Origin of the sequence: Acidovorax sp. JG5, assembly GCF_017939685.1 — a bacterium.
GTDB lineage: Bacteria > Pseudomonadota > Gammaproteobacteria > Burkholderiales > Burkholderiaceae_C > Acidovorax.
On the sequence record NZ_JAGKSE010000003.1, the window covers coordinates 280,826 to 337,768 of the forward strand.

General features: G+C 64.5%; 51 protein-coding genes, 1 tRNA gene and 1 pseudogene (2 of these 53 only partly in view). 25 read left to right on the forward strand and 28 right to left on the reverse strand.

Annotated features, from left to right (window positions below):
- Positions 1-251, forward strand: partial view of a YqaA family protein gene (locus J8G26_RS05405; protein ID WP_210568261.1) — the 3' portion only. Its footprint begins 274 nt before the window's first position; only the last 251 of its 525 coding nucleotides appear in the window; its start codon lies off the left edge, out of view; the stop codon is at positions 249-251.
- On the opposite strand, the gene J8G26_RS05410 is transcribed toward J8G26_RS05405, so the two are convergent.
- The 7 genes from J8G26_RS05410 to J8G26_RS05440 form a co-directional block, all read right to left on the reverse strand.
- Positions 226-1,866 (reverse strand): bifunctional aminoglycoside phosphotransferase/ATP-binding protein, encoded by a 1,641-nt coding sequence (locus tag J8G26_RS05410; protein WP_087747438.1) that lies wholly within the window; start codon positions 1,864-1,866, stop codon positions 226-228. The genes J8G26_RS05405 and J8G26_RS05410 overlap by 26 nt on opposite strands.
- 14 nt (positions 1,867-1,880) lie before the next feature.
- Complete coding sequence (locus tag J8G26_RS05415) at positions 1,881-3,125, reverse strand: HlyD family efflux transporter periplasmic adaptor subunit (protein ID WP_349238306.1); 1,245 nt, start codon at positions 3,123-3,125, stop codon at positions 1,881-1,883.
- Between the two features lie 45 nt (positions 3,126-3,170).
- Positions 3,171-5,549, reverse strand: a complete 2,379-nt coding sequence (locus J8G26_RS05420) for an FtsX-like permease family protein (RefSeq protein WP_210568206.1) — start codon at positions 5,547-5,549, stop codon at positions 3,171-3,173.
- A gap of 94 nt (positions 5,550-5,643) precedes the next feature.
- On the reverse strand, positions 5,644-6,399 hold the full coding sequence (locus J8G26_RS05425) for an ABC transporter ATP-binding protein (RefSeq protein WP_087747443.1): 756 nt from the start codon (positions 6,397-6,399) through the stop codon (positions 5,644-5,646).
- 294 nt (positions 6,400-6,693) lie between these two features.
- On the reverse strand, positions 6,694-7,251 hold the full coding sequence (locus J8G26_RS05430; protein ID WP_087747447.1) for an antibiotic biosynthesis monooxygenase: 558 nt from the start codon (positions 7,249-7,251) through the stop codon (positions 6,694-6,696).
- Between the two features lie 11 nt (positions 7,252-7,262).
- On the reverse strand, positions 7,263-8,357 hold the full coding sequence (gene ychF / locus J8G26_RS05435; protein ID WP_087747450.1) for a redox-regulated ATPase YchF: 1,095 nt from the start codon (positions 8,355-8,357) through the stop codon (positions 7,263-7,265).
- Between the two features lie 107 nt (positions 8,358-8,464).
- Complete coding sequence (locus tag J8G26_RS05440) at positions 8,465-9,334, reverse strand: MOSC N-terminal beta barrel domain-containing protein (protein ID WP_210568207.1); 870 nt, start codon at positions 9,332-9,334, stop codon at positions 8,465-8,467.
- Positions 9,335-9,422: 88 nt separating this feature from the next.
- On the opposite strand from J8G26_RS05440, the gene J8G26_RS05445 reads away from it, so the two are divergent.
- From J8G26_RS05445 to miaB, 7 genes are all read left to right on the forward strand, one after another.
- Positions 9,423-10,556, forward strand: a complete 1,134-nt coding sequence (locus tag J8G26_RS05445) for an FAD-dependent monooxygenase (protein WP_087748373.1) — start codon at positions 9,423-9,425, stop codon at positions 10,554-10,556.
- Between the two features lie 50 nt (positions 10,557-10,606).
- Positions 10,607-11,332, forward strand: coding sequence for a DsbC family protein (locus J8G26_RS05450; RefSeq protein ID WP_087747454.1), 726 nt, complete (start codon positions 10,607-10,609; stop codon positions 11,330-11,332).
- A gap of 103 nt (positions 11,333-11,435) precedes the next feature.
- Positions 11,436-13,265 carry a M61 family metallopeptidase gene (locus J8G26_RS05455; RefSeq protein WP_210568208.1) on the forward strand — a complete coding sequence of 610 codons (1,830 nt, stop codon included), beginning with the start codon at positions 11,436-11,438 and terminating at the stop codon, positions 13,263-13,265.
- Positions 13,266-13,340: 75 nt separating this feature from the next.
- Positions 13,341-14,120, forward strand: a complete 780-nt coding sequence (locus J8G26_RS05460) for an enoyl-CoA hydratase (RefSeq protein WP_210568209.1) — start codon at positions 13,341-13,343, stop codon at positions 14,118-14,120.
- 24 nt (positions 14,121-14,144) lie between these two features.
- Positions 14,145-14,221: transfer RNA gene (locus J8G26_RS05465), tRNA-Met, on the forward strand.
- A 184-nt stretch (positions 14,222-14,405) separates the two neighbouring features.
- Positions 14,406-14,753, forward strand: a complete 348-nt coding sequence (locus tag J8G26_RS05470; RefSeq protein ID WP_087748376.1) for a hypothetical protein — start codon at positions 14,406-14,408, stop codon at positions 14,751-14,753.
- Between the two features lie 91 nt (positions 14,754-14,844).
- Complete coding sequence (gene miaB / locus J8G26_RS05475) at positions 14,845-16,179, forward strand: tRNA (N6-isopentenyl adenosine(37)-C2)-methylthiotransferase MiaB (RefSeq protein ID WP_087748378.1); 1,335 nt, start codon at positions 14,845-14,847, stop codon at positions 16,177-16,179.
- Positions 16,180-16,290: 111 nt separating this feature from the next.
- Here miaB and ffh read toward each other — a convergent pair whose 3' ends face one another.
- Positions 16,291-17,667, reverse strand: coding sequence for a signal recognition particle protein (gene ffh, locus J8G26_RS05480; RefSeq protein WP_210568211.1), 1,377 nt, complete (start codon positions 17,665-17,667; stop codon positions 16,291-16,293).
- 86 nt (positions 17,668-17,753) lie between these two features.
- Here ffh and ccsA point away from each other — a divergent pair, with 86 nt between their 5' ends.
- The 8 genes and pseudogenes from ccsA to J8G26_RS05520 form a co-directional block, all read left to right on the forward strand.
- Positions 17,754-18,551: a cytochrome c biogenesis protein CcsA gene (gene ccsA / locus J8G26_RS05485; RefSeq protein WP_087747461.1), complete on the forward strand. Its 798-nt coding sequence runs from the start codon at positions 17,754-17,756 to the stop codon at positions 18,549-18,551.
- The gene (locus J8G26_RS05490) at positions 18,548-18,775 is read left to right on the forward strand and encodes a PP0621 family protein (protein WP_087747463.1); all 228 of its coding nucleotides are present in this window, start codon (positions 18,548-18,550) and stop codon (positions 18,773-18,775) included. The genes ccsA and J8G26_RS05490 overlap by 4 nt, the downstream gene beginning before the upstream one ends.
- Before the next feature lie 4 nt (positions 18,776-18,779).
- Positions 18,780-20,483 carry a HAMP domain-containing sensor histidine kinase gene (locus J8G26_RS05495; RefSeq protein ID WP_087747465.1) on the forward strand — a complete coding sequence of 568 codons (1,704 nt, stop codon included), beginning with the start codon at positions 18,780-18,782 and terminating at the stop codon, positions 20,481-20,483.
- Between the two features lie 15 nt (positions 20,484-20,498).
- Complete coding sequence (locus tag J8G26_RS05500; protein WP_210568212.1) at positions 20,499-21,989, forward strand: sigma-54 dependent transcriptional regulator; 1,491 nt, start codon at positions 20,499-20,501, stop codon at positions 21,987-21,989.
- Positions 21,973-22,593 (forward strand): 1,6-anhydro-N-acetylmuramyl-L-alanine amidase AmpD, encoded by a 621-nt coding sequence (gene ampD / locus J8G26_RS05505; RefSeq protein WP_210568213.1) that lies wholly within the window; start codon positions 21,973-21,975, stop codon positions 22,591-22,593. Before J8G26_RS05500 ends, ampD begins: the two co-directional genes overlap by 17 nt.
- 368 nt (positions 22,594-22,961) lie before the next feature.
- Positions 22,962-25,892 (forward strand): ribonucleoside-diphosphate reductase subunit alpha, encoded by a 2,931-nt coding sequence (locus J8G26_RS05510; RefSeq protein ID WP_087747474.1) that lies wholly within the window; start codon positions 22,962-22,964, stop codon positions 25,890-25,892.
- A gap of 135 nt (positions 25,893-26,027) precedes the next feature.
- On the forward strand, positions 26,028-27,224 hold the full coding sequence (locus J8G26_RS05515; RefSeq protein ID WP_087747476.1) for a ribonucleotide-diphosphate reductase subunit beta: 1,197 nt from the start codon (positions 26,028-26,030) through the stop codon (positions 27,222-27,224).
- A 193-nt stretch (positions 27,225-27,417) separates the two neighbouring features.
- A pseudogene (locus tag J8G26_RS05520) lies at positions 27,418-27,684 on the forward strand (histone); the annotation flags it as partial.
- A gap of 127 nt (positions 27,685-27,811) precedes the next feature.
- On the opposite strand, the gene J8G26_RS05525 reads toward J8G26_RS05520, so the two are convergent.
- The 7 genes from J8G26_RS05525 to J8G26_RS05560 form a co-directional block, all read right to left on the reverse strand.
- Positions 27,812-28,708, reverse strand: coding sequence for a carbohydrate kinase family protein (locus tag J8G26_RS05525; protein WP_210568214.1), 897 nt, complete (start codon positions 28,706-28,708; stop codon positions 27,812-27,814).
- Positions 28,709-28,729: 21 nt separating this feature from the next.
- The gene (locus J8G26_RS19315; RefSeq protein ID WP_246881240.1) at positions 28,730-30,205 is read right to left on the reverse strand and encodes a zinc-ribbon and DUF3426 domain-containing protein; all 1,476 of its coding nucleotides are present in this window, start codon (positions 30,203-30,205) and stop codon (positions 28,730-28,732) included.
- A 55-nt stretch (positions 30,206-30,260) separates the two neighbouring features.
- Positions 30,261-31,163, reverse strand: a complete 903-nt coding sequence (gene prmA / locus J8G26_RS05540; protein ID WP_210568215.1) for a 50S ribosomal protein L11 methyltransferase — start codon at positions 31,161-31,163, stop codon at positions 30,261-30,263.
- Between the two features lie 77 nt (positions 31,164-31,240).
- The gene (gene accC / locus J8G26_RS05545) at positions 31,241-32,590 is read right to left on the reverse strand and encodes an acetyl-CoA carboxylase biotin carboxylase subunit (RefSeq protein WP_087747482.1); all 1,350 of its coding nucleotides are present in this window, start codon (positions 32,588-32,590) and stop codon (positions 31,241-31,243) included.
- Between the two features lie 118 nt (positions 32,591-32,708).
- A complete protein-coding gene (accB, locus tag J8G26_RS05550; RefSeq protein ID WP_087747483.1) occupies positions 32,709-33,158 on the reverse strand; it encodes an acetyl-CoA carboxylase biotin carboxyl carrier protein in 450 nt (149 codons plus the stop codon).
- A 149-nt stretch (positions 33,159-33,307) separates the two neighbouring features.
- The gene (locus J8G26_RS05555; protein WP_210568216.1) at positions 33,308-33,889 is read right to left on the reverse strand and encodes a TlpA disulfide reductase family protein; all 582 of its coding nucleotides are present in this window, start codon (positions 33,887-33,889) and stop codon (positions 33,308-33,310) included.
- A complete protein-coding gene (locus tag J8G26_RS05560) occupies positions 33,886-34,482 on the reverse strand; it encodes a hypothetical protein (RefSeq protein WP_210568217.1) in 597 nt (198 codons plus the stop codon). Before J8G26_RS05560 ends, J8G26_RS05555 begins: the two co-directional genes overlap by 4 nt.
- A 197-nt stretch (positions 34,483-34,679) precedes the next feature.
- On the opposite strand from J8G26_RS05560, the gene mpl reads away from it, so the two are divergent.
- Positions 34,680-36,104, forward strand: a complete 1,425-nt coding sequence (gene mpl / locus J8G26_RS05565; protein WP_210568218.1) for a UDP-N-acetylmuramate:L-alanyl-gamma-D-glutamyl-meso-diaminopimelate ligase — start codon at positions 34,680-34,682, stop codon at positions 36,102-36,104.
- Positions 36,105-36,152: 48 nt separating this feature from the next.
- On the opposite strand, the gene J8G26_RS05570 is transcribed toward mpl, so the two are convergent.
- From J8G26_RS05570 to J8G26_RS05605, 8 genes are all read right to left on the reverse strand, one after another.
- A complete protein-coding gene (locus tag J8G26_RS05570) occupies positions 36,153-36,464 on the reverse strand; it encodes a hypothetical protein (RefSeq protein ID WP_087747487.1) in 312 nt (103 codons plus the stop codon).
- Positions 36,465-36,562: 98 nt separating this feature from the next.
- Entirely contained in the window at positions 36,563-37,684 is a 1,122-nt protein-coding gene (locus J8G26_RS05575) for a 3-deoxy-7-phosphoheptulonate synthase (protein WP_210568219.1), read from the reverse strand.
- Between the two features lie 280 nt (positions 37,685-37,964).
- Positions 37,965-38,501, reverse strand: a complete 537-nt coding sequence (locus tag J8G26_RS05580; protein WP_210568220.1) for a hypothetical protein — start codon at positions 38,499-38,501, stop codon at positions 37,965-37,967.
- Positions 38,502-38,605: 104 nt separating this feature from the next.
- Positions 38,606-40,090: a metalloprotease TldD gene (tldD, locus tag J8G26_RS05585; RefSeq protein ID WP_210568221.1), complete on the reverse strand. Its 1,485-nt coding sequence runs from the start codon at positions 40,088-40,090 to the stop codon at positions 38,606-38,608.
- A gap of 99 nt (positions 40,091-40,189) precedes the next feature.
- Positions 40,190-40,537, reverse strand: coding sequence for a YegP family protein (locus tag J8G26_RS05590; protein WP_087747491.1), 348 nt, complete (start codon positions 40,535-40,537; stop codon positions 40,190-40,192).
- Between the two features lie 137 nt (positions 40,538-40,674).
- Complete coding sequence (gene rodA, locus J8G26_RS05595) at positions 40,675-41,847, reverse strand: rod shape-determining protein RodA (protein WP_087747492.1); 1,173 nt, start codon at positions 41,845-41,847, stop codon at positions 40,675-40,677.
- Between the two features lie 31 nt (positions 41,848-41,878).
- Complete coding sequence (locus tag J8G26_RS05600; RefSeq protein ID WP_210568222.1) at positions 41,879-43,723, reverse strand: histidine kinase; 1,845 nt, start codon at positions 43,721-43,723, stop codon at positions 41,879-41,881.
- A gap of 9 nt (positions 43,724-43,732) precedes the next feature.
- The gene (locus J8G26_RS05605; protein WP_349238307.1) at positions 43,733-44,623 is read right to left on the reverse strand and encodes a response regulator transcription factor; all 891 of its coding nucleotides are present in this window, start codon (positions 44,621-44,623) and stop codon (positions 43,733-43,735) included.
- Positions 44,624-44,731: 108 nt separating this feature from the next.
- Here J8G26_RS05605 and J8G26_RS05610 point away from each other — a divergent pair, with 108 nt between their 5' ends.
- A complete protein-coding gene (locus J8G26_RS05610; protein ID WP_210568223.1) occupies positions 44,732-47,077 on the forward strand; it encodes a hypothetical protein in 2,346 nt (781 codons plus the stop codon).
- Between the two features lie 98 nt (positions 47,078-47,175).
- Here J8G26_RS05610 and J8G26_RS19320 read toward each other — a convergent pair whose 3' ends face one another.
- Both J8G26_RS19320 and J8G26_RS05620 read right to left on the reverse strand, forming a co-directional pair.
- A complete protein-coding gene (locus J8G26_RS19320; RefSeq protein WP_232476410.1) occupies positions 47,176-47,328 on the reverse strand; it encodes a hypothetical protein in 153 nt (50 codons plus the stop codon).
- Between the two features lie 167 nt (positions 47,329-47,495).
- The gene (locus J8G26_RS05620; protein ID WP_087747496.1) at positions 47,496-47,720 is read right to left on the reverse strand and encodes a hypothetical protein; all 225 of its coding nucleotides are present in this window, start codon (positions 47,718-47,720) and stop codon (positions 47,496-47,498) included.
- A gap of 275 nt (positions 47,721-47,995) precedes the next feature.
- Here J8G26_RS05620 and J8G26_RS05625 point away from each other — a divergent pair, with 275 nt between their 5' ends.
- Positions 47,996-48,580 carry a YqiA/YcfP family alpha/beta fold hydrolase gene (locus J8G26_RS05625; RefSeq protein WP_087747497.1) on the forward strand — a complete coding sequence of 195 codons (585 nt, stop codon included), beginning with the start codon at positions 47,996-47,998 and terminating at the stop codon, positions 48,578-48,580.
- A gap of 12 nt (positions 48,581-48,592) precedes the next feature.
- On the opposite strand, the gene J8G26_RS05630 is transcribed toward J8G26_RS05625, so the two are convergent.
- Positions 48,593-50,209 carry a Wzy polymerase domain-containing protein gene (locus tag J8G26_RS05630; RefSeq protein ID WP_210568224.1) on the reverse strand — a complete coding sequence of 539 codons (1,617 nt, stop codon included), beginning with the start codon at positions 50,207-50,209 and terminating at the stop codon, positions 48,593-48,595.
- A 145-nt stretch (positions 50,210-50,354) separates the two neighbouring features.
- Between J8G26_RS05630 and J8G26_RS05635 the strand changes: the two genes are divergently transcribed.
- The 4 genes from J8G26_RS05635 to mtgA all read left to right on the forward strand — a co-directional run bounded on the left by J8G26_RS05635 (position 50,355) and on the right by mtgA (position 54,979).
- Positions 50,355-52,436 carry an RNB domain-containing ribonuclease gene (locus tag J8G26_RS05635; protein WP_210568225.1) on the forward strand — a complete coding sequence of 694 codons (2,082 nt, stop codon included), beginning with the start codon at positions 50,355-50,357 and terminating at the stop codon, positions 52,434-52,436.
- The gene (locus J8G26_RS05640) at positions 52,433-53,317 is read left to right on the forward strand and encodes a TonB family protein (protein ID WP_210568226.1); all 885 of its coding nucleotides are present in this window, start codon (positions 52,433-52,435) and stop codon (positions 53,315-53,317) included. Before J8G26_RS05635 ends, J8G26_RS05640 begins: the two co-directional genes overlap by 4 nt.
- Positions 53,318-53,394: 77 nt before the next feature.
- Positions 53,395-54,231, forward strand: coding sequence for a shikimate dehydrogenase (gene aroE, locus J8G26_RS05645; protein ID WP_210568227.1), 837 nt, complete (start codon positions 53,395-53,397; stop codon positions 54,229-54,231).
- A 13-nt stretch (positions 54,232-54,244) separates the two neighbouring features.
- Positions 54,245-54,979 carry a monofunctional biosynthetic peptidoglycan transglycosylase gene (gene mtgA / locus J8G26_RS05650; RefSeq protein ID WP_210568228.1) on the forward strand — a complete coding sequence of 245 codons (735 nt, stop codon included), beginning with the start codon at positions 54,245-54,247 and terminating at the stop codon, positions 54,977-54,979.
- Positions 54,980-55,050: 71 nt separating this feature from the next.
- Here the strand turns inward: mtgA and J8G26_RS05655 are convergent, their stop codons facing one another.
- Both J8G26_RS05655 and J8G26_RS05660 read right to left on the reverse strand, forming a co-directional pair.
- Positions 55,051-55,521 (reverse strand): ribonuclease HI family protein, encoded by a 471-nt coding sequence (locus J8G26_RS05655; protein WP_210568263.1) that lies wholly within the window; start codon positions 55,519-55,521, stop codon positions 55,051-55,053.
- Positions 55,522-55,571: 50 nt separating this feature from the next.
- Positions 55,572-55,826 (reverse strand): DUF3297 family protein, encoded by a 255-nt coding sequence (locus J8G26_RS05660; protein WP_210568229.1) that lies wholly within the window; start codon positions 55,824-55,826, stop codon positions 55,572-55,574.
- Positions 55,827-56,019: 193 nt separating this feature from the next.
- Here J8G26_RS05660 and ruvC point away from each other — a divergent pair, with 193 nt between their 5' ends.
- Both ruvC and J8G26_RS05670 read left to right on the forward strand, forming a co-directional pair.
- Positions 56,020-56,568: a crossover junction endodeoxyribonuclease RuvC gene (gene ruvC, locus J8G26_RS05665; RefSeq protein ID WP_087747502.1), complete on the forward strand. Its 549-nt coding sequence runs from the start codon at positions 56,020-56,022 to the stop codon at positions 56,566-56,568.
- A 69-nt stretch (positions 56,569-56,637) separates the two neighbouring features.
- Positions 56,638-56,943 carry the 5' portion of a hypothetical protein gene (locus tag J8G26_RS05670; RefSeq protein WP_210568230.1) on the forward strand. It continues 147 nt past the right edge of the window, so the window shows 306 of its 453 coding nt (coding positions 1-306); the start codon lies at positions 56,638-56,640; its stop codon lies off the right edge, out of view.

Sequence of the window (56,943 nt, forward strand, 5' to 3'; positions counted from 1 at the left end):
CCGATGCCACACCGGCGCGCGAGCTCAGCCGCACGGAGCGCCGCGCGCGCATCTGGCTGCGCAAATGGGGGGCCAAGACCTGTCTGCTGAGCTGGCTGCCCGTGGTGGGCGACCCGCTGTGCGCCGTGGCGGGCTGGCTGAAGCTGCCGTTCTGGCCCTGCCTGGCCTACATGGCGGTGGGCAAGTTCTTTCGCTACCTGCTCATGACCAGCATGCTGCTGTATTTCATGCCGGGACAACTGGCGATGTAACCGGCGCCCCGCCATCGTCCGGCGGCAGCAGCACGCTCCAGTCCACCGGCCGTGTGGTGTCCACATGCACTGTCAGCGCCTCTTCCGCGGGCGAGAGCGGCTGGGCCGCCGCCCATTGCGCTTCCAGCACCTGCACCGAGGCCTCCGATGCATCGCCGCCGGCCTGCTCGCGGCTGCGCACCCGCTCGCGCAGCACGGCAAGAGGCGCCTCGAACAACAGGATGCGGCACGGCACCTGCGCCTGCACCGCCAGCGCCATGAAGCGCTCGCGCATGGCCGGGTTCAGGAACGTGGCATCCACCAGCACGGTATAGCCCGCACCCAGCGCCCAGCGGGCCGCCTGCGCCAGGGCCTCGTGGGTGCGCAGCGAAACCTCGGCCGTGTAGATGCCGCCCGGCACCGCCGCGCTCGACGCCTGCGGCGCCAGGCCGAACAGCCGCTTGCGTTCCACATCGGCGCGAACGCGCACCACGCCGCGTTCGGCGATCAGCGCCTGCGACTGCGTGCTCTTGCCCGCGCCCGAGAAGCCATGGGCCAGCCACAGCTCCACCGCCCGGGGCTCTGTGAAGCGCTGCGCCAGCGCCAGATAGCGCTGCAGCTCCCGCAGGCTGGCGGCGCGCGCGTCGCCCCCACCCTCCCCCTCCACCTGCGCGAGCCGCAGGCCCGCCACGCGGGCGCGCACCAGGGCCCGGTACACGCGGTAGTACTGCAGCACCTGCAGACCGGCGTAGTCGCCCGTGCACTCCAGCCAGGCATTCAGAAAGCGCCAGGCCAGGTCGGCACGGCCGCGCGCCTCCAGGTCCATGGCCAGAAAGGCGATGTCGGCCACGCAGTCGATCCAGCGCAGCGCCGGGTTGAACTCGATCGCATCGAACAGCTGCGGCTGCCCATCAATCAGCACCAGATTGGCCAGGTGCAGGTCGCCATGGCATTCGCGCACGCGCCCGGACTGCAGGCGCTGCCGGAACACCTGCGCCAGCGCGGCGCCCTGCGCGGCACACCACTGCGCCACCTGGCGCAGCGCAGGGGCCATGTCTGGCAGGGCCTGCGCCACCAGCGGCTGCAGCGCCGCCAGGCAATCCTGCACCGGCGCCACCACGGCTTGGGCCGTGCCCCAGCCCTGCTCGGGCGTAGCCACCCCCGCCCCGGCGTGGAACTGCGCCACATGCTGCGCCAGAGCGTCGATGTGGCTGGGCAGCAGGCGCTGCTGCTCCAGCAGGTGGCTGAGCAGCGCCTCTTGCGCAAAGCGGCGCATGCGCACGGCGGGCTCCGCATCGGCCGTGGCTGCTTCGGCAGGGTGCAACCGCAGGCTGCCTGCGGAGCCACTCAGCGCCACCAGCCCCAAGTACAGCGCCGGCGCAGTGCGCCGGTTGATGCGCAGTTCTTCCTCGCAGGCGGCGCGCCGCAGCGCGGGGGTGCTGAAGTCCAGAAAATCCAGTTTCAGGGGCTTCTTGAACTTATAGACAAAGTCGCCCGCCAGCAGCAGCCAGGAGATATGGGTTTCGATCCACTCCATGGTGCCGGTGGGGTGGCCAAAGGCCTCGGGGCTGCGCTGCAACTGGCGCAGGCGCTGCTCAGCAGCGGAATAGGCCTCGGCAAGGGATTCAGGATGCATGGGCCAACGCTCCGTCAGGGGGTGCGCACCTTCACGCGGGCACCGTCAGTCAGCGCAGCGGGCGGGTAGACCACCACCTGCGCACCCGCCTGCAGCCCCTCTTTCACCCAGGCGTGGGTGCTGCCGCGCGCCTCCAGCACCACCGGCGTGCGCCGTGCCCGGCCACCATCGATCACAAACACCGCCATGCGCGGCGCGGCCACCTCCGCCGTAGGGGCCGACGCGGCGGCGTCGCTGGCGGGCAGCGGAAACAGCGCGCTCACCGGTACCAGGGTGGCATCCGGCGCCTCGCGGGTGAGCACGCGCGCCACCACGCGGTAACCGTCGCCCAGCGCCGCCCACTGCGCCTGCGGGCTCGTCAGGTCGATCAGCACATTCACGCGCTGCTCTTCCACGCCCAGCGCCGACACCTTGGTGAACGCCGCCGGTTCCACGCTGCGCACGCGCCCCTGCAACACGCCAGGGCCACCCCAGCGCTCGATGCGCACGGGGCTGCCCGGGCGCACCTGCAGCGCATCGGTGGAAAGCAGCGGGGCCACCGCTTCGAGCTGCGCGGTGTCGCCCACCTCGACCAGCACCGTGCCCAGCGCCACCACGCCCTCGCTGACCTGCGCCACGCGCAGCACGCGGCCAGCCACGGGGGCCAGCACCTCGAAAGCCTTGCCAGCTGGTGCGCTGCCGGGGCGCTGCACCACGTCGAGTGCCGCGCGGGCCTGGGCCAGATCGGCGCGGGCCACCTGCTGGTCCTGCACTGCGGCGTCGGTGTCTTTTTCGGCTGCCTGCAGCGCCAGGCGCTCGGTATCGAGCCGCGTTGGGGCCACAAAGCCCTGCTGCGCCAGCTGTTCGCTGCGGCGCAGGTCGTTGCGGGCCCGCTCCTGCGCTACCCGGCTGCGCTCAATGCGCACGGCGGCGCGCTGCAGATTGGCCTGGGCGGCGATGACGCGGGCCTGCTGCTCGCGCAGGCTGCGATCATCGAGCAAGGCGGGCATGGCGGGGGTGATGCGCGCCACCACGTCGCCCGCCAGCACCACGTCGCCCTCGCGCAGTGCGATGCGTGCCAGACGCCCGGCCAGCGGGGCCGAGATGCTGTAGCGGTCGCGCAGGCGGGTTTTCGCGTCTTCGTCGATGCCCGCCTCGAAGCGGCCCTGCACCACGGCAGCGGCCTCCACCTGCAGCGGCCGGGGCGCAAACGCCCACGCCAGCAGTGCGCCCAGCACCACCAGCGCGCCCACGCCCAGCATCACCGTCTTCTTTTGCATTGCCATATCCCTGTTGCTTGCATTGTCTGCAATGTTGACCGCACGTCATTCGCGCGTCTTGAGCGCAGCCACCATGTCCAGCCGGTCGATCTGCCGGCGCACCACGAGGGCGCTGGCCACGCCGGCCACCACCACGCACAGGCCCGCCCAGGCATAGGTGCGCGCACTGATGACCACCGGAAACAGAAACTGGTCGTTCTTGAGCAGCTCCACCAGCAAGTACACCAGCCCCCAGCCCATGGCCATTCCCAATGGCAGCGCCAGCGCGATGCCAATCGCCAACTCGCCCAGCAGCAGTGCCGACACCTCGCCGCGCGTAAAGCCCAGCACGCGCAGGCTGGCCAGCTCCCAGGTGCGCTCGGCCAGCGCAATGCGTGCATTGTTGTAGACCACACCCACCGCAATCACGGCCGCGAACAGCGTGAGGATGGTGCTCATGATGCGCACATTGCGCGCACTCACATCCTGCATGTTGCGCAGCAGCGTGGCCTTGCTGAAAGCGCCCGCCACGCGCGGCAAGGCCTTGGTGGCCTCCAGAAAGCGCGCCTCGGAGCCGGGCTCCAGCGCCACGTCAAACTGCGAGGCCACATCGCCCTCTTGCAGCCAACGGTTGAGCACATCGCGCTGCACATAGGCGTTCAGGCCCATCATTTCGCGCACGGTGGCCTGCACCGGCACTTGCAGCGTGCGCTGGCGGCCCTCCAGCACCTCTACGCGCACGCTGTCGCCCACGCGCACCCCGAGCTTGTCGGCCAGGCGATCGGTGAGCAGCAGGCCGGCTTCGGGCACGGGGCTCTGGCGGCCATCCACGTCAATGACGCGCAGCAGTTGCGCATCCGGCGCCACGCCTTCCAGCCCCACCCGCTCGCTGCGGTGGCCATAGCCCATGCGCACCGCCACGCTGCGCGTGGGCTCCACGCCCGTCACCCCCGGCAGGCGCGCCAGCTGCAGGCGGGCCAGGGCATCCACCGGCTCGGTCATCCACACATTCACATCGCTGCGCATCGCGAGGTGAAAGGTGGTGTCCACAATATGGTCGATGGCATCGCGAAAGAAGTTGCCCATCACCACAATGGCCACCGCCGCCGCCGTGCCACCAATGGTGAGCGTGGTGCGCAGCGGCTTGCGTTCCATGTTGCGCAGAATCATGCGCAGCCCGGCTGGAATGCGGCGCACCCCCAGGCGCTCCAGCACCGTGCGGTGGTACTGGCCCGGGGCCGGCGGGCGCATGGCCTCGGCCGGCACCAGGCGCACCGTGGCCCCAATGGCGCTGAGCGTGCCCAGCAGGGCCGTGGTGCCCGTCACCCCCGCGCCCACCAGAATCAGCCACGGCGCGATGCGGTGCTCGAACACCGGAAAGAAGAAAAACTCGGCGTACAACCCGGTCAGCATCGTCCCCAGCCAGTGGCCCAGCGCCACGCCCAGTACCAGCCCCACCACCACGATCACGGCCACCAGCTTGAGGTAATGCCCGGCAATGGCCGCATTGGCATAGCCCAGCGCCTTGAGCGCCGCAATCTGCTCGCGCTGCGTGGCCACCAGGCGCGAAAGCACTACATGCAGCAAAAAGGCCGCCACGGTCAGAAAGATGGCGGGCAGCAAAGTGCCCATCACGCGCTGCTCCTTGATCTCGTTGTCCAGCATGGCGTGCGATGCCTGGTCCTCACGGCCCTGGGCGTCGCGCCCGCCGTAGGGCGCGAGCAGGCGCGAGAGGCCATCGAGCACGGCGGGCTCTGACGCCTGCGGCGCCAGCTTGACAGCCACACGGTTGAACGCGCCCTGCATGTCGTAGGCGGCGGCCAGCGCCTCGCGGTCCACCCAGAACACGCCAAAACCGCGCAGGTCGGGCATGCCCGCCAAGCCCGCAAAGATGTACTCGGGCGACAGCGCCGTGCCCACAATGCGCAGGGTGCGGCGCTTGCCGTTGACCAGCGCCATCAGCTCGTCGCCCGGGTGCAGGCCGCGCACGCGGGCAAAACCTTCGGACACCAGCGCATCGATGGCACTGTCGCTGCGGCCCTGCCCCGCGCCGGACGGCGCCAGCGCCCGGCCGCTGCGCACCGTGACCTGGTTCATGCGCGGCGGCTGGCGCAGGTCCACGCCAATCAGCTGGCCGATGATGGGATCGACCAGCCCGGCGATCTCCACGCGGACCACCTGCTCCACCGTCACCTGCACGTCAGCCACGCCGGGCACGCCGCGCAGCACGTCGGCCAACGCCAGCGGCGCGCGCTTGACGGCGGCAAACGCATCGGCAAAGTGGCCCTGGGCATAAAACCGGTCACGCGCCAGCGCGAGCGAATCCACCGCCGACAAGGTGGTGATGAAGCCGCCCAGGCCGCTGGCCACCACCAGCGCGATGGTGAGGGCCTGGCTCCACATGCGGCGCAGGTCGCGCAGCAGTTTGCGGTCGAGGGCTTTCATCTTTTTTGCCGCCGGGCCGCCCCAAGGCAAAAAGCGACCCCCGTGGGGGGCAGCGGACCCCGCGCAGCGGACAAGCGTGGGGGCGTTGTTTTTTTCACCATGACAGCTCCGAAGGCGAGAGCCGGTGCGCGTTGCGCTCGATGCGCTGAATGGTGCCGTCCACCAGATAGACCACACGGTCGGCCATGGCGGCGATGGCCGCGTTGTGCGTGATGACCACGGCCGTGGTGCCCAGCTCGGCGTTGATGCGGGCGATCACCTCCAGAACCATCTTGCCGGTCTGGTAGTCGAGCGCGCCCGTGGGCTCGTCGCACAGCAGCACATCGGGGCGCTTGACGATCGCGCGGGCAATCGCCACGCGCTGCTGCTCGCCGCCCGACAGCTGCGCCGGAAAGTGGTGCTGGCGCGGCGTCAGCCCCACCAGCGCAATCGCCTCGTCGATGGGCATGGGGTGCGGCGCGATGTCGGTGACCAGGGCCACGTTTTCACGCACCGTCAGGCTGGGAATCAGGTTGTAGAACTGGAAGACAAAGCCCACATGCTCGCGCCGGTAAGCGGTGAGCTCGCTCTCGCTGGCGCCGCTCAGGGCGTGGTCGGCAAAACGCACCTCGCCGCTGGTGGGCACATCCAGCCCGCCCAGGATGTTGAGCAACGTGGACTTGCCACTGCCCGAGGCGCCCAGCAGCACCACGAACTCGCCGCGCACGATGTCGAGGTTGACGTCGTGCAACGCGCGCACCTGCACCTCGCCCGTCTGGTAGGTCTTGCACAAATTGCGCGCATGGAACACCACCACGGCACCATACGGCACAGGGCGCGCGGGGGTTGGGTCAACCAGGGCATCGGGCATGGAGGGCAGCGCTGCGCGCCGGACATCAGGACAATGCCGGACAGTGTGGACGCTGCCTGATGCGTGTCAACCACCCTGGGTCAAGCAAAGAACACGCCACCGCAGCAGCCGCGTGAACCCGCCTTGCGGGAAGCGCCCACCGCTCACCCGGTCCACGGCCAATAGCGCCCCATTTTCACTATTAAAACAATAGCTACTAGCGCTTACCCCATAAGCGCTAGAGGCACTTTTCTATCAAATTACCGGGTGCTGCAGCCTGTGTCTTTGTAGAGATCGCCTACCTGTGCCTGCGGCTTACTTGTTTGAGCCAGAGTAGAGCCATGGCTTGAGCCACCGAGTCAGTTGCGGCGCCACAACCCAAGTCATCAAACCGACCACCAGTATGGTGATCAGCAGAATGCGAGCCCATAACGGCCAAGGCGCCAGCAAATCGCCCAGTGCCAGGAACAGCACGTAAACCGTAGGAAAGATGCCCAGCCAGGTGACAACGGCCACCTTCCATCGCGGCGGGGGCACCTGCTTGGACTCGCCGCGCGGCAAAAACCAATGCGCCAAACCCGAAACATGCCGGATCAGGGCCTGGCCCTCGATGAACGGGGCTGCTGCTGCCAACCCAAGGGATCGGGCTGGCGAGTTCTGCCACAGATCAAGATTGGCTTCGCTGTCAAATGCCATCACAACATGGTGCAAGCTGTCATTGACACCCTGTTCATCGCCAGGGCGAACCAGGTGAGCGCCCAAATAGCCCTTGAACGTTGCCGCAGTGGCAATGATTTGATCCATCACGCGTTCAAACTCCACCTCATACTCAGGCTTGACCTGCCGACTGATCAAAACGGTTACAGCTTGCATGGCAGTGAGTCTCAGACGTTGAACAGGAAATTCAGCACATCGCCGTCTTTCACCACATATTCCTTGCCTTCTGCGCGCATTTTCCCGGCGTCCTTGGCGCCCTGCTCTCCCTTGTAGGCAATGAAGTCCTCAAAAGCAATGGTCTGCGCGCGGATGAAGCCGCGTTCAAAGTCGCCGTGGATCACGCCGGCGGCCTGCGGGGCGGTGTCGCCAATGTGGATGGTCCAGGCGCGCACTTCCTTCACGCCGGCGGTGAAATAAGTCTGCAACCCCAGCAGCTTGAACGCACCACGGATCAGACGGGCCAGGCCGGGCTCGGTCTGGCCCATTTCGGCCAGGAACATGTCGCGGTCTTCGTCGCTCATCTCGGCCATTTCGGCTTCCATCTTGGCGCAAATGGCCACCACGGGGGCGTTCTGGCTGGCCGCGTATTCCTTCAGGCGATCGAGGAACGGGTTGTTCTCGAAGCCGTCTTCACTCACATTGCCCACGAACATCGCCGGTTTGGCGGTGATGAGGCACAGGGACTTGAGCAGGGGCTGCTCTTCCTTGGTGATTTCCACGCTGCGTGCCGGCTTGCCTTCGTTGAGCGCGGCCTGGATGCGCGTGAGCAGCGCCACCAGCTTGGCGGCGTCCTTGTCGTTGCCCGACTTGGCGGCCTTGGTGTAGCGGTTGAGCGCCTTCTCGACGGTGCCCATGTCGGCCAGACACAGCTCGGTCTGGATGACCTCGATGTCGGAAATCGGGTCCACCCGGCCCGCGACGTGGATCACGTTGTCGTCTTCAAAGCAGCGCACCACATTGACAATGGCGTCGGTTTCGCGGATATGGGCCAGAAACTGGTTGCCCAGGCCTTCGCCCTGGCTGGCGCCAGCCACCAGGCCGGCAATGTCCACAAATTCAACAATGGCCGGGACGATGCGCTCCGGATGAATGATCTCGGCGAGTTGCTGCAGGCGCGGATCGGGCACCTCCACCACGCCCACATTGGGCTCGATGGTGCAAAAGGGATAGTTCTCGGCGGCAATGCCGGCCTTGGTCAGCGCGTTGAAAAGGGTGGACTTGCCGACGTTGGGCAGGCCCACGATGCCGCATTGGAGGCTCATGGCAGGGCTTTCTGGTGTTCTGGAGACAAACCGCTGATTTTACGGGGCTGGAGCAAAGCCTCCGCTGCGCGAGTCTTTCGTGCCCCCCGTCGCGCGCCCTGCGCAGCTCATTCGAAACGCACATCCGCAGCAACGCGCTGCCCGACACGCAGCACCTGCCCGGCCCCCTGCCGCACGATGGCATTCATGCCGAAGGTGACGGCGCCGCCCAGGCGCTCGTCCTGCCGGTAGGTCTGCAGGGTGTCGGCCACAGCCGGGCTGCTTTGTGCGGTGGCCGGATCGATATTGGGGATGGGGCAGCGCGAACAGGGCTTGACGGGCTGCAAATGCACCTCGTGCCCCCCAGCATCCACACGCACCATGTCCACACGGTCTTCATCGTGCGCCCCGAAGCCCGCCAGCACCACATTGGGCCGAAAACGCTCCATACCCACCCCCTCCTGCCCGGTGGCCGCCAGCCGTGCATTCAGCTCCGCCAGCGATGCCTCGCTGGTCACGAGCAGCGGAAACGCGTCCGCAAACTGATTGGGCGCCTCCACCCCCTCGGTCCAGTCCATGCTCGACAGGCGGCGGTAATCCGGATCAAACCGCACCAGGCTGCAGGGCTGCCCCAGAAAATCGCTGAACCATTGTGCAGCCAGTGGGCCCATGTCCCAGGCGGGCACGGTGTCCTCCCATACCGTGACGGTGGCGGGGCCTTCCACGGCATCGATGGCCACATGCAGCGCCAGCATGCCCGGCGCGCGCAGCACCAGTTCCGAGGTTTTGAGCTGGGGGCGGATCAGCGCCATGCGAGGCAATGTGCGCTGGGTCAAAAACACGCCCTCTGCATCGACCACCATCCAGGCACGGTCCAGATCCAGGCCCGTATCGGTGAGCAGAGCCTCTTGCACCGCGATGCCCGCGCAGGACTTGACCGGGTACACAAACAAGCGCGAGATCGTGCCGGACAGATCGGAATCAGGAAGGGAAGTCACGCGGGGAAGCTCCAGTCAGCGGCGCCATGGGCCGGATGGGCCATTTTGCCCCGCCTGCTGACCGGTGGCCCCCTCCTACAATGCCGCCATGGCGAAAACCTTTGACATCTGTATCCGTGGCGCCGGCGTGGTGGGCCGCACCCTGGCCTTGCTGCTCGCCCGCGAGAGGCTGCGCGTGGCCCTGGTGGCTGCGCCCGCTCCTTCGTTGGCGCCCGCGGGCGACGTGCGGGCCTACGCACTGAACGCAGCATCGCGCCAGTTGCTCGATTCATTGCGCAGCTGGCCAGATCCGGCCCATGCCACGGCAATTACCCAGATGCAGGTTTTTGGCGACCAGGGAGGCGCCGTGCGCTTTGATGCCACCACGCAGGGCGTTGATGCACTGGCCTGGATCGTGGACGTTCCCGCACTCGAAGCCCGCCTGGCGGAAGCCGTGCGCTACCAGCCCCAGGTCGAGGTGGTTTCCGAGCCGGTGCCGGCAACCCTCACCGTGGTGTGCGAAGGCCGAGCCAGCCGCACCCGTAGCGAGTTTGGCGTGGCCTTCGAGGTGACCGCCTACGAGCAGCACGCCATCGCCACCCGGCTGGCCTGCGAATCCCCCCACGGCCAAGTCGCCCGCCAGTGGTTTTTGCCCGACGGCATCCTGGCCTTTTTGCCGCTGGACGGCGCGCAGGGGAACTCTGTGGCAGTGGTGTGGTCTGTTCTCAAGGAACAGGTGCCGCAGTTGCTGGCGCTGGCGCCGCAGGAATTTGCCCAGCGCCTCGAAGCCGCCAGTCAGGGTGCGCTGGGAACGCTGCAATTGCAGGGCGAACGTGCCGCATGGCCCCTGCAACAGGCGCAGGCCAACCGCTGGTGCGGCGCCTTGCCAGCCCAGGGCAGCCAGGCACGCAGCTGGGTGCTGGCCGGCGATGCAGCGCACAACGTGCATCCACTGGCCGGGCAGGGGCTGAACCTGGGACTGGCTGATGCGCAGGCCCTGGCCCGCGTGCTGCATGGGCGCGACTACTGGCGCAGCGTGGCCGACCTGCGCTTGCTGCGCAGTTACGAGCGCGAGCGCAAGGCGGCCATGCTGCCCATGGGGCTGGCCACTGACGGACTGCAGCAACTTTTTGCGCGCACCGAAGGGCCTTGGCAGGCGCTGCGCAACTGGGGCATGAAGGGCTTCGAGCACAGCGGCCCCCTTAAAGATTGGATGGCCCGCCAGGCCATGGGAACCCACTGATACCCGCGGCTGCAAACGCAGCCGCCGCGACAACACCGAACGAGAACACGATGCAATTGATTCCCACCCTGCTGGCTGCAGCCACTTTCGCCCTGAGCTTTACCGCCTCCGCCCAGGAAGCCGCCATCCGTAAAACGCTGGCCGAACGCATTCCGCAAATGGAAAAAATCGACGAGGTCCGCACCACGGCCATGCCGGGCCTGTATGAAGTGCGCATCGGCACCGACCTTTTCTACACCGATGCCAAGGGCAACTACGTCATCCAGGGCGAACTGATCGACACCAAGGCACGCCGCAACCTGACCGAAGACCGCATCAACAAACTCACTGCGGTGGATTTTGCGGCGTTGCCCCTGAAGGATGCCTTCACCATCGTGCGTGGCGATGGCAAACGCAAGCTGGCGGTGTTTGAAGACCCGAACTGCGGCTATTGCAAGCGTTTCGAGCGAGACCTGCAAAACGTGGACAACATCACGGTCTATCTGTTTCTGTATCCCATCCTGAGCCCCGACTCAGCAGAAAAATCCCGCAACATCTGGTGCGCCAAAGACAGGGCGACCACCTGGCACGACCTCATGCTGCGCGACAAGACGCCCAACACGGCCAGCTGCGACACCAGTGCCCTGCAGCGCAATCTTGCATTCGGCAAAAAATACAAGATCACCGGGACCCCCACGCTGATTTTTGCGAACGGCGCGCGCGTTCCCGGCGCCATCAGCGCCCAGGATGTGGAAAAGCGCCTGGCGGAAGCCGGCGGCGCCCCGAGCAGCAACTGAGTTCATGCGAGGGGGCACCCCCTCCCTCCCCTTCGAGCCCCAGAGACCCCACGGGTGACGTGCGCACCAGCGCCAGGCACCCGCCTTCCGCGACGCCGCACCCATGCCCACCACCCGCCCCCCCGCCACGCAGGCCCCCGTTCATTACCGCGTGGAAGCCGCCGACCTGCATGCACGCCTGTTCACCATCACGCTCACCGTGGCGCAGCCCCAGGCGCAGCAGGAGTTGTCGCTTCCTGTCTGGATACCGGGCAGCTACCTGGTGCGCGAATTTTCCAAAAACCTTCAGCGGCTGGTGGCACAGCAGGGGCGGCGCGCTGTTCCACTGGTCCAGCTCGACAAGCACCGCTGGCAGGCCAACTGCCGCACCGACCGGCCCCTTGTGCTGACTTACGAAGTGTGCGCTTACGACACCTCGGTACGCACGGCATGGCTGGATGCCTCGCGCGGCTTCTTCAACGGCACCAGCCTGTGCCTGCGGGTGCACGGGCAGGAAGACGCGCCCCACGCGCTCGACATCGCCAGTACGGCGGCCACTGCGCACTGGTCCGTCGCCACGGGCCTCACGCCGCAAGCCGTCGACAAGAAGGGCTTTGGGGTTTATGCAGCAGGCCACTATGACGAACTGGTGGATTGCCCGGTCGAAATGGGCACCTTCTGGAGTGGCCAATTCACGGCCTGTGGCGTGCCCCACCGCTTCGTGGTGGCCGGGGCCGCGCCATCTTTTGACGGCAAACGCCTGCTGGCCGACACCCAAAAGATCTGCGATACCGCCATCCGCTTCTGGCACGGCAAGGGCAAGCCGCCCATCAAGAACTACCTGTTCATGCTCAATGCCGTTCACGACGGCTATGGCGGCCTGGAGCACCGCAACTCCACGGCCCTGATTTGCGGCCGGCGCGACCTGCCCCGCACAGGCGAGGCGCGCGCCAGCGATGGCTACACCACCCTGCTCGGACTCATCAGCCACGAATACTTTCACACCTGGAACGTCAAGCGCCTGCGCCCAGCAGAGTTTTCTCGCTACGACTACAGCCAGGAAAACTACACCCAGCTGCTGTGGTTCTTCGAGGGGTTCACCAGCTATTACGACGACCTGCTGCTGCGCCGCGCTGGCCTGATCGACGATGCCACCTACCTCAAGCTGCTGGCCAAGGCCACCAACCAGGTCCTGCAGACACCGGGCCGCACCGTGCAGACGGTGGCGCAGGCCAGTTTCGATGCCTGGGTGAAGTATTACCGCCAGGACGAAAACACCCCCAACGCCACGGTGAGCTACTACACCAAGGGCTCACTGGTCGCCCTGTGCCTGGACCTGACTCTGCGCCGTGAAGGCAAGACCACGCTCGACGACGTGATGCGCGCGCTGTGGAAGCGCTGCGCCGGTGGCCCCATGAGCGAGGCCGATCTGCGCGCCGAACTGGCCACGCTGGCGGGGCGGTCTTTTGACACAGAACTCGACCAGTGGGTGCACAGCACCGCCGAACTCCCGCTGGACGAGCTGCTGGCCGCCCACGGCGTGGCACTCCAACCCGAGCAGCCCCAGCTGGCGCAGCGCCTGGGCCTGCGCGTCACGGAAAACCACAGCGTGCAGATCAAGACCGTGCTGCGCGGCGGGCCCGCCGAAAAGGCAGGCCTGGCCGCTGGTGACGAATGGCTGGGCCTGGATGTACAAGGCCAGGGCTGGCGGATTGCCCGGCTGGAGGATGTGGCGTTCTATGCCGGCCAAGCCACTCAGATCACCGCCGTGGTGGCGCGCGATGGCCGCCTGCTGCAGTTGCCACTGACCCTGCCGGCCATTGCCCCCGCCACGTCCAAGCCGGCAGGGCAGCGCAGCCGCAAGGCACCTGCGGCAACGCCAGACACCATCAGCCTCACCGCAACCGGCAGCGCCGCGCTGAGGCGCTGGCTGACCGGAACGGCAGCGCCATGATTGCGCTCAACAGCCAAAATTCGCGCTTCGGTATAGTCCTCAAAGTTGTTTGAACCCATCAACCCAGGAGATTTCATGGCCTACGAAACCATTGAAGTTCGCACCGAAGCGGACAAGGTTGGCGTCATCACGCTCAACCGCCCCAAACAACTCAATGCCCTGAACGACCAGCTCATGAACGAGCTGGGCGAGGCGCTCAAGGCTTTTGACGCCGATGAAAAGATCGGCTGCACCATCATCACGGGCAGCGAAAAGGCGTTTGCGGCGGGTGCCGACATTGGCGCCATGGCCAAATACAGCTTTGCCGACGCCTACAAGGGCGACTACATCACCCGCAACTGGGAAACCATCCGCTCCATCCGCAAACCCGTGATTGCCGCCGTGAGCGGCTTTGCACTGGGCGGCGGCTGCGAACTGGCCATGATGTGCGACTTCATCATCGCCGCCGACAACGCCAAGTTCGGCCAGCCCGAAATCAAGCTCGGCGTCATTCCCGGCGCGGGCGGCACGCAGCGCCTGCCGCGCGCGGTGGGCAAGGCCAAAGCCATGGACATGGCCCTCACCGCGCGCATGATGGACGCGGTGGAAGCCGAACGCGCCGGCCTGGTGAGCCGTGTGGTCTCCCTGGACAAGCTGATGGAAGAAGCCCTGGGCGCAGCCCTGACCATTGCGAACTTCTCGCAGATCGCCGTCATGGCGGCGAAGGAGTCGGTCAATCGGGCCTTCGAGAGCTCCCTGTCCGATGGCGTGATGTTTGAGCGCCGCCTGTTCCATTCGCTGTTCGCCACCCAGGACCAGAAGGAAGGCATGGATGCTTTTGTGAACAAGCGCGCGGCGAACTTCACCCACCAGTAAATTTGTTCTATAATATTGCTCTTCGGTGATATAGCTCAGTTGGTTAGAGCGCAGCATTCATAATGCTGATGTCGGTGGTTCAAATCCACCTATCACCACCAAATCAAAAAAGCCAGCCTCGCGCTGGCTTTTTTCTTGGCCCATAAAATCGGGCTCCTTTGCCCCCACAGCCTCTGGATACACACCATGAACCGCTGCCACTTCAAGTCGCTTTCGGCCACCGCGTCACCTCGCCACTGTGGTCGCGCCCTTGCGAGCGCATGGGTCACCGCACTGGTGCTGGCCATGACCCCCGCCACCGCCCAGGTGCCTTCGGGCATGGGCATGGTGCGCAACTTTCCCGAAGCCGCGCTGCGCGGCAATCTCACCCTCAACAGCACCGCCGATGCCACCCTGAACGGGCGCGCCATCCGCATGGCGCCTGGCATGCGGCTGTTCAGCCCGCAGAACACGCTGGTCATGGCGCACACGGTCTTGGGGCAAAGCTTCAAGGTCAACTATGTCATTGAACCCGGCACGGGCCTGTTGATTTCTGCCTGGATCCTCACCCAGGCAGAGGCGAGCCAGCCACGCAAGGGCAGCGACTCCGTCGAGCGCAACTTCCGCGCCGAGTCGGATTCGGCGCAGAAATAACCGTTGCCACCACTGGCCTGCCCGGTGGTGCACAGTCCACGCCACGACGCCCCTGTGCGCCATGGCGTGCATTCCCGTTGAAGAAATCGCCATGTCCAAAAAAGTCTTTATCAAAACCTTCGGTTGCCAGATGAACGAGTACGACTCGGACAAGATGGCCGACGTGCTGGGCGCCGCCCAGGGTTACGAAGCCACGCAAAACGTGGATGAAGCCGACCTGATCCTGTTCAACACCTGCTCGGTGCGCGAAAAGGCGCAGGAAAAGGTCTTCAGCGACCTCGGGCGCATCAAGCACCTCAAGGAAAAGGGCGTGCTCATCGGCGTGGGCGGCTGCGTGGCCAGCCAGGAGGGTGCCGAGATCATCAAGCGCGCGCCTTATGTGGACGTGGTGTTTGGCCCGCAAACCCTGCACCGCCTGCCCGAGATGCTGAACCAGCGTGCGCGCCTGAACAAGCCCCAGGTGGACATCAGCTTCCCCGAGATCGAGAAATTCGACCACCTGCCGCCTGCACGGGTCGAGGGCGCATCGGCCTTTGTATCGATCATGGAAGGCTGCAGCAAATACTGCAGCTACTGCGTGGTGCCCTACACGCGCGGCGAAGAAGTGAGCCGCCCGTTTGACGACGTGCTGGTCGAAGTGGCGGGCCTGGCCGACCAGGGCGTGAAAGAAATCACCCTGCTGGGTCAGAACGTCAACGCCTACCTGGGCAAGATGGGCGACACGGCAGAAATTGCCGACTTCGCCCTGCTGCTCGAATACGTGGCCGACATCCCGGGCATTGAGCGCATCCGCTACACCACCAGCCACCCCAACGAGTTCACGCCCCGGCTGATCGAGGCCTACGCCAACATCCCCAAGCTGGCCAGCCACCTGCACCTGCCGGTGCAGCATGGCAGCGACCGCATCCTGATGGCCATGAAGCGCGGCTACACCGCCATGGAATACAAGAGCACGGTGAAGAAGCTGCGCGCCATCCGCCCTGACCTGGCGATGAGCAGCGATTTCATCGTGGGCTTCCCCGGCGAGACGGAAGACGACTTCAACAAAATGATGAAGCTGATTGACGACATCCACTTCGACAACAGCTTCAGCTTCATCTTCAGCCCCCGCCCCGGCACACCGGCGGCGGGCCTGCACGACGACACGCCGCACGATGTGAAGCTGCGCCGCCTGCAGCACCTGCAAAGCGTCATCAACGCCAACATCAAGTCCATCAGCGAAAGCCGCGTGGGCACGGTGCAGCGCATTCTGGTGGAAGGCGCCTCCAAGCGCGACGCCACCGAGCTGATGGGCCGCACCGAATGCAACCGCGTGGTCAACTTTGTCGGCCAACCCCGCCTGGTGGGGCAAATGGTGGATGTGAGCATCACTGAAGCCAAGGCCTACACACTGCGCGGCGAGGTGCTGGTGCGCGAAAACGCTTGAGCACCTGCGCATCCAATCCATCCAAAACCGGCCTTGCACCGGTTTTTGCTTCTGTTTTTATAGCTACTAGCGCTTACCACACAAGCGCTTGAGGCCAAAAACACCAAAAAATCAGAACGGCATCTTGGGCATGCCACCGCCCAAGCCTTTCATACCGCCCATCTTCTTCATCATCTTCATCAGGCCGCCGCCCTTCATCTTTTTCATCATGCCCTGCATCTGCTCGAACTCCTTGAGCAGGCGGTTGACCTCTTGCACATGCACGCCCGCACCATTGGCGATGCGCTTCTTGCGCGTGGCCTTGATGAGCTCGGGCTTGCGGCGCTCCAAGGGCGTCATGCTCTGGATGATGCCTTCCTTGCGTTTGATGTCTTTTTCGGCCTTGTCCATGTCCAGGGCACCGGCCTTGGCGGTCAGCTGAGACGGCAGCTTGTCCATCAGGCTGGACAGACCGCCCATCTGCTTCATCTGCTGGATCTGCGAGAGAAAGTCGTTCAGATCAAAGCCGTCGCCGCTCTTGACCTTGGCAGCCAGCTTCTGGGCGGCTTCGATGTCCACGCCCGCAGTCACCTGCTCAACCAGCGCCACGATGTCGCCCATGCCCAGGATGCGGCCGGCGTGGCGCTCGGCGTCGAACACTTCCAGGCCATCGAGCTTTTCGGACACCCCGGCAAACTTGATGGGTGCCCCCGTGATCTGGCGCACCGACAGTGCGGCACCGCCACGCGAATCACCATCGAGCTTCGTCAGCACGATACCGGTCAGCGGCAGCGCCTCCTTGAAAGCCTTGGCGGTGTTGATGGCGTCCTGGCCCTGCATGGCATCGACCACGAACAGGGTTTCGACCGGGTTCAGCGCGGCATACAGATCCTTGATTTCCTTCATCAAGGCTTCATCGATGGCCAGGCGGCCCGCGGTGTCCACCAGCAGCACATCAAAGTAATGCTTCTTGGCGTAGTCGAGGGCGGCCAGAGCGATATCGAGCGGCTTCTGATCGGGCGTGCTGGGGAACCACTCGGCACCGGCCTGCCTGGTCACCGTCTTGAGTTGCTCGATGGCGGCTGGGCGGTACACGTCGCCGGACACGGTCAGCACCTTCTTCTTGCGCTTTTCGATCAGGTGCTTGGCCAGCTTGGCGGTGGTGGTGGTTTTTCCCGCGCCCTGCAGGCCGGCCATCAGGATCACGGCAGGCGGCTGGGCGGCCAGGTTGATGTCGGCCACGCCCTCGCCCATGGTGGCGGCGAGTTCGCGGTTGACGATGCTGACCAGCGTCTGCCCGGGTTTGAGCGAGCCCAGCACCTCCTGGCCCAGGGCTTTTTCCTTGACGCGGGCAATGAAGTCGCGCACCACGGGCAGGGCCACGTCGGCTTCGAGCAGGGCCATGCGCACCTCGCGCAACATGTCCGTAACGTTGGACTCGGTGATGCGGGCCTGGCCACGCATCTCCTTGACGAGGCGCGTGAGTTTGTCGGTAAGGGCGGATGCCATAGGGTATTCCGGTAGTGCCCGCGAGCGCCATCGGCGCGCGGACCCGCCAGGGCGCTGGCGGTGGGCGAAAGGCTAAACTGTCAGTCATGATTTTACCCAGTGCTTCCCCTGCCAGTTGGCTATTGGCCCTGGCAGCCGCTGCCGCGTATGCCGTGTCGGCGGCGGCGTCCTCGCGCCTGAGCGCCACCGCAGCGCGCAACGCGCTGCTGCTGGCGTGGGTGCTGCACGCCGCCGTGCTGGTGTGGGGTCTATGGGGCGAAGCCCCCCGCTTCGGTTTCGCGCCCGCGCTGTCGATGACCGCGTGGCTGGTGCTCACCATGTATGCCGTGGAGCGGCAGCTTTTCCCACAGTTGCAGGCCCGCTGGATCCTGGCGATGCTGGGCGCGGCGGCCATCGTGCTGAGCCTGCTGTTTCCTGGCCAGCCCCTGCATGTGGCCGCTTCGGCCTGGCTGCCGCTGCACCTGGCACTGGGCATTGCCTGCTACGGACTTTTCGCCGCGGCGGTAGTGCATGCTTGGCTCATGACACGCGCCGAGCGCCATATCCGCCAGGCCGCAGACCCGCAAAACGGCATCCCGCTGCTCACGCTGGAGCGGCTCACCTTCCGCTTCGTGACCGCCGGCTTCGTGCTGTTGACGGCCACCCTGCTGGCTGGCTGGCTGTTTGGGGAAACGCTTTACGGGCATGCAGGGCGTTGGGACCACAAGGCGATCTTCTCGCTGCTGTCATGGATCACCTTTGCGGCCCTGCTGCTGGGCCGCTCGCGCTTTGGCTGGCGGGGGCGCAATGCTGTGCGCATGCTCTACGCTGGCGCCGGGCTTTTGTTGCTGGCCTATGTGGGTTCGCGCTTCGTGATGGAAGTCGTATTGGGTCGCAACGCATGAAATACCTCGTTTTGCTGGTGGTTCTGGTGGTGGCCGTGGGCATCTGGCGCAGCCGCCGCCCCACCGCATCCGGCGCCGCAAAGGCAGCGCCCCGCCCGCCCGCCCTGCCGCAGGACATGGTGGCCTGCGACCACTGCGGGTTGCATGTGCCACGCACTGAGGCCCTGATGCTGGGGCAGCACGCCTACTGCTGCGCCGAGCACAGGCGCCAACACAGCGCCTGACGCAATGCCTCTCCTGCCCGCCGGCCTTTCTCTTTCTGCCGTCGATGCCCCTTTTGTACGCCTGTGGCGGGGGTTCCTGACCGGCCGCGTCATGGTCGCGCTGGCACTGCTTTTTTTGCAGGGCCTGGGCCAGTTCATCAACCTGGGAGCCGAGCCGGCCGTGCTGGCGGTGTGCCTGGCCTATCTGGCAGCCACCGTGGCCGAGCGCGCCCTGACAGGCCGCGCCCCTCCGCAGCCCGCGGCGGGCCCGCAATGGCTCCCGTTCATCGGCGTGGATCTGGCGGCCGTGTGCGCCTTGCAGTTGCTGCAGGCCGGCACGATGAATTACACGCCCCTGTTCGGCCTGCCCATCCTGATGGCGGCTGTGCTGGGCACGCTGACCCTGGCCCTGGGCACGACGGCGGGCGTCACCTTGTTATTGCTGGCCTGGGCCTGGTGGCAGGGCCAGCACAACGGGGGCGATGACGCCGCGCGCTATCTCCAGAGCGCCCTGACAGGCACCGGCTTTTTCATCATCAGCTACCTGGTGCACCAGCTGTCGGTGCGACTGGCGCGCGAACAGCAGCTGGCCCAGCAAAGCCAGCTGGCCGCGAGAGTGCAGTCCCAGGTGAACGCGCTGGTGATCGAGCATCTCACCGACGGCGTGCTGGTGCTGGACAGTCAGGACATGGTGCGGATTGCCAACCCTGCCGCACTGCTGTTGCTGGGCGGCCCCAGCGCGCTGAAGCCCCCTTTTGCCCTGGACGACAGCCCCGCCTGGCAACCGCTGGTACGACTGGCGCAACGCACGTTTCGCCAGGACCAGCCCGTCACGGCCGACACAGACCTGTTTCACCCCGGGCAGAGCCCCACCGGGCTGCATGTGCGCACCTGGCTGACCGCCGCGCGCCATGAATCCCTGCAAGAGGCCGGCGAGCGCTTGTGCGTGATGTTCCTGCACGATCTGCGCGAGCTCGAGGCCCGTTTGCGCACCGAAAAGCTGGCCTCCATGGGCCGCATGTCCGCTGCCGTGGCCCACGAAATACGCAACCCGCTGGCGGCCATTGTCCAGGCCAATGCCTTGCTCGAAGAGGATCTGCACGACCCGGGCCAGAAACGACTCGCCCAAATGGTGCGACAGAACGCGGAGCGCCTGGCGCGCATCGCCGAGGAGGTGCTGGACATTGCGCGGGTGCAACACCAGATCAGCCACGCGCCCGCCTCCACACTGATGCTGGACGAATCCGTGGCCCAGATCTGCGCTGACTGGCAACGCCATGATCCGGCGCAGCGCCGCGCCACCATTTCACTGATGGCCCAGGGCGCCCAGATCGAGTTCGATACCGAGCATCTGCGGCGTGTCCTTTTCAACCTGCTGGACAACGCCCTGCGCTACAAGAGCCAGGAAAACGATTCCCTGATCATCACCACGCGCGTCAGCCCCTCAGGGCCCATCAGCCTGCAGGTGTGGAGCGATGGCGCGCCCATGGACAAATCAGTGGAGCGCCACCTGTTCGAGCCCTTCTTTTCCTCGGAAAGTCGATCCAGCGGACTGGGCCTGTATATCTGCCGTGAGCTGTGTCAGCGCCACGGCGCCTCCATTGGTTACCAGCGCCTGGTGTACGCCACAGCGCGCGGCAAGATCGGCGGTAATGCGTTCACCGTAGGTTTTCGCCGCAACACACGCCCCGCCGAAAATGCCACCCTTTTTGACACCATCGTGGTCTGAATCGCTCCTGCACCCATGAACGCCCCAACCGCCTCCATCCTCGTGATCGACGACGAGCCCGATCTGCGCACCCTGTACGAACTGACGCTGCTGCGCGAAGGCTACCGCGTGGAGACCGCCTCCAGCGTGCAGGAGGCGCGCCAGCAACTGAAAGACCAGCGGTTTGACGCCGTCATCACCGACATGCGTCTGCCCGACGGCTTTGGCATGGAGTTGTTGCAGGATTTGCGGGACCAGCAGCGCCGGGAGCGCTGCGTGGTCATGACGGCTTACGGCTCGGCCGAGAACGCCGTCGAGGCCCTGCGCGCAGGGGCATTCGACTACCTGACCAAGCCGGTGGATCTGAAACAGTTTCGCTCTGTGGTGGCATCTGCCATCCAGGGCACCGGCGGTGTGCCTGCCCCGCGCTCCAGCCGCAGCCCGGGTCGCCCAGGCAGCAGTGCGACCGAGCAGGCCGGCACCGGCGAGGCGCTGGACCGCCTCGTGGGCGATTCGCAGGCCATTCGCAATGTCAAGCAGCGCATCGCCAAGGTGGCCCGCAGCATGGCCCCGGTGCTGATACATGGCGAATCCGGCACAGGCAAGGAACTGGTGGCCAAGGCACTGCACGCCAGCAGCCAGCGCTCTGACGGCCCGCTCGTTGCCGTCAATTGCGGTGCCATCCCTGAAAATCTGCTGGAAGCCGAGTTCTTTGGCGCCCGCAAGGGTTCGTACACCGGCTCCCACCAGGATCGCGACGGATATTTTCAGGCAGCACGCGGCGGCACCCTGTTTCTCGACGAAATCGGCGACCTGCCCCTGGCAATGCAATCGAAACTGCTGCGCGCCATACAAGAGCGCAGCGTGCGCCCCCTGGGTTCGACCCAGGAGGAGACCGTGGACGTGCGCATCGTGAGCGCCACCCACCGCGACCTCGCTGCCGACGTGCTGTCGGGGCGATTCCGCCAGGACCTGTATTACCGCCTGAACGTGATCGAGATCGTCATTCCGCCGCTGCGCGAGCGCCGGGAGGACCTGCCCGCCCTGTGCGCCGCCTTGCTGGCCCGCATTGCGCACGAATCGGGCATCAAGCCACCGGCGCTGACAGAGCGTGCGCTGAGCGCCATCGCCAGCCATCCCCTCACCGGCAACGTGCGCGAGCTGGAAAACCTGCTGCACCGCGCCGTGGCGCTGAGTGACGGAGACGAACTGCATGTGGAGTGCGCCACTTCCACCGCAGAGGCCTTCGGCACCCGGCCCGCCCCGCCAGCACCCATCACCGAAGTACCCTCTGGCACGCACGGGGCCAGTGGGCCACCCCCATGCGCCACGTTGCCCAATGACCTTCAGGCCTGGCTGGACCAGCAGGAGCGGGAGATCCTGGTGCGCGCACTGCGCGAGTCCCACTTCAACCGGACAGCCACTGCAGCACGGCTGGGCATCAGCCTGCGCCAGATCCGCTACCGCATTGCCCGCTTGAACATTGCTGCGCCGAACGACAACGACGTACATGACGACCTTGCCTGACGAACCTGCAGCGCGAACTTTGTGGGACGCGGGCTGGCATCGGAACGCCCTCAGGCAGCCCTCGCCTAATTTTGGTCCACGACCCCATGGCGCCGGCATCGACCTGATCGTTGTCCACTCCATCAGCCTTCCGCCGGGACAATATGGCAGCGGGGCAGTGCAACAGTTGTTTGCCAACACCCTCGACTGGGACGCGCACCCGTACTTTCAAAGCATCCGCGGGCTGCAGGTGTCGTCGCACTTCTTCATAGAGCGGGATGGCACCCTCTGGCAATTTGTCGACTGCGACCAGCGCGCCTGGCATGCTGGCCAGTCCTGCTATCGCGGCCGCGCCCAATGCAACGACGACTCGATTGGTATCGAGCTGGAGGGACTCGAAGGACGGACCTTCGAGCCGGCGCAATACGAGGTGCTGGCCCGCCTGTGCGCCGACCTTGCAGGGCGCTACCCCGTGGCCCATGTGGCGGGACATGAACATATCGCCCCAGGACGCAAGCAAGACCCCGGCCCGGGATTCAACTGGACGCAGCTGCAAAACCTGCTCGCGTGGCCCCTCGCGCGGTTCCCCATCGAAACCCGAGGCGCTGCCAACACCATCCGATGATGCCGCTGTAGCACGCAAACATCAGCACTGGCGCCGCCATCCGGCGGCTTAAAAAAAGTCTGCCGCAATATCCATGCGGCTCGCTATCGGAAAACCGCCTGTATCGCCCTATTTTGCTTGATTTCGGTCATGGAAAGCCCGCTGCATGGGGCTTGCCGGGCCTGTCGATGTCCTACTTCGCGCCCTATCAACAACTTGTTTGAGACAGGAAGGGTTTTCCCGGCTGTACACTACCGGTAGTGTCTTGAACACTCACGACACACCACATATAGCGTGCTGCTGATTGAAAGCCGTTGCACCCTGCGAATTCCGCGACTGCTTTTCCAGCCCGCCAGCCCATCCCGCACAGCCCACAGAAGAGGACACCCATGCAAGCTGCTTTGAACACCCCGCCCGCCGCCCTCGCCGCCACCCCGCAGGGGTTGCCCACTCACGGCGGCGCTGCGGCCAACGTGCTGACGCACTACCAGATCATTCGGCGCAACGGTGCTGTCGTCCCGTTTGAGCCGCAAAAAATAGCTGTCGCCATGATGAAAGCCTTCCTGGCCGTGCACGGCACGCAGGGCGCTGCATCAGCCAGCGTGCGCGAGGTGGTGGATGCGCTAACGCAAAACGTGATTCGCGCGCTGATGCGCTCACGCCCCGGCGGAGGCACCTTCCATATTGAAGACGTGCAAGACCAGGTGGAACTGGGCCTGATGCGCGGCGGCCACCATGAAATTGCCCGGGCCTATGTGCTTTATCGCGAGCGCCGCACCCAGGAACGCGCCCGGCAAACCGAAGAGCAGACGCCTGCCGCCCCCCAGCTGCATGTCATTGACGGCGGCGAGCGTGTGGCGCTGGACCTGGCACGCCTGCAGTCGCTCATTGCATCGGCCTGTGTCGGCCTGGGTGCAGACGTCAGCGCCCAGCCCATCGTGGCGGAAACCATGCGCAACCTGTATGACGGCGTTCCGATGGAAGAGGTCTACAAGGCATCCATCCTCGCCGCGCGCACCCTGATCGAGAAAGATCCGGACTACACCTACGCCACGGCGCGCCTGCTGCTGCACACCATCGTGCGGGAAGTGCTGGGCCGCGAAGTCACCCAGAGCGACATGGCGCAAAGCTATGTGGACTATTTCCCGCAGTTCATCAAGAAGGGGGTGGAAAACGACCTGCTCGATGAACGCCTGCTGCAATACGACCTGCAGCGCCTGGGCGCCGCGCTCAAGGCGGACCGCGACCTGAAATTCGATTACCTCGGTCTGCAGACCCTGTATGACCGCTACTTCCTGCACGTCAAGAAAAGCCGCATCGAACTGCCCCAGGCTTTCTTCATGCGCGTGGCCATGGGCCTATCCCTGAACGAAATCGACCGCGAAGCCCGCGCGATCGAGTTCTATGAAATCCTCTCCAGCTTCGACTTCATGTCCAGCACGCCCACGCTGTTCAACAGCGGCACGCTGCGCTCGCAACTGTCGAGCTGCTACCTGACCACGGTGCCCGACGACCTCGATGGCATATACGAGTCGATCAAGGAAAATGCCCTGCTGTCCAAGTTTGCCGGCGGCCTGGGCAACGACTGGACCCGCGTGCGTGCCCTGGGCAGCCATATCAAGGGCACCAACGGCGAATCGCAGGGCGTGGTGCCCTTCCTCAAGGTGGTCAACGACACGGCTGTGGCCGTGAACCAGGGCGGCAAGCGCAAGGGCGCCGTCTGCACCTACCTGGAAACCTGGCATCTGGACATCGAAGAGTTCCTGGAGCTGCGCAAGAACACCGGCGACGACCGCCGCCGCACGCACGACATGAACACGGCCAACTGGATCCCCGACCTGTTCATGCGCCGCGTGATGGAAAAGGGCACCTGGACCCTGTTCTCGCCGTCCGACGTGCCCGACCTGCACGACCTGTTCGGCGCCGCCTTCGAAAAGGCCTATGTCGCCTACGAAGAGAAGGCAGCGCGTGGCGAGATCAAGCCCGCCAAGACCGTGCAGGCCACGGACCTGTGGCGCAAGATGCTGACCATGCTGTTCGAGACCGGCCATCCCTGGATCACCTTCAAGGATGCCTGCAATGTGCGCTCGCCCCAGCAGCACGCCGGCGTGGTGCATTCGTCCAACCTGTGCACCGAGATCACGCTCAACACCAGCGACACCGAAACCGCTGTGTGCAACCTGGGCTCGGTCAATCTGCTGCAGCACATCAAGGACGGCCAGATCGACCACGACAAGCTCAAGAAGACCATCACGGTGGCCATGCGCATGCTCGACAACGTGATCGACATCAACTACTACGCCGTCAAGAAGGCCCGCGACTCCAACCTGCGCCACCGCCCGGTGGGCCTGGGCGTGATGGCCTTCCAGGACAGCCTGTACGATTTGCGCATTCCTTACGCTTCGCAGGAAGCCGTGGAGTTTGCCGACCAGTCGATGGAAGCCATCTGCTACTACGCCTACTGGGCGTCCACCGAGCTGGCCCGGGAGCGCGGCAAGTACTCCAGCTACAAGGGCTCGCTGTGGGATCGCGGCATCCTGCCTTTCGACACGCTGAACATGCTCTCGCAAGCCCGTGGCGGCTATGTGGAAGTGGACCGTTCGTCCACGCTGGACTGGGAAGCCCTGCGCAAGAAGATCGCGCAAGACGGTATGCGCAACTCCAACTGCGTCGCCATCGCCCCCACGGCGACCATCTCGAACATCATCGGTGTCGATGCGTCGATCGAACCGTCGTTCGGCAACCTGTCGGTCAAGTCCAACCTGTCGGGTGAGTTCACGGTCATCAACGGCGGCCTGGTGCGCGACCTCAAGCGCCTGGGCCTGTGGGACGACGTAATGATCATGGACCTCAAGCACTTCAAGGGCTCGCTGCATCCTATCGACCGCGTGCCGCAGGACATCAAGGCGCTGTACTCCACGGCGTTTGAAGTCGAACCCCAGTGGCTGGTGGAGGCCGCATCGCGTCGCCAGAAGTGGATCGACCAGGCGCAGAGCCTGAACATCTATATGGCAGGTGCATCAGGCAAGAAACTGGACGACACCTACAAACTCGCCTGGGTACGCGGCCTCAAGACTACGTATTACCTGCGCACACAAAGCGCGACCCACGTCGAGATGAGCACCGTAAATACGCGCCAGCTCAACTCGGTTTCGTCTGGCACCGATGGTGGCGCAACTGCGGCTTCGGCACCTGCACATGCCAAGCCCACCGCACTGGAAGCGGCAGCCGCTGCGGCGGCCAATCAAGCAGCAGCGGTGCCTGCCACGGACGTCAAGTTCTGCGCCATCGACGATCCTGGCTGCGAAGCCTGCCAATAAAGACTTTACGTGCAACGCCTCGAACTCTTCCGAGGCGTTGCGCATGTGCTGTGAAGCAACAAATCGTTGCTGCACAACGCTTCAGTGCTTTTCTTTTTGCAGCACTGCTTTCATAATCCGAACACTGGAAAATCTATGTTGACCTGGGACGAAGAAGTCAAGCCCTCATCGCAAAATCAACTGGACGGTGGACTGCACAAAAGCCACCCGGCGGGACAGCCGCCTTTGCCTTTCCCAGCCCCTTCCCTGCAGGAAGTACATGCATCAATGCCTGCCCCCGCAGCACTGCAAGCAACACCTGCTGCAGCCACGCAACGCCGCGTGAACGCCGCCGACAAGCGCATCATCAACGGCCAGACCGACGTCAACCAGCTGGTGCCCTTCAAGTACAAGTGGGCGTGGGAAAAATACCTGGCCACCTGCGCCAACCACTGGATGCCGCAAGAGGTGAACATGACGCGCGACATCGCGTTGTGGAAAGACCCCAACGGCCTGACCGAAGACGAGCGCCGCATCATCAAGCGCAACCTCGGCTTCTTCGTCACCGCCGATTCGCTGGCTGCCAACAACATCGTGCTGGGCACCTACCGTCACATCACCGCGCCTGAGTGCCGACAGTTCCTGCTGCGCCAGGCGTTTGAGGAAGCCATCCACACGCACGCCTACCAGTACATCGTCGAGTCACTCGGCCTGGATGAGAGCGAGATATTCAACGCCTATAACGAAGTCCAGTCGATTCGCGACAAGGACCAGTTCCTGATCCCCTTCATCGAAGCGATCATGGACCCCAACTTCCACACCGGCACGCCCGAAACCGATCAGACTCTGCTCAAGTCGTTGATCGTGTTCGCCTGCCTGATGGAAGGGCTGTTCTTCTACGTCGGCTTCACGCAGATCCTGGCGCTGGGCCGCCAGAACAAGATGACCGGTGCGGCCGAGCAATACCAGTACATCCTGCGCGATGAGTCCATGCACTGCAACTTCGGCATCGACCTGATCAACCAACTCAAGCTGGAAAACCCCCACCTGTGGACGGCAGAGTTCAAGGCCGAGATCAAGGCGCTGTTCCTCAAGGCTGTCGAACTCGAATACCGCTACGCCGAAGACACCATGCCCCGTGGCGTGCTGGGTATGAACGCCTCGATGTTCAAGGGTTATCTGCGCTACATCGCCAACCGCCGGGCCACGCAGATCGGGCTGGAGACACTGTTTCCCAACGAAGAAAACCCTTTTCCGTGGATGAGCGAGATGATCGATTTGAAGAAGGAACGCAACTTCTTCGAGACCCGGGTTATTGAATACCAGTCCGGTGGTGCGCTGTCCTGGGATTAGCGCCCCTTTTTGCAGGCATCACACCACCATGGATTTTTACACCACGCCCCACACAGACAGCGCCGCAGAGCGCCGCCTGGTGGGGCGTTCCCGTGTTCATGGGGATGGAGCTCTTCTCCATCCCCATGGATCGCTTTCTGTCCACTGCAGACAGGAAGTGCTCTTTGCAAATTGACCCAAGGAGAACATGATGGCAACTGCGAAAAAACCGGCCGCCAAGAAGGCTGCACCAGCGAAGAAAGCTGCTCCTGCCAAGAAGGTAGTGGCCGCCAAGAAGGCTGCACCAGCAAAGAAAGCTGCTCCTGCCAAGAAGGTAGTGGCTGCAAAGAAGGCTACTGCATCTGCCCCAAAGGCAGCCCCCGCAAAGAAAGCCGTGAAGGCCCCTGCGGCCGCGCCATCTGCGCAAACCACGCTGAACCCCCAGGCCGCTTGGCCCTTCCCGACCGGCACCAAGCCGTAAACCAGGCCCATTCAGTGCCCAACCCGGTGCTCGTGCACCGGGTTTTTTTTATGCCCAGAACAATGGTGGCCAGATGTCTGGGCTGCTATCGGCAGCACAGACCGCAAACTCCGGCATGCACGCCGCGTCAGGCTGGGGTGAAGTCCAATGTGTAGTTCTGCGGTCCACGCTGTGCAATTTTGAGAGCCCCCACGCGATTGCCCAACTCGGCGCAACGCACGAGCGACCAGCCGCGCTCCAACCCAAAAAGCAGCGCACCCCGCCATGCATCGCCACATCCCGTCGGATCCACCACCTGGGCCGGCTTTGCTGCAGGGACCAATGTCTTTTCTCCGTCAACCCACACCTCACAACCCTGTGCCCCCAGCGTGACGATCAGCCCCTTCACCTTGCGCGAGATTTCCGCGCATGACCAGCCCGTGCGATTGCACAGCATCTTGCCTTCATAGTCGTTCACAGTGACCCAGGTGGCCTGCTCGACAAACCGGGACAGTTCAGCTCCGCTGAACATGGGCAGACCCTGGCCTGGATCGAAGACAAACGGAATATCTGCCGCCACAAACTGCGCCGCATGCTCCAGCATGGCGTCCCGACCATCGGGCGCAACAATGCCAAGACGCGCATCCGTCCGAGGCTCAATGCGGTTCGCATGGGCCTGCATCATGGCCCCAGGGTGAAATGCCGTGATCTGGTTGTTGTCACGGTCCGTCATGATCATGGCCTGCGCCGTGTAGGCGTCATGGGCCTGACCTACGTGCGCCGTGCTGATGCCCAACTCCTTCAGTCGCAACAGATAGTCGGTGCCGTCGCTACCCAGCATGGCCATGGGCAGCGGCTCGCCACCCAGCAGCCGCAGGCTGTACGCAATATTGCCAGCGCATCCTCCAAAATCGCGCCGCAAGGAGGGCACCAGAAACGAGACATTGAGGATATGCAACTGATCGGGCAAGATCTGCTCGGCAAACCGCCCTTCAAAAGTCATGATGGTGTCAAACGCAAGAGAACCGCAAATCAGTACAGCCATGGCAAAAGATAGATAGAAAGATCAGGGATAAAACGCCAGCAGCCGATAGCCCGCCACGCGTGCCCCGCCAGTGGTCACGTTGACCGCAACCGAAGCGGTCCAATCGCCCAAGGCAGGCAGTTCCGTGGGAGCCACCATCTCTTGCGGCAAAAACACCCGCCGGAGCACAGGCTGGTCCTGTGCATCGGTCAAGGTCAATTCCATGGCAGGCGTGGCAAGGGGCACGGTTGCACGGTTCTTGATGGCAAAGGTCAGCTGGTAGCTGTCTGCGCGCCCTTTGTGGAATGAAGAGCTGTCGATCATGACATCCGATATCTGCCGCAGCGGAGCCAACGCACATTGGAAGGGTTCACACAGCATCTGAAGCCAAGGGCGAACACGCGCATCCATGGCAGCAATGCGATCGCGCTCCTGCAGCACCACCTGCAATGCCAATGTGCACAACAGCACGAACACAACGGCCCCCAACGCCACCCGCACAGGGGGGCGCCGCCAGAAGGCCTTGCGCTTCGCCGCGCGCACGAAACTCACCTCATCTGCGCCCAAAACCCCGTCGTGCAAGTCATCCTCTTGCTGATCTTGCGGCATGCTGTCACGAAGGTTCCCATCCAACGCATCCCCCAGCCCCATGCCGGACGGCGACTTGCAGGAAGACGATTCAGACAATGAGGGCTCATCGAATGACATGTCAGGACCCTGCTCTGACCCGTTCTCCTGCGCCTGCGCACTGTCAAGCGCATCCGCGAAATCACCAATGTCCTGCTCCTCAACCGATTGCTTGCGCAGCAACTCCGTAGGTGGATGCAACGCACCGGCTGCAGCGGTCGAATTTTCACCCCGCAACTCTTCTGGCCACTCCGCGTCACGCCATTCGGCAGATGGCAGCTCATAGCCGGCCGGACTCTCGCACATCTCGACCGCAGGCGTTTCTTCCTTGGACGATTCTTCACCGCCCATCTGCGTGAACGGCGACAACGTATCGGATATCGGCGCCATATCGGTGGCACCTGCAGACACACCAGATCGCCAGGGAAATGGACTGGATGACTGCGGTATCGTCTCTGTCTCTGTCTCTGTCTCTGTCTCTGTCTCTGTCTCTAAGGAAGATGCAACCGCTGTTTCCGTAACAAGAAATGCAGGAACCACCGGGCCCGGCACATCCAGCACAGCGTCTCGCGCAGAGGAATCCCACGATGTGTCGTGCGAGTCGGTGGGCGGCATGGATGGCGCGGAAGAAGCAGAGTTGTCCCCAGCTGTGGGGGCGCCCCAGGCGCGCCCTGCATCGGTGGCACGCGCCACAGGTGTCGGCGGTGGGCGCGCGGCGGTCATGGACACATCCGGCAGCAAGGCCTGCGGCTCCGAGGGCAGCAGGTGGGCCGATGCATCAAAAACCTCCTTGCATTGCCCGCATCGCACCCAGCCGTCGGAAATGCGCAACTGGTCGGCCACCACCTTGAACTTGGTCGTGCAGGACGGGCAGCGTGTAATCTGGCTCATCTGCGATCCATGGTAGTTGGCGCCCCCTTAGGCAATCGGCTGCGGCACAAGAAATTCAGCGGGAGCCCGTCATGAGAATCCAGCCATCCTCGGCATCGGCAACCTCCAGGCGGATCCACGGTGCGTAGGCTTCCTGCAACTCCTGCGCCTGGCGCTCCAGGATACCCGCGAGCACGAGGTGCCCGCCTGAAGCGACATGCGCGCACAGCAATGGGGCCAGCACCTTCAGCGGAGTGGCCAGAATGTTAGCCAGCACGGTCTGATAAGTCCCAAGGGCCTTGTCCGGCAGGCCAGCCTGTACCTGCACACCATTGGCCTGCGCGTTCTGCACCGTGGATTCGACGGCCGCCGGGTCAATGTCCACGGCATCAATATCCGTAGCACCGAACTTGGCCGCGCCGATGGCCAAGATGCCCGAGCCACAACCGTAGTCCAGCACACGCCCCAGCGGATTTCCAACCTCGGCACCCGCCGCACCATGGCGCGCAATCCATCGCAGGCACATGCGCGTGGTGGGATGGGTGCCCGTGCCAAAGGCCAACCCCGGATCCAGCCGGATGCTGCGCAGCGCCTGCGCAGGCAACTCGTGCCAAGTGGGGACAATCCAGAAGTCGGGGGTGATATCGACCGGCGCAAACTGAGACTGCGTCAGCCGCACCCAGTCCTGTTCCGGCACGGTCGCCAGACCCAGCACCTGGCAGCCTGCGAAAAAGTCCTGCACGGCCAAGAGTTGCTGCGCGTCGCGCGCGGCGGCTTCCGTCGCAAACAAGGCCACCACCCGGCTGCGTTGCCAGCCATCCTTGGGCGGCGGCATGCCCGGCTCCCCGAACAATGCCTGCTCGGCGTCGGTCTGTGCGTCTGCGTCCTCCACCGACACACTCAGGGCATCCAGCGCGTCCAGCGCATCGCTCACCGCCTCAATGCGGTCTTCCGGACACATCAGACTCAGCTCAAACATGGGACACGCCTCTCAGAAAAAATGAAATGCTGGCACCCGTTGCCAGGAGCCAGCATAGAACGATGCACAAGGTGACTTCACCGCTTGCGCTGTGACAACCACTCTTCCAGATAGTGAATGTTGGTGCCACCCGCCACAAACTTGGCATCCACCATCAACTCGCGGTGCAGCGGTACATTGGTGCTGATCCCCTCAATCACCGTCTCCGACAGCGCCGTGCGCATGCGGGCCAGGGCCTGCTCACGCGTATCGCCATGCACAATAATCTTGCCGATCATCGAGTCATAGTTCGGGGGAACAAAATAATTGGCATAGGCATGCGAATCCACGCGCACACCCGGGCCGCCCGGTGCATGCCACATGGTGATGCGTCCCGGCGAAGGAGTGAACTTGTAGGGATCTTCCGCATTCACCCGGCATTCGATGGCATGGCCACGAATCTCGATCTGCCGCTGGGTGAAGGGCAGCTTTTCACCGGCGGCCACCATGATCTGCGTGCGCACGATGTCCACGCCCGTGATCCATTCGGTCACCGGGTGCTCCACCTGCACGCGCGTGTTCATCTCGATGAAGTAGAACTCACCGTTTTCATACAGGAACTCGAACGTGCCCGCGCCGCGGTAACCGATCTTCTTGCAGGCCGCCACACAGCGCTCACCAATCCGCTCGATCAGCTTGCGGGGAATGCCGGGCGCCGGCGCCTCTTCAATCACCTTCTGGTGGCGCCGCTGCATGGAGCAGTCGCGCTCGCCCAGATACACAGCATTGCGGTGCTTGTCGGCGAGAATCTGGATCTCGATATGGCGTGGGTTCTGAAGAAACTTCTCCATGTACACCGCAGGATTGCCAAACGCAGCGCCCGCCTCGGCCTTGGTCATCTGCACGGCGTTGATCAGGGCAGCCTCGGTGTGCACCACGCGCATCCCGCGGCCACCACCGCCACCAGCGGCCTTGATGATCACCGGGTAACCCACGGCCTTTGCAATGCGGCGAATCTGCACCGGATCGTCCGGCAACTCGCCGTCAGACCCGGGCACGCAGGGCACGCCAGCGCGGATCATGGCCTGCTTGGCCGACACCTTGTCACCCATCATGCGGATGTTTTCGGGCGTGGGGCCAATGAACTGGAAACCGCTTTTTTCCACCCGCTCGGCAAAGTCGGCATTTTCGGACAGGAAACCATAACCCGGGTGGATGGCTTCCGCATCCGTCACCTCGGCCGCCGAAATGATGGCGGGCATGTTGAGGTAGGACAGTGGCGACGGCGCCGGGCCAATGCAGACGGCCTCTTCGGCCAGCTTCACATACTTGGCATCACGATCGGCCTCTGAATAGACCATCACGGCTTTCACGCCCAGTTCCTGGCAGGCGCGCTGGATGCGAAGGGCGATTTCGCCGCGATTGGCAACAAGAATCTTTTTAAACATAGGCTGTCTCGCGGCTCATCGCCCGCACGCTGGCGCGTGCCAGGGCAATCTGCTTCGCCTTGCCTTCGGCAAGAACGCCGCGGTTAGCGACCAGAATCTTTTTAAACATGGGCAGGGGTTACTCAATCACGAACAGCGGCTGTCCGTATTCCACGGCCTGGCCGTTTTCACCCAGAATCTTCGTCACGGTGCCGGCTTTGTCGGCCTCGATTTCATTGAGAATCTTCATGGCTTCAATGATGCAGATCGTCTCGCCTTCCTTGACCTGGCTACCCACCTCGACGAACGCCTTGGCGCCGGGGCTCGACGAGCGGTAGAACGTGCCCACCATGGGAGACTTCACCACATGACCGGTCGGCGCTGCTGCCACCGGGGCCGGCAACTCCGCCACAGCTGCGGGTGCAGCGGCAGCCGCCGGAGCCGGCATGGGGGCCGGAACATATTGCTGCACCACGGCGCCGCCACTCTTGACGATACGAACCTTGCCCTCGGCTTCGGTGATTTCGAGTTCGGACACATTCGACTCGGATACCAGGTCGATCAGGGTTTTGAGTTTTCGCAAATCCATGGGAGCTCCAACGGCTATAAAACTGAATAGGGCGCGAATTTACTCCAATTTCAGCCTACTTCAGTCTTCGGAGCACATTTTCCACCGCTGACATCAGGGCATTACCAATGCCATGTGACGTTAAAGTGCCATTTTGCAGCGCGATTCCATCAGCGCAGGATGGTCCACTTTTGCAAATCTTCCGGGGTCACTTGGCCCATTTTACGATGTGCCACACGCCCGTCCCCACTGAACACCACCGTAAAGGGCAGCCCCCCCGTCAGATTGCCCAGCGAACGCCCCAACTCCGAGCCCCCCAGCCCCGCCAGGCCCACGGGAAAATCGAGCGGCAACCGTGCCAGGAATTTCCGCACCGAAGACGGCTGATCAATCGCCAGCCCCACCACTTGCCAGCCGTTGGCCTGGTTCTCGCGATAAAAGGCATTGAGCATGGGCAACTCGTCCACACAGGGTGGGCACCAGGTTGCCCAAAAGTTGAGCAGCAAGGGCTTGCCCGCAAACGCCCCCATGGCCAGGCGCGCGCCCTCGGGCGTATCAAACGCCTGCGCCCATAGCGCCTGCTCTGCGCCCGCCTGCACGGCATGGGGTTGCAGGCGCCACCATGCCAGGCCGGCACCGCCAACGGCGGCCGCTGCGGCCACACCGGCATACAGGGCCCGGCGCCGGCTCACCGGCTTGGTGGCGTGAGGGGGCAGGGAAGAAGCAGAAGATTCCGTCATGGGCGCGGTCATGGAACATTTTCCTGAAGAAGGCGCCGCACGGCGGTGATGTCACCGCGCGGCGATCGCCCCTTGGCATCGGGGCGCAAAGCCCCGCGCAAATCGTCAAGATCGTAGATCAGCAAATGCACGCCGATCATTTCACCCAGTTCAGGACACATGCTGCCCACACTCAGGGCCTCCACAGAATCGCCGTGAAAGCCCGGAACAGTGCGCGGCTCGTAATCGACGTTGTGGTCTATCAACGCGATTTCGGCCGATTTGGAGTCATCGCAGAACAACTGCAAATAAATATCTGACAGCCGCGTGGCCGTACCACGCCACACCGCCCCTCCCAAGTGGGGCCGAAAGGCCGCCATGCGTTCCATCCAGACCAGCGCCAGCTGGCGCAGGGCACGCAATTCGTTTGGCTGGGTGTCGGCGCAAAAGAGCGCGATGTATTCGCGCACCGCCTCTTCCACCGCGTCGTTGTCGGGCAGCGGGGTGCGCGCTGGCAGGCCGAGTTCACGCAGCGCGCGGCGCTTGGCAGGGCCCCATTCCAGCCCCTCTTCCACGACCAGCCGGGCAGTGGTGCTGGCGATTTCGGCGCTCAAAGATGTTGGCATGGCAGAACCGGATGGCGTTGGAGGCGCTATTGTGGCGCGAACCCATGACAGACCGCCACTGCGCACCCCATGGCCCGGCGGCGACACGGCCATTGGTGGCCACAGGCCACCGATGACACTATGTTTTTCATAGCTTCTCACGCTTACCGCTCAAGCGCTACAGGGCGTTTTCTGGTTGAACCTTAGAATCTGCGCCCATGCACATACACATACTGGGGATCTGCGGCACCTTCATGGGGGGCCTGGCCGCGCTGGCCCGCGAAGCCGGACACAGGGTAACGGGCTGTGATGCCGGCGTTTACCCACCCATGAGCGACCAGTTGCGGGCCCTGGGCATCGAATTGATCGAAGGATTTGGCACCGACCAGCTGGCGCTGCGCCCCGACGTGTTCGTCGTGGGCAACGTGGTCAGCCGGGCCCGCTTGGCAGACGGCAGCCCGAAGTTTCCCCTCATGGAAGCCATCCTGGATGCCGGCCTGCCCTACACCAGCGGCCCGCAGTGGCTGGCCGAACAGGTGCTGCAGGGCCGGCATGTGCTGGCAGTGGCAGGAACCCATGGCAAGACGACCACCACGTCAATGCTGGCCTGGATTCTGGATAGCGCCGGGCTGCAGCCGGGCTTCCTGATTGGCGGCGTGCCACTGAACTTTGGCGTCTCCGCCCGCCTGGGCGCCCCGCAGCGCCCCGGCGCAGGCGACGGGGCGCTCGACACCCGCCCGCTGTTTGTGATCGAGGCCGACGAATACGACACCGCCTTCTTCGACAAGCGCAGCAAGTTCGTGCACTACCGCCCGCGCACGGCGGTGCTGAACAACCTGGAATTCGACCACGCCGACATTTTTGACGATCTGGCCGCCATCGAACGCCAGTTTCACCACCTGGTGCGCACCGTGCCGCCTTCGGGCCGCGTGGTGGTCAACGGGCTCGAAGAGAGCCTGGCCCGCGTGCTGCACACGGGTTGCTGGAGCACGGTGAGCAGCTTCGGTGCCGCAGTGAACGATTTTTCTGCCGTGGGCGACCCGCAGGCTTTTGACGTGCTGCACCAGGGCGAAGCCGCAGCGCGCGTGCAATGGGGCCTGACTGGCGTGCACAACCAGCTCAATGCGCTCGCCGCCATCGCAGCGGCGCACCATGTGGGCGTGCCGGTGCAGCAGGCGGCACAGGCGCTGGCCGATTTTCAGAATGTCAAACGCCGCATGGAGTTGCGCGGCACCGTGGGCGGCATCGCCGTGTACGACGATTTTGCGCACCATCCCACGGCGCTGCGCACCACACTGGACGGCCTGCGCCGCAGCCTCGGGCCCGATGCGCGCATCCTGGCGGTGTTCGAGCCGCGCAGCAATACCATGAAACTGGGCGCCATGAAAAGCCAGCTGCCCTGGGCGCTGGAGCCCGCCAACCTGGCCTTTTGCCACACGGCGGGGCTGGACTGGGATGCCGCTGCGGCCCTGGCGCCGCTGGGCGTGGGCACCGGCCAGCGCGCGCAGACCGCGCCGGACATTGACACCCTGGTCAGCCAGGTGGTGCAAGCGGCGCAGCCGGGCGATCACATTGTCTGCATGAGCAATGGCGGCTTTGGCGGCGTGCACGAGCGGCTGTTGCAGGCACTATCAAAAATATAGCTGTTTGCGCTTACTACATAAGCGCTAGCGGCTATTTTTGCTGAATATTCAGAAGGAAACCGCCATGCCCGGCACGTCCACTCGCACCACGGGTTTGGCCAGCGCGGCACTGGCGGCGCGGGCGAAATCACGCGACCACACGGGATCGTTGAACAACGAGGCGCCGGCGGCGCGCGCCACGGTCAGCACCTTGTCGGCCAGCAACACCTTGCCACTGGCGCGCAGGGGTTCGCAATCCAGGGCAATGAACTGATCGTCCAGCCAGTGGCGCCCGGCTTCATGCGCCATGGGCTCCTGGCCCTCCAGATCAAAACGGAACTCCTGGTTTCCAGTCAGCTGGACCGACACTTCGCTGTGCATGATGGGTTGCCTTTCTGGCGCAAGGGGGATGTAAGCCGGGGCCGCACACCGGCGGGCCCCACCAAAGGTTTGAGCTTACACCGCGCAGCAGCGCAGACTCAGCGCGCGCGGCGGGCCACCACGGCGGCCGACAGTTCGGCCAGCGACTGCAGCGAATCATCCCAGCCCAGGCAGGCATCGGTAATGCTTTTTCCGTATTCGAGCGCAGCGGGCAAGTCCTTGCCCGGCGAGAACTTCTGGGCACCGGCGTTCAGGTGGCTTTCGATCATCAGGCCGAAAACGCTGCGCGAGCCGCCGGCAATCTGGGCGGCGATGTCACGCGCCACATCCAGCTGCTTTTCGTGCTGCTTGCTGCTGTTGGCGTGGCTGCAATCGACCATCAGGGTGGGCGGCAGCTTGGCGGCTTCGAGGTCCTTGCACGCGGCGGCCACGCTGGCGGCATCGTAATTGGGCGCCTTGCCGCCGCGCAGGATGACGTGGCAGTCCTTGTTGCCCTTGGTGTTGACGATGGCGACCTGGCCGTTTTTGTGCACCGACAGGAAGTGATGGCCCCGGCTGGCCGACTGGATGGCGTCGGTGGCGATGCGGATGTTGCCGTCCGTGCCGTTCTTGAAGCCGATGGGCGCCGACAGGCCCGATGCCAGCTCGCGGTGCACCTGGCTCTCGGTGGTGCGAGCACCAATGGCGCCCCAGCTGATGAGGTCGCCGATGTACTGGGGCGAGATCACGTCCAGAAACTCACTGCCGGCGGGAATGCCCAGGCGGTTGATCTCGATCAGCAACTGGCGCGCGATGCGCAGGCCTTCGTCGATGCGGTAGCTTTCGTCCAGATAGGGGTCGTTGATCAGGCCCTTCCAGCCCACCGTGGTGCGGGGTTTCTCGAAATACACGCGCATCACGATTTCCAGCGTGTCGGCGTACTGGGCGCGCACGGCGGCCAGGCGGCGGGCATATTCCAGCGCCGCGGCGGGATCGTGGATGGAGCAGGGGCCAATCACCACCAGCAGGCGGTCGTCCTTGCCGGCCATGATGTTGTGGATGTTCTTTCGCGTCTGGGTGATCAGCGCTTCCACCGGCGTTCCGCTGATGGGGAAAAAGCGGATCAGGTGCTCAGGAGGTGGCAACACGGTAATGTCCTTGATACGTTCGTCGTCGGTCTGGCTGGTTTTCTCGACGCTGCGGTACCAGGAATCGGTAGCGGGGGTGGCGTGGGCCGTCATGGTGGCTTCCTCGTGGATTGAAATATCAGAAGGTCAGAAAAACAAAAACCGCCGGGCTCTTCAGCGTCGGCGGTTGGTATGGTGAGGTGTGTGGGCTTGCGCGTTGTCCTCTCATCCGCCGGGGACTGAGATCCAAAACCAAAAATAAAACGCGCTGCGAACTTGCATGGGAATCAATGTAGCACAGTGTTTGCCGCACCGCAGCAAGCTTGGTACATTGTGGCGCAGTGGCAACTGCCCTGGCGGCCGGCAATGGCACCCGGCTGGCGAGCGCAGGCTTTTATCCGCGCAAGTGCCGCAACCAGGCCTGCAGGCGCTGCCAGCCCGACACGCGCGGCGGCAAGGCCTCGGACAAATCGCTTTGCGGAGCGCTGTCGTGCTCGTACATGTCGATAAGCAGCAAGGCCTCGCCCAGCGTGCGCCAGGCCAGCAGTTCGAATTGCCGAAAGCAGGCGCCCTCTCGCGCGCTATGGCGCTCCAGCGCCTGCTGCCATGCGGCGACGGCGTTGCGCAACTCCCGCAGCGCGCGCTGATAGGCGCCGAATTCGTACAGGGCGTGCCAAGCAGAGCCCAAACCCGTGAGGAAAAGCTGGTGCTCGCGTGCGCAATGGACCAGCTCCACCACACGCGCAGTGACGGCACTGGCATCGGCGCCGGACCGGCGCAGGCGCGTCGCCTCGTCAATATGCATCGACAGCGCACCCAGGCTGTCCCGCAGCTGGCGCGAATCCTCGTCCGCTACGCCTTCGCGCAGGAAACGGCTGATATCGCCAAACGACTGAAGGGTTTGCTGCAAACTGTAAAGCGACGCAGGCATGGTGTGATTGTGCGCCCGCCTCTGCGAGCTGTCGCCCCCCGTGCGGGCCACCGGGCGCCGGGGTGCGCCGAAGCAAGCGCCCGAGGCGCCACCCCGTTGGGGTTTCAGGCCGTTCCGCCGACCGTCAACCCGTCAATCCGCAGCGTGGGCTGGCCCACGCCCACGGGCACGCTCTGGCCTTCCTTGCCACAGGTGCCCACGCCGCTGTCGAGCTTCATGTCGTTACCGATCATGCTGACGCGCTTGAGGCAATCGGGGCCGCTACCCACGATGGTCGCGCCCTTGACCGGGTAGAGAATCTTGCCGTTTTCCACCCAGTAGGCCTCGCTGGCCGAGAACACAAACTTGCCCGACGTGATGTCCACCTGCCCGCCGCCAAAGTTGGTGGCATACAGGCCCTTCTTGATGCTGGCCACGATCTCCTGGGGGTCCTTGTCGCCGCCCAGCATGTAGGTGTTGGTCATGCGCGGCATGGGAATGTGCGCATAGCTTTCGCGCCGGCCGTTGCCGGTGGGCGCCACGCCCATCAGGCGGGCGTTGAGCGAATCCTGGATGTAGCCCTTCAAAATGCCGTCTTCGATCAGCACATTGCGCTGACTGGTGTTGCCCTCGTCGTCCACATTGAGCGAGCCGCGCCGGTCGGCGATGGTGCCGTCATCGAGCACCGTGACGCCCTTGGCCGCCACGCGCTGGCCGATGCGGCCGCTGAAGGCGCTGGAGCCCTTGCGGTTGAAATCGCCCTCCAGCCCGTGGCCGATGGCCTCGTGCAGCAGGATGCCGGGCCAGCCGGGGCCCAGAACCACCGTCATCTCGCCCGCAGGCGCGGGGCGCGACTCGAGATTGACCAATGCGGCGTTCACCGCCTCGTCCACATACTGGGCAATTTGCGCTTCATCAAAATACGCCAGCCCAAAGCGCCCACCGCCACCGGCCGAGCCCATTTCACGGCGACCGTTCTGTTCAGCGATCACCGTCACCGACAGCCGCACCAGCGGCCGCACATCGGCCGCCAGCGTGCCGTCCGCGCGGGCCACCAGCACCACGTCGTATTCGCTGGCCAAACCGGCCATGACCTGGGCCACGCGCGGGTCCTTGGCGCGGGCGCGCTGCTCCACCTGCATCAGCAAATCCACCTTGGCCGTGCTGTCCAGCGTGGAGATGGGATCCACGCCGGGGTAGAGGCTGCGCCCGCCTGCTATCTTTTTAGAAGCTACTCGCGCACGACCCGCCTGCGCCACAGCCGAAATAGACCGTACAGTGCGGGCCGCATCAAGCAGCGAGGCTTCGGAGATATCGTCGGAATAGGCAAAGGCTGTCTTTTCGCCGCTGATGGCTCGCACCCCCACGCCCTGGTCAATGGAGAACGAGCCTGTTTTGACGATGCCCTCTTCCAGGCTCCAGCCTTCGCTACGGGTGTATTGGAAATACAGATCGGCATCGTCCACCTGGTGGGTGCGAATTTCAGCCAGCGCACGCGCCAGATGGCCTTCGTCAAGACCAAAAGGCGTCAGGAGCAACTGGCGGGCAACATCCATGCGTTGCAGGGTGGACGCGCGCTGGGGCGCGGCAGAGGGGGAGCGTGATGACATACAGCCATTTTAGGCGTGCCGCCATGCCCTGCGCGGCGCAAGGGGCGCATGCCCTCGCGGCGCACCGCCCCACCCCTGCGGGGCCATGGCACCGTCTGGTTACGCCGCCTGATTCGCCGTCTGGTCGTCCGTCGCCGCCCCGGGGGCGTTGGCCTTGACCGATGCGATACCTTCGTCGCGCGCCTTCTCGCCAGAAAACATCTGGCTTTGGCCAATGACCTGGCCGTTGCCCGCCTTGAGCGTGAAATAGGGCGATCCGTCCTTGGCGCTCAGCCTGCCATAACGGCCATCGTCGGGCGCATTTTTCTTGACCGACTCAATACCATTGAGCGCGCTGGCTTTGGAGTCGTAGAGCTCGCTGGTCAAAATGACCTTGCCGTTGTCCGCCAGCAGATTGAAGACGAACTTTTCGTTCTTGGATTTTTTCAGCTCAAACCTGGACGCCATGGGAAACACCTCCGGATGAATGCCAAAACACGGTTGGCACCCGCGTTGTAACCCGCAAGCCCCCATCGCGCAAGAGGCGGCAGGGAAGGCGGCAGGGAAGGCGACAGGGAAACGGGAAAGCGCCCGTTAAGCGCCGATTACAGCGCCGGCCGCGCGTCGCTGGGGTCGATGCGCTGCGCCCGCGCCACCGACATCAGAATGCCCAGCGCCAGCCCCAGCGTGACCATGGCCGTGCCGCCATAGCTGATGAACGGCAGCGGCACGCCCACCACCGGCAAGATCCCGCTGACCATGCCCATGTTCACAAACGCATAGGTGAAGAAGATCATCGACACCGCCCCCGCCATGAGCCGCCCGAACAAAGTGGTTGCGCCCACCGCAATGGCCAGCCCGCGCCACACCAGCAGCAAAAAGCACACGATCAGAAACAGGTTGCCGACCAGGCCGAACTCTTCTGAAAAGGCCGCAAAGATGAAATCGGTGGTGCGCTCGGGAATGAACTCCAGGTGGGTCTGCGTGCCGGCCATGAACCCTTTGCCAAAAACGCCGCCCGAGCCAATGGCAATCATGCCCTGGATGATGTGAAAACCCTTGCCCAGCGGGTCGCGCGAGGGATCGAGCAAGGTGCATATGCGCTGCTGCTGGTAGTCATGCAGGATGGACCAGCGCACGCCGTCGGCGCACAGCCGGGGCTCCAACGAGACCAGCAGCACGATGCCCACGACGCCCAGCAACACCGGGGGCAGCACCAGCTTCCACGACAAGCCGGCAAAAAAGATCACCGACAGCCCCGCCGCCAGCACCAGCAGCGAAGTGCCGAGGTCGGGCTGCTTCATGATCAGGCCCACGGGAATGACCAGCAGCAGCCCCGCGGCGGCAAAATCCAGCGGCCGCAGTTGCCCCTCGCGCTTCTGGAACCACCAGGCCAGCATCAGGGGCATGGCGATCTTGAGCAGTTCGCTGGGCTGAATGACAACGCCGAGGTTGATCCAGCGCTGGGCCCCCTTCTTGGTGATGCCGAACAAGGCCACCGCCACCAGCAGCGCCACCCCCACGGCATACAGGGGCACAGCCAGGGCCATGATCTTCTGGGGCGGCACCTGGGCCACCATGAACAAGATGGCAACGGCAATCAGCATGTTGCGCGCATGGTCCGCAAAGCGCGTACCGTGGTCGTACCCGGATGAATACATGGCCAGCAACCCGGCGCTGGCGAGCACAGCCACCACCAGGACGAGCGGCCAGTCAAACCCTTGGAACAGGGGCAAAAAACGCTGGGGGAAAGAAGGTTTGTCGAAAACGGCGGCCATGGGCAATTATCCCTGCCGGCACCACGACCTGTCAGGCCAACGTGATTTCCACCACGGTCTCGCCCACCCTGCTGCGAATGACAAGGGCGGCACCGATGGCCTTGGCACGCTCATGGAGCGCAAGCAGCCCTTTGCGCAACGGTCGCGCGGTGTCATAACCCACCCCGTTGTCCGCAATGCGAACCACGACCCAGCGTCCCTGCGCCTTGGCCTCGATCCGCAGCTTGCTGGCGTGCGCATGCTGCAGCACATTGGACAAGGACTCCAGCACCATGAATTGCAGATGCCGCATGCCGACCGCATCCAGCCGCTCCAGCGGTTCAATCAGGTCCACGTCCCAAAGCAGTTCGATATCCGCCGCATTGAGCTTAGGCTCCAGCCGGTAACGCAGATTGGCCAGCAAGCCCGTGACATCCCCCGCAGGAAGGTGCATGGCATCTATCGACAGTTTGATCTGGTCCAGTGAATCCCGCAGCGTATGCAGCACCTCGTCGTTGCTCGCCCGGCCCGACTGCAGTTGCCGGATGGCGGCACTGATGTGGGCCCCTACCCCGTCGTGCAGGTCACGCAGGATGCGTGTGCGCTCGTTCACCCGTTCCTGCTCCCGCGCAAGCAACTCCAGCCGCTCGTAGCTTGATTGCAGCGCCTGCTCCTTGGCGGCCATCTGCAGGGCCATGGTGGACAGCAGGTATCGCACCTGCGCGCTGGCCTCCCGAAACCGCGTGAACACAATATAGGCCAGCAACACGCCGAAAACCACCGAGGAGTAACGCATCAACGTATTGCCCCCCAGCGTCATCTGCACCCGAAACACAGCCCAATCCCGCACGCCCACCAGCAAGTTGAAAACCAAGGCGGCAGCAACCAGCCGGTGCAGATGGCTGCCCGTGCGCAGCGCAGACCAGCAGTACAGCGCTACAAACGGCAGAGCGACAACGCCCAGACTCGCATACCACCAGGTCAGCCACCCCTTGTAGCCCCATTGCGCGGCGACCGCGCAGCCACCCCCCGTGACCAGCAGGAGGGCCAGCGCCCACTGCAGACGCACCACACTGAAACGCCCACGCCAACCCACCGCCAACGCACTGAACATCAGCATGGACGCTACCCAAACCCCGAGCGCCTCAATAAACAGAATGTCCCACCAGAACCTGGGCAAGGGCGGCGTCTCCAGCAGCACGCTGCCCACGCGCAGACTCCAGAAATATTCTGCGAGCGCCGCATAGAGATACAGCGGATCCCTCTGTTTTCCGGGCGACTGGGTCGGGTTGACCTGTGTCCACCAGAGTGCCAAAGCAATCGTGCCCACCAGCAGGCTCACAATGACAACAACCCGCGTTCCCGTGACACGCTGAAGATACTCCGCGTCATACAGCGGCACGATCTCAGCGTGCGACCCCACCCAGGGGCTGGCCACGCCAGCCCGCCGGGCATGATCGGCCCGAATTCGGACCTGGATCAGGTTGTCTTGCCGCAGCAAACCTACCGGAATGGTGATGAGGCGGGGGATCTGGCCGTAGTCGTTTCGGTCAAATGTTTTCAGGTCGCCCTTGCTGTCCAGCAAAGCACCGTTGAGCCGGACCTCGTAAGCGTTGCCAAGGCGCAGGAAATACAGAAACCAGGGCTCTTTCGGTATGTCCTGAAGCGACAAGGACATCTCGAATTCGGCATGCCCCCGGCCCCCGCGATGCCACCAGTCCCACACATAAGGCAGCGTCGCCTCGAAATGCCTCACCTGCCCATCGACTTCAACTGTCGCCTGGGCTGAGGTCAATTGCAGCGGCGCGGCCTGTACGCCACTGACCATGGCCAGCCACCACAGCAATACACCCAACAGGCGGATGAAGGACAAGAACCCAAAAGAACGACGCCGCATGTGCAGTGGTCAGTCCGATCGGCCGCTGGAATAGCTCGGCAGCAGCCCCAATTTGACCGCTTCATAAACCGCTTCATTCTTGGAGTGCACAGCCAGCTTGCTGTAAAGGCTCTTGATATGCGTGCGCACCGTGTGCACGCTGATGCCCTGCAGGCGCGCGGTTTCCCCATAAGAAAACCCTCGTGCGATCAGCTCCAGAACTTCTTGCTCCTTGCCCGATAACAACACCGGCTCTGGCGCATTGCGGCCCGCCTGTCCGTCACCCATTGCAGATGCTGTGTTCTTGAGCGCAACCGGACCACCTGGCTGAAGTTGCGCTGGCGAACGCGTGGCGTGCAAGCTCAGGTACTTGGACAAGACCCGCCGAGCGATCATGGGCGAAATGGGCGAAGCGCCCTGCTTCATCTCCAAAATGGTTTCCGCAACATTTTCTGGCGTGGAGTCCTTGTGGATGTAGCCCAGCGCGCCGGCTTCAATGCTAGCCAGCACGTTGTCCTCGTCGCCAAACATCGAGATCACCAGCGGCTCGCACTCCGGATGCAGCTGCCGCGCATACCGGATCACTTCCAGTCCGCTGCCATCGGGCAGCCCTAAGTCCACCAGCAAAACATCCACCTGGTGCTCGGCATCGTCCAGCCAGGCCCGTGCCTCGGCAACGGAGCCCATGCTGGCAGCCAGCGCCAACCGGTCGCAACGTGACACGCTGGCGGCAAAAAACTCGCGCATCTGCGAGTCGTCTTCAACAATCAGCACACGCCACACAGGCATCTCCCTTGGGCTCAAACCGGTTTGAATAGGTAACCCGCAAGCAGCATAAACCTGTGCCGTCCAAACCACCAGCCACCCACCATCCCATGAATAAGGGAGCACGCCAGAACGCCGCAGCGGCGGTTGTAGCACCCCCCATGTTCATGGGATGCAATCCGTCACGACTATCGGCTCAATTAGCTCCGAGCGGAATCTGGAAGGCTTTGCAGACCGCTTGATTCAAACTCCTTGGAGATACTTATGACGATGCAACTCGGCAAACTGGCATTTGCCCTGGCAGGTGCTGCCATGCTGACCGTAGCAGGGTGTGGTGGTGGCGGTGACAGCACGCCCGCACCACCGCCCGCGGCGGCCAAGACCAGCGTGCCCGTGACCGTAGTCGACGGCGCGATCGAGAAAGCCACGGTATGCCTGGACAAAAACCTCAATGGTGTTTGCGACCCCAGCGAACCTTCAGGCAGGACGGACATCGACGGCAAGGTGACGCTGCAAATTGACAGTGCAGACGCCAACAAGTACCCGATCCTCGCGGTCGTCGGCACCGATGCCGTCGATAAGGATCACGGCCCCGTCACGACCCCCTTCACCATGCAGGCCCCAGCCGACAAACCTGCGGTCGTCAGCCCACTGACCACGCTGGTGCAATCCGTGATTTCCAACACCGGTGCCAACAGTGCCGATGCCGAAGCCTCCGTCAAAGCCCAAACCGGCCTCAACGTTTCGCTGTTTGCAGACTTCACCAAGGACAGCACGGCCGACAGCCAGGCCGCCGCCACTGTGGCACGCATGGTGGTGTTGACCACCCAGCAACAATCCACCCTGCTGAGCAGCACTGTGGGCTCGAGCGCCATCGACGGCGCAGTAATCAAACAGTCCGATCTGGACAAGATCATCCAGAACAGACTGCTTGAAATCCTGCCGGCGCTACTGACTGCATTGGCAGACCCCAGTGTCCAGAACGCAGCCCCGGCGGACAAGGATGCGGCGTTGCTGGCCCAGGCCAATACGCTGGTCAATAGCCCAGACACTGGCATCCCAACGACTGCCGTCACCACCCTGGTTGCCATCAACAACCAGACCGCTTCTCCCACCGTGGTGGCAGAAACACCCGCAGCAGGTGGAACCTTGCGCAGCCTGAATTTCACGGATTCTGCAAACTGGTCTGTCAGAGCCCTCGTTTCCACGCTGGCGCAGAACACCCCGGATGCCTCGAACAACGTCAAGTATGTAAGCCGCCGCTACAACAGCGTGAACGGTGCGGTGGCCGCATGGAACAACGGAGGCAGCCCCAACCGCCAGGCAGACCTGCATTTCAATGGGGCCAGCTGGGTCGGTTGTGCCTTGAACAGCGAAAACACCAGCACGGTGCGCGATGCCAAAGGCAACTCCAGCTACAACGACTGCGACAAGATGGAAACCGGCCGGTCGAACCGCGCCGTATTCGACATCGCCGACCGCCCCATGATCGACGTGTACAACCAGATCACAGCAGCTGGCTACACCAACCTGGCCATCGCTTCGGCAGCCACCGTTCTGAGCGCTGCCAAGTTCCCGGCCGGTGCCAAATTGTTCTACCAATCGAACACGCCCCTGACTACAGCGGTGGCTTATTACCCGGGAAGCAGCAACTATGTGACGCAGTACAGCCCGGCTGTCTCTGCCGGAGGTATTGCGAGCACCCAGGGAGCCACTGCAGGCTGCAACTCCAGCGAGTTCAGGGACACCAACGGCACCAACAGCGCCACGCTGGAGGGCATGATCAGTGCCATGACGGGTACGCCTTGCGTGTTTGCACAGGGCAAGTTTACGTACAACAACGTTCTCTACACGAGTCCAGACCCGACCGATGAGGCATGGGGCAACAGCACCGTCAGCCTCGGCAACATCGGTAACGCACCGGTGGGTACAGGCGCCACGGCACCGGGCTTTTACAGCGGCAATACCAGACTTCGTGTGGCCTTCAAGGGCGCTGGCACGAACCCGGTGACTTACTACGCCTGCAAGGAGCGCTTCAACAATGGCTCGGCACGCAACTGCACAGAGATCGGCACGGGCACCTACACCATCACAACCCAGGGCGACGCGCGCGTCATGACACTGAGCAACCCGCCCCTGGTCGCCAATGGACTGGGTTACCAGCGTGTGTTTGTGGAGCGGGGTAACAAGGTCTACCTGGGCTACCAGAACAACATGACGACCACCAACACCGCGCGGTTGAATCTGGCTGCCACCAACGCCTTGGCCTCCCAACTGGGGTTGCCCACCGTGAATCCGGAAGTGCCCTTGGCCTTGTCAAGAACATCCTACTCGGGCGAATGGGTGGTTTCCGACCCCGTTGCAGCGGACGGATCAACCACCATCCGTATTGATGGCAACGGCAACGTCACTTGCACCTGGATAGACAGCACCGGGACCGGGACCAATCCATGCACCCTGTCGTTTACAGACCTGGCAACTGGCGCCTTTACCCTGACCGATGCTGACGGTACCGCCACTGGTACCCTCAATTTCTTGACGGGCGCGGCCAGCGGAACATTTGCAGATACAGACGGCTCGACGGGCAGCTTCATGGGTGTCCGTCGCTAACCAATCCGGCAAGCGGCTATAGGGCTGCCCTGATCCTCAAAGCCCTGCTCCGGCGGGGCTTTTTTACGACCACTCTTTCATATAGGCCGGGTGAGACTTCATCCCGCCTGCCGGAACTCCATCACGGCCTGGTTGCTCAGGGTACGAAACAAACCCAGGACCTTGTCATCCACCACGATGGCGCCGGGCGATGACTGGTCGGCATAGATCAGGGCGAATGGTTGGCCCTTGACCTGCGGGGGCAGCGACAAGAAAGCCGGCGCATTGATGCCATGACATACAACTGTGGCAGGCGCGCCTACATGCGCGCCTGGGTGGCATCGTTGATCAGAGTTTCCGCCCCGCGGCACAGACCGCGGTAAACAGGTCGCCGGGCGTACTCAAGGCACGGCGGCATCCCCCTGGGGCGCCGGCAGCGTCAGCAAACAGGCCGCCGCAGAGCCCGGCTGGCATTGCTGGCCGCTGTGGGGGCGCTAACGGGTGCCGCCCAGCCGCGCAAGGCGTCGCGAAATGCCTCTGCGGTGGCGTAGCGCGCCGCCGGGCTGCGCGCCAGCGCGCGCTGCAATAGGGCGCGCAGGGTGGTGCCATCCACCCCTTGCACCGTGAGCAGCGCCACCATCGGCGCCACGGCGTCGTGGGGCACACACCGACCCTGCTGCGCCAGGTGTTCCGCTTGATGGCCATCTGGCGCTGCAGGCGAGAATCGAATGTCAGCCACACGGCGGTCTGGGCGTCGGCCCCAGCACCCGCAGCAATTCAAGACTGCCCAGCGCGGAGGAGGCTTGCCCCCCCCCCGAAACCAGTCGTTTAGCGATGGAAAGCGGGGCAAAATCGGGGCTGGTATGCGAGGCAAAACCAGGCGCCGCACGGCGGTAGCTGCCCTTCCATACTTCCACCCAAAGCACCCTCCAAAGCCCCATGACCACCACGCACCTGCTGTACCTGCATGGCTTTCGCTCCTCCCCCCAGTCGGCCAAGGCCCGGCTGATGGCGGCCTATGTGGCGCAACACCATCCTGCCGTGCACTGGTGGTGCCCCCAGTTGCCGCCCTCGCCCCGGGCCGCCATGGATCGGGTGGCCCAAGGCATTGCTGCCTGGCCGCGGGCCACCATGGCCGTGGTGGGCTCTTCGCTGGGGGGCTTTTATGCCAGCTGGGTGGCGCGGCAAACGGGCTGCGCGAGTGTGCTGCTGAACCCGGCCGTGGACCCGGCGCGGGACCTTGCGCGCCATATCGGCGAGCAAACGGCATGGCACGACCCGGCCGAACGTTTTTTCTTCCTGCCCGAATACATTGGGCAGTTGCAGGCCCTGGCCGCGGAGTGCCCGCTGTCTGCGGGCCGCGAAATGGCCATCATCGCCAAGGGCGACGAGGTGCTGGACTGGCGGGAGATGGCGGCGCGCTACCCCGCCGCCCAGATCACGCTGCTCGAAGGCAGCGACCATGCGCTGAGCGACTTTGGCGGCCACCTGCCGGCCGTGGCGAAGTTTCTGCGACTGGCATAACCAAGATGGAAGTCACTGCAGCGCTGGCGGGGCAGCGCGCTGGGCACTCACCCAACGCGCATGTTCCTCGGGGTAGGCCGCACGGTAGCGCCGCAGCTGAAAGGCCACCTCGTCGTCCATTCCCAACAACAGTGCGCTCTCTATAAGCTTTTCGATCACCCGGGGCTCGGGTGAAAAATGCAGCAGCTCCGTGGCCAGCGTGTGGATTTGCGGCGCGTTCTCGCGCGTGAGCGCCGTGATGGTCAACAGCGCAAAATCCACCTGGTTGGTGAACAGCAGGGTGTTGGACACCTTGGCCAGCGTGTCCGCCTGGTAGGCCAGCGGCCGGGCTGCCATGGGGCGGTAGAGCTGGCTGACACGGTAGTAATCCCACGCAATGCCAGCGCCCGCCACGCCCACCGCCACCACCACCACGGCAGCGCTGGCCAGAAAACGCGCAGAACGCACCCAGCCCGGCAGCGCCCGGCGCCACAGCAAGGCCAGCGCCAGCACCGTGACGAGCTGGAATGGGCCGTACCACAGAGGAAACTCAACCATGCTGTGCAGGCCGATGATGGCCAGCACACCCCAGGCCAGCTGGCGCAGCGGATCGGTCTCGCACCACGGACGCGCGCGCACCACCCAGGCCAGCACGGCGCCGCATGCCACGGCAGCCACCGGCAGGCCCAGCTCCACCGCCAGATGCAAGGGCAGGTTGTGGGCGTTGTCCAGCAGCGCGCAAAAGCGCTCGCCGGGAAACAGCGTCATGTAGTGCGCATAGTCCAGCTCGCCCCAACCCCAGCCCGTCCAGGGCTTCTGCGCGATCAGGTACAGCACGTTGGACCACAGAGTCCGTCGGCTGCTGCAGGCCTGCAGGTCCCCCCCGATGCGGGCAAAAACCCCCTCGGTGGCAAACCCCGTCCAGTCCAGCAACAGGCGCGAAAGCAGCCATCCCGCCAGGGCATAGAGCGCCAGCCCGATCACGGCCAGGCCCACCACCAGGCGCCCACTGGTGCCGCGCCACAGCACCAGCAGTGCCACGATCAGCAACCACTGCATCGCCCCGGTGCGCGATGCCGTGGCCGCGCTGGCCACCGCCAGCAACGCAAGCGCCCACGCCAACAGCATTCCCACCAGCCACGACGGCCATTCGCGCCCGCCGCCCTGCAGCGCTTGCTGCAGGGGCGTTACCGGCGCCGCAGTGTCCGCCGCCGCCAGGCGCACCTGCATCTGTGCCACCAACCACATGAGCGCCCACACGCCCAGGCTCATCAGCGACGCCTGCTGGTTGCGCTGGCGCAGGTTGCCGATGGCCTGCCCCGGCGTGGACGGCTGCACCCAGGGTGCCAGGCCGGGGTCGCCCAAAAAGTACTGCAGCAACCCGACCACTGCGGCCAACAAGGCCGCCAACAGCAAGCCCACCGCCAGCGGCGATGCCAGGAACGCTCGCCCACCGGACCCCAGGGCGCCAGCCGGCGCGCGGCGCAGCCCCCAGCCACGGCAGACCACGACAAGGGTCAGCAGCGCACCACAAGCCCAAGCCGCCACCAGGGGCCAGAAATTGGACAGGGGCGGCTGCGGGTACGAAAAGAGAAACGGCAAAGCCACTGCCAGCAGGGTCAGCGGCGCAGCAACGGCATCCAGACGCATTTCAATCAAACCAGAGCACAGTAGCGGAAGCGTTGGATCATAGGGGTGCGCGCGGCATCGGCCTTCGCTGCGGCATCGCCTTGCATCCCAACGGGTCGGCAAGCGCTGAAAATCTGCCCCCTGCACCCATGGGAGAATGCCGCCCATGCACGCATTGTTTGAAGAAGCCGGCAAATTCATGGCCGGCCGTATCCTGTCCGAAGCGGAAAGCTCGGCCCAAGTCGAGCTCGATTCGGGCAAGCGGGTCAAGGTCAAGGCCGCGAACCTCCTGTTGAAATTTGACAAGCCCGCGCCGTCGGAGCTGATGGCGCAGGCGCAGGCCATTGCCCAAAGCATCGAGCTGCCCCTGGCCTGGGAATTCGCGCCCGAGGACGATTTCGGCTTTGCCGACCTCGCGCGCGACTATTTTTCAGACAACGCCACGCTGGCCCAGCAGGCCGGTGCGCTGTTCGCCCTGCACGAGGCGCCGCACTACTTTCGCCGTGCTGGCAAGGGCCGCTTCAAGAAGGCGCCGGCCGAAATCCTGCAACAGGCGCTGGCCGCCATCGAGAAAAAGAAACTGATCGTGCAGCAGATCAGCGACTGGGCCGAGGCGCTGGGACGCGGCGAATGCCCGCAGCCCATCCGCGAGCATCTCTACAAAATTTTGTTCCGCCCGGACAAGAACGCGCCCGAATACAAGGCCGTGGTCGAGGCCAGCCGCGCCACGCACCTGGCGCCGCTCGATCTGCTGCAAAAAGCCGGCGCCATCGACTCCAGCTACCAGTTCCACTGGAAGCGCTTTTTGTTCGACAACTTCCCCAAGGGCACGGGCTTCCCGCAGCTCACTGCGCCGCAGCCGCCCGCAGACCTGCCGCTGGCGCCGGTGCAGGCCTATTCCATCGACGACTCGCAAACCACCGAGATCGACGACGCGCTGTCGGTGCAGGGCCTGGGCACGGGCACCGTGGTGCTGGGCATCCACATTGCCGCGCCCGGCCTGGCCATCCAGCCCGGCAGCGCCATCGACCAGCTGGGCCGCAGCCGCCTGTCCACCGTCTATATGCCCGGCTACAAGATCACCATGCTGCCCGACGAGGTGGTGCAGATCTACACGCTGGACGAAGGCCGCGCCAACCCGGCGGTGTCGCTGTATGTCACCGTGAACGAAGCCACGCTGGAGATCACCGGCACCGAAACCCGGCTCGAGCGCGTGCCCGTGGTGGCCAACCTGCGCCACGACCAGCTCGACCACATCGTCACCGAGGCCTGGCTAACCGACCCGGCGATGCAGATAGAAAACACCCCGCAGCGCTTGCTGGATGTGCGCGACCAGCTATCATTTTTGCACCGCCTGGCCAAGAGCCTGAAGGCCCAGCGCGAAGTGGTGCGCGGCAAGCCCGAGAACTTCAATCGGCCGGACTACAACTTCCGCCTGATTGGCAATGACAAGGCCGAGCCCAACGGCTCGGAAACCGTGCAGATCACCACCCGCCAGCGCGGCGCGCCCCTGGACCTGATCGTGGCCGAGGCCGCCATCGTGGCCAACAGCACCTGGGGCAGCTGGATGGCCGAGCTGGGCGTGCCCGGCATCTACCGCAGCCAGGCCAGCATGGCGCCGGGCGTGAAGGTGCGCATGGGCACCAAGGCGCTGCCGCACGCCGGCATTGGCGTCAAAAGCTATTCGTGGGCCACCTCGCCGCTGCGCCGCTATGTCGATCTGGTAAACCAGTGGCAGATCATTGCCTGCGTGCGCAACGGCAAAACAGCGGCGCTCGCGGCCCCCTTCAAGCCCAAGGACGCCGAGCTGTTCTCCATCATCAGCAGCTTTGACGCGGCCTACAGCGCCTACAACGGCTACCAGGCCGGCATGGAGCGCTTCTGGACGCTGAAGTACGTGGAGCAAAACGGCATCACCGAGCTCAACGCCACCGTGTTCAAGGAAGGCCCGGGCGGCAGCTTTCTGGTGCGGGCGGACGAGCTTCCGCTGGTCTTCCCCGTGCTGGGCGCGCAAAACCTGCCGCGCGGCGCACGCCTCAAAGTCAAGCTCGGGGAGGTGGACGAGATCACGCTCGACATCCACGGCACGGTGGTCGAGCGCCTGGACGACCCGGCCGACGCCAGCGATGACGGCCCGGTGGAGGACGCCGAGGACGACGAAGCCGTGGCCGGCCCCATCGCCATCGCCGTCGATGTGAATGAAGCCGAGGCCAGCGCCCCCCCAAGCGCCGATAATCCGACCTCGTGAAACCACGCACCTTCCTCACCCGCTTCAGCACGCTGCAGCTCACGCTGGGTGTGTCGGTGGCGCTGCATGCAGCGCTGCTGTCGGTGCGTTTCATCGACCCCGAGGGCTTCCACCGCGTGTTCCAGGACACGCCGCTCGAAGTCATCCTGGTCAATGCCAAGTCCAACGAGCGGCCCGACAAGGCCCAGGCCATCGCCCAGGCCAACATGGCCGGGGGCGGCGAGGCCGACAAGGGCCGCGCCACCAGCCCGCTGCCTTATTCGGCGCTCACGGCGGTGGGAGACGATTTCGAGGAGTCACAGCGCCGACTCGAAGCCCTGCAAGAGCAGCAAAACCAGTTGCTGGCCCAGTTGCGCCAGCAGCTCGCCGCCCTGCCCGCCCCCGATCCACACAAGCCCAGCCAAAGCGGCAGCCAGGCCGCCGAAGAGGAAAAGCGCCGCCAGCTCGTGAAACTGCTGGCCGAGATCGAAAAGCGCATCAACGAAGAAAACAAGCGCCCGAAAAAGCGCTACATCAGCCCCGCCACCCGCGAAGAAGCCTACGCGGTCTATTACTCGGCGCTGCGCAGCAAGGTCGAAGACAAGGGCACCGAAAACTTCCCCGAGCAAGGCGGCAAAAAGCTGTATGGCGAGCTGACGATGATCGTCACCGTGAACCACGATGGCCGCGTCCTGGCCACCGAGGTGGTGCAAGGGTCGGGCAACCCCGCGCTGGACCGGCAGGCCGAGGCCATTGCGCGGGCCGCCGGCCCGTTCGGCGCCTTCAATGCCGAGATGCGCCGCCAGGCCGACCAGATTGCCATGGTGGCGCGGTTCAAGTTCACGCGCGACCAGACCCTTCATACCAACCTTGAAGCCTCCCCCGAAAGCCGCGCCCCCTGAGCAACGGTCTCCGGTGGCCTGCGGCGCGCCAGACGACCCAGCACCCGGCCCACACTCTTCACTTCACACCGCGTTCCATGAGTTCTTCCGCTGACCTGTATTGCGTGATGGGCAACCCGGTGGCGCACAGCCGCTCGCCCGTCATCCACGCCCGTTTTGCCGAGCTGACCGGCGAGCACCTGGTGTACGAGCGCTGCCTGCTGCCCATCGACGGCTTCGCCCAGGGCGTGCGCGAGTTCATCGCGCGCGGCGGGCGCGGCTGCAACGTCACCGTGCCCTTCAAGATCGAAGCCGCCGCCCTGGCCACCACGCGCAGCGAACGCGTGCAGCGCGCTGGCGCCGCCAACACCCTGGTGTTTGCCCCCGATGGCATCCACGCCGACAACACCGATGGCCTGGGGCTGGTGGCCGACATCACGCGCAATGCCGGCCTGCCGCTGGCCGGGCGCGACGTGCTGCTGGTGGGCGCCGGTGGCGCTGCTGCGGGCGTGCTGGGCCCCCTGCTGCAGGCGGGCGTGCGCCACATCACCGTGGCCAACCGCACGCTGGCCCGGGCCCAGGCGCTGGTGCAGGCCCATGCCGACCTGGCGTTGCTACAAAAAACAGAGCTACTAGCGCTTACTCCGCAAGCACTGGATGCCGATTTTGATCTCATCATCAATGCCACGGCCAGCAGCCTCGCGGGCGACGCCGTTCCTGTGCCGGCCCATGTGCTGCGCCCCGGCAGCCTGGCCTACGACATGATGTACGGCCCAGCGGCGCAGGGCTTTCTGGACTGGGCGCGCCAGCATGGCGCCGTGCCCCGCGATGGCCTGGGCATGCTGGTGGAGCAGGCGGCAGAGGCCTTTGCCCTGTGGCGCGGCGTGCGCCCGCCATCGGCGCAGGTATTGGCCGAGCTGCAGGCCGCGGTGTGAGAGGGGCGCAACCATGAAAGCCGTGCTGCGCTGGCTGGGCCTGGTGCTGGTGGCCGTGGTGGCCCTGCAGCTGTTCTTTGTGGGGCGCATCGCGATGATGGCCGTGCTCGCCCCCGAATCCACCACCTTCCAGCGCTCTGAAATCTGGGCGCAGCTGGCCAGCAAAGGGCAGGTGCAGTGGCGCCAGCAGTGGGTGCCTTACCCCCAGATTTCCGACCACCTCAAGCGCGCCGTGATTGCCGCGGAAGACGACAGTTTCGTCAACCACGACGGCGTGGACTGGAACGCCATCGAAAAGGCCTGGGAACGCAACGCCCGCGCCGAGGCGCAAATCGCCAAGGCCCAGGCCCGCGCGCCCGATAAACCCGTGCGCGCACCCAAGATTCGCGGCGGCTCCACCATCACCCAGCAGCTGGCCAAGAACCTGCTGCTCTCGGGCGAGCGCACCCTGCTGCGCAAGGGCCAGGAATTCGTGCTGACGCTGCTGCTGGAGCAATTGCTCTCCAAGCAACGCATCCTGGAGATCTACCTCAACAGCGTGGAATGGGGCGACGGGGTGTTTGGCGCCGAGGCCGCGGCCCAGCATTACTTCAAAAAACCGGCCGCACGCCTGTCGCCGCAGGAGGCCGCGCGCCTGGCCGTCATGCTGCCCGCGCCCAAGCGTTTCGAGAAGACGCCGGGCTCGGCCTATCTGGCGGGGCGCACGCGCACCATCGTGGCGCGCATGGGCAGCGCCGAGCTGCCTTGACGCCACCCGATGAGCAACAACGCCACGCGCCCTGGCCGGGATGCCATGGGTCGGCGCTTGCCCTCCAGCACCTATTTCTTGCGCCGCTTGCCCAAAGCCCTGGCGGGCGGCTTGGGTGCCAGCCCCAGCGCGGCGCGGGCCAGGGCGTCGGCCTCTGTGTTGCGATGGCGCGGAATCCACTGCCACTGCACCGGCCCGAACGACTGCAGCAGGGTGCGCGCCTGATCCAACAGGTCTTGCAGCCGCGCGATGGGCCGGGCCGCCGCGCCGCCAAGCTGCTCCACCAGAATGCTGCTGTCGCTGTACACCCGCAACGCGCTGGCCCCGCGCGCCTGCAGCTCGCCCAGGGCCAGCAGCAGCGCCCGCAGCTCGGCCTCGTTGTTGCAACCCGTGGTGTGGGTCGCCTGCGAGAGCTGGTGCCGGGTGCCGTCGGGCGCGCAGAGCACCACGCCCAGCCCCATGCGGCCGGGGTTGGGCACGGCGCTGCCGTCGCAGTAGATGGTCCAGGGGCTGAGCGGGGTGGATTCGCCCACCGGATTCATCGCATGGGCTGTGCAGTCAAAGCCACCGGCGGGCGCCGTGGCGGGGATAGTCATGAACGGTAGAACGCTTCTACCTTGCCCTTGAGCTTGATCAGCAGCGGCTTGCCCTTGCGATCGAGCGTCTTGCCCGCGGGCACCTTGACCCAGCCTTCGCTGATGCAGTATTCCTCGACATCGAAACGGTCCTTGTCGTTCAGACGGATGCCGATGTCGTGCTCGAACACGGCGGCAACATGGTGCGGGCTGCGCGGGTCGATGGACAGGTGGTCAGGCAGCGGCGGGAGCGCGGAGGTGGCTTCGGTCATGAAAATCCTGCAAAGGCTGAATGCACAAAAGCGCGCATTGTCCCGGATTTGGCCCCGGTGCACTGCGCCCGGCCCGTATCATCGCCCCATGCCTGCCACGCTTGGCGCCCTTCTTTTTCGCAGAAGTTTTTCGGATAAAAACCGCCTCTAGCGCCCGACTGACAAGCGTCAGCAGCTACCCTTTCAATAGCACATGAGAATTCTGGGAATCGACCCCGGCCTGCAGACCACGGGCTTCGGCCTGATCGATGTGGACGGCCACCGGCTGAGCTATGTGGCCAGCGGCACCATCCGCACCACCGCGCTGGCATTGGGCGATCTGCCTGGCCGGCTGAAAGTGCTGTTTGACGGCATCAGCGAGGTGGCGGCGCGCTACCAGCCCGACGTGGCCACCGTCGAGATCGTCTTCGTCAACGTCAACCCCCAGTCCACCCTGCTGCTGGGCCAGGCCCGTGGCGCGGCCATTACCGCCCTGGTGGCCAGCAACCTGCCCGTGGCCGAATACACCGCGCTGCAGATGAAAAAAGCCGTGGTCGGCCATGGCCGCGCCGCCAAGACGCAGGTGCAGGAGATGGTGCGCCGCCTGCTGCAGCTGCCGGGCCTGCCCGGCACCGACGCCGCCGATGCGCTGGGCATGGCCATCACCCACGCGCACGCTGGCGCGGCCATGGCCCGGCTCGGCGAGGCGGCCACGCTGCAGCGGCGCCAGCACGCGATGTACAAGGGTGGCCGCAGCTACTGACATGCCCGGCACTGCGACACCACGGGGCGCAGTAACCCTGCTGGGGACAGGCGCCCTAAAATCGGCCGGATGGCCCACCCACCCTCTCCTGCGCCCGCTGCGGCGCCCGCACCATTCAACGGCCATTTCACTACCACCGAAGCGATCGCCGGCTTCATCTTCGTGAAAATTCCGGTCGGCCGCCGACACGACGAGTCAGACCCTTTGCACCGCCGCGAGGACACCATTGACCAGATGCTGCGCGCGCAGAGCCTGGGGCTGGTGGTGGGCTGGGGCGATTCGCTGGGCGAGCGGCGCCCCGATGGGCTGCGGCCTGCCGCCTATATCCGCATCGACATCAATGCCCACGACGTGCAGGCCGTACGCAGCGCCCTG

What these genes read in the sequence shown, in the direction of transcription:
- J8G26_RS05410 (WP_087747438.1), bottom strand. Translation starts at nt 1,866, where the DNA reads ATGCATCCTGAATCCCTTGCCGAGGCCTATTCCGCTGCTGAGCAGCGC.
- J8G26_RS05415 (WP_349238306.1), bottom strand. Translation starts at nt 3,125, where the DNA reads ATGCAAAAGAAGACGGTGATGCTGGGCGTGGGCGCGCTGGTGGTGCTG.
- J8G26_RS05420 (WP_210568206.1), bottom strand. Translation starts at nt 5,549, where the DNA reads ATGAAAGCCCTCGACCGCAAACTGCTGCGCGACCTGCGCCGCATGTGG.
- J8G26_RS05425 (WP_087747443.1), bottom strand. Translation starts at nt 6,399, where the DNA reads ATGCCCGATGCCCTGGTTGACCCAACCCCCGCGCGCCCTGTGCCGTAT.
- J8G26_RS05430 (WP_087747447.1), bottom strand. Translation starts at nt 7,251, where the DNA reads ATGCAAGCTGTAACCGTTTTGATCAGTCGGCAGGTCAAGCCTGAGTAT.
- ychF (WP_087747450.1), bottom strand. Translation starts at nt 8,357, where the DNA reads ATGAGCCTCCAATGCGGCATCGTGGGCCTGCCCAACGTCGGCAAGTCC.
- J8G26_RS05445 (WP_087748373.1), top strand. Translation starts at nt 9,423, where the DNA reads ATGGCGAAAACCTTTGACATCTGTATCCGTGGCGCCGGCGTGGTGGGC.
- J8G26_RS05450 (WP_087747454.1), top strand. Translation starts at nt 10,607, where the DNA reads ATGCAATTGATTCCCACCCTGCTGGCTGCAGCCACTTTCGCCCTGAGC.
- J8G26_RS05455 (WP_210568208.1), top strand. Translation starts at nt 11,436, where the DNA reads ATGCCCACCACCCGCCCCCCCGCCACGCAGGCCCCCGTTCATTACCGC.
- J8G26_RS05460 (WP_210568209.1), top strand. Translation starts at nt 13,341, where the DNA reads ATGGCCTACGAAACCATTGAAGTTCGCACCGAAGCGGACAAGGTTGGC.
- J8G26_RS05470 (WP_087748376.1), top strand. Translation starts at nt 14,406, where the DNA reads ATGACCCCCGCCACCGCCCAGGTGCCTTCGGGCATGGGCATGGTGCGC.
- miaB (WP_087748378.1), top strand. Translation starts at nt 14,845, where the DNA reads ATGTCCAAAAAAGTCTTTATCAAAACCTTCGGTTGCCAGATGAACGAG.
- ffh (WP_210568211.1), bottom strand. Translation starts at nt 17,667, where the DNA reads ATGGCATCCGCCCTTACCGACAAACTCACGCGCCTCGTCAAGGAGATG.
- ccsA (WP_087747461.1), top strand. Translation starts at nt 17,754, where the DNA reads ATGATTTTACCCAGTGCTTCCCCTGCCAGTTGGCTATTGGCCCTGGCA.
- J8G26_RS05490 (WP_087747463.1), top strand. Translation starts at nt 18,548, where the DNA reads ATGAAATACCTCGTTTTGCTGGTGGTTCTGGTGGTGGCCGTGGGCATC.
- J8G26_RS05495 (WP_087747465.1), top strand. Translation starts at nt 18,780, where the DNA reads ATGCCTCTCCTGCCCGCCGGCCTTTCTCTTTCTGCCGTCGATGCCCCT.
- J8G26_RS05500 (WP_210568212.1), top strand. Translation starts at nt 20,499, where the DNA reads ATGAACGCCCCAACCGCCTCCATCCTCGTGATCGACGACGAGCCCGAT.
- ampD (WP_210568213.1), top strand. Translation starts at nt 21,973, where the DNA reads ATGACGACCTTGCCTGACGAACCTGCAGCGCGAACTTTGTGGGACGCG.
- J8G26_RS05510 (WP_087747474.1), top strand. Translation starts at nt 22,962, where the DNA reads ATGCAAGCTGCTTTGAACACCCCGCCCGCCGCCCTCGCCGCCACCCCG.
- J8G26_RS05515 (WP_087747476.1), top strand. Translation starts at nt 26,028, where the DNA reads ATGTTGACCTGGGACGAAGAAGTCAAGCCCTCATCGCAAAATCAACTG.
- J8G26_RS05525 (WP_210568214.1), bottom strand. Translation starts at nt 28,708, where the DNA reads ATGGCTGTACTGATTTGCGGTTCTCTTGCGTTTGACACCATCATGACT.
- J8G26_RS19315 (WP_246881240.1), bottom strand. Translation starts at nt 30,205, where the DNA reads ATGAGCCAGATTACACGCTGCCCGTCCTGCACGACCAAGTTCAAGGTG.
- prmA (WP_210568215.1), bottom strand. Translation starts at nt 31,163, where the DNA reads ATGTTTGAGCTGAGTCTGATGTGTCCGGAAGACCGCATTGAGGCGGTG.
- accC (WP_087747482.1), bottom strand. Translation starts at nt 32,590, where the DNA reads ATGTTTAAAAAGATTCTTGTTGCCAATCGCGGCGAAATCGCCCTTCGC.
- accB (WP_087747483.1), bottom strand. Translation starts at nt 33,158, where the DNA reads ATGGATTTGCGAAAACTCAAAACCCTGATCGACCTGGTATCCGAGTCG.
- J8G26_RS05555 (WP_210568216.1), bottom strand. Translation starts at nt 33,889, where the DNA reads ATGACCGCGCCCATGACGGAATCTTCTGCTTCTTCCCTGCCCCCTCAC.
- J8G26_RS05560 (WP_210568217.1), bottom strand. Translation starts at nt 34,482, where the DNA reads ATGCCAACATCTTTGAGCGCCGAAATCGCCAGCACCACTGCCCGGCTG.
- mpl (WP_210568218.1), top strand. Translation starts at nt 34,680, where the DNA reads ATGCACATACACATACTGGGGATCTGCGGCACCTTCATGGGGGGCCTG.
- J8G26_RS05570 (WP_087747487.1), bottom strand. Translation starts at nt 36,464, where the DNA reads ATGCACAGCGAAGTGTCGGTCCAGCTGACTGGAAACCAGGAGTTCCGT.
- J8G26_RS05575 (WP_210568219.1), bottom strand. Translation starts at nt 37,684, where the DNA reads ATGACGGCCCACGCCACCCCCGCTACCGATTCCTGGTACCGCAGCGTC.
- J8G26_RS05580 (WP_210568220.1), bottom strand. Translation starts at nt 38,501, where the DNA reads ATGCCTGCGTCGCTTTACAGTTTGCAGCAAACCCTTCAGTCGTTTGGC.
- tldD (WP_210568221.1), bottom strand. Translation starts at nt 40,090, where the DNA reads ATGTCATCACGCTCCCCCTCTGCCGCGCCCCAGCGCGCGTCCACCCTG.
- J8G26_RS05590 (WP_087747491.1), bottom strand. Translation starts at nt 40,537, where the DNA reads ATGGCGTCCAGGTTTGAGCTGAAAAAATCCAAGAACGAAAAGTTCGTC.
- rodA (WP_087747492.1), bottom strand. Translation starts at nt 41,847, where the DNA reads ATGGCCGCCGTTTTCGACAAACCTTCTTTCCCCCAGCGTTTTTTGCCC.
- J8G26_RS05600 (WP_210568222.1), bottom strand. Translation starts at nt 43,723, where the DNA reads ATGCGGCGTCGTTCTTTTGGGTTCTTGTCCTTCATCCGCCTGTTGGGT.
- J8G26_RS05610 (WP_210568223.1), top strand. Translation starts at nt 44,732, where the DNA reads ATGACGATGCAACTCGGCAAACTGGCATTTGCCCTGGCAGGTGCTGCC.
- J8G26_RS05625 (WP_087747497.1), top strand. Translation starts at nt 47,996, where the DNA reads ATGACCACCACGCACCTGCTGTACCTGCATGGCTTTCGCTCCTCCCCC.
- J8G26_RS05630 (WP_210568224.1), bottom strand. Translation starts at nt 50,209, where the DNA reads ATGCGTCTGGATGCCGTTGCTGCGCCGCTGACCCTGCTGGCAGTGGCT.
- J8G26_RS05635 (WP_210568225.1), top strand. Translation starts at nt 50,355, where the DNA reads ATGCACGCATTGTTTGAAGAAGCCGGCAAATTCATGGCCGGCCGTATC.
- aroE (WP_210568227.1), top strand. Translation starts at nt 53,395, where the DNA reads ATGAGTTCTTCCGCTGACCTGTATTGCGTGATGGGCAACCCGGTGGCG.
- mtgA (WP_210568228.1), top strand. Translation starts at nt 54,245, where the DNA reads ATGAAAGCCGTGCTGCGCTGGCTGGGCCTGGTGCTGGTGGCCGTGGTG.
- J8G26_RS05655 (WP_210568263.1), bottom strand. Translation starts at nt 55,521, where the DNA reads ATGAATCCGGTGGGCGAATCCACCCCGCTCAGCCCCTGGACCATCTAC.
- J8G26_RS05660 (WP_210568229.1), bottom strand. Translation starts at nt 55,826, where the DNA reads ATGACCGAAGCCACCTCCGCGCTCCCGCCGCTGCCTGACCACCTGTCC.
- ruvC (WP_087747502.1), top strand. Translation starts at nt 56,020, where the DNA reads ATGAGAATTCTGGGAATCGACCCCGGCCTGCAGACCACGGGCTTCGGC.